Genomic DNA, 57,671 nt, shown 5'->3' with positions numbered 1-57,671 from the left:
GCCATGCCGCCGCTAGTCATGGCGCTCGCGGTCTCCAACCTGCTGGAACCGACACTGATGAACGCCATGATCGCGATCACGCTGCTGTGGTGGACCTGGCATGCGCGGCTGATCTATTCGGTATCGAAGTCCATCGCTTCGGAAGATTACATCGAGGCGGCACGTCTTGCCGGTGCAGGCCCGTTACACATCCTCTTCCGCGAAATACTGCCCAACTGCGTTTCGGTCATTTCGGTCAAGACGACGCTCGATGCCGCCTTCGTCATTCTGTTCGGCGCGACGCTGAGCTTCCTGGGTTTCGGCGTCAAGCCGCCGACGCCTGACCTTGGATCGATGGTCGCCGACGGGCGCCAGTTCATGCCGGATTTCTGGTGGGAAGTGCTCTGCCCCGGCGCGGCCGTGCTTTACGTGACGCTGGGTTTCAATCTGCTGGGCGACGGCCTGCGCGACATGTTCGACGTGGAAAGCTAAGGCCATGACTGAACCGCTTCTCAAGGTCGAAAACCTCAACGTCACCTTCACCAATTACGGCCGCACCCGGCAGGTGCTGCGCGATGTCGCCTTCACGGTTGCCGCCGGCGAACGCGTGGCGTTGATCGGCGAAACCGGGTCGGGCAAATCCGTCACGGCCAAGGCTATCATCGGCACTTTGCCAAAAAACGCCGCGATCACATCAGGTGCCATCTTCATCGATGGCCGGGATGTGCTGTCCATGCCACGCAGGGAGCGTGAGGCCCTGAAGGGGACCGCCTTTTCACTGATCATGCAGGACCCACTCTCCTCCTTCAATCCGGTCTTCAAGATCGGCACACATCTCGATGATGTCATGCGCTTCGCCGACAAGCGCGATGGAATCAACTCGTCCAAGGCCGAGCGTCGCAACCGCATAGCTGCCGTTCTGCGCCGGGTGCAGCTTGCCGACACCGAGCGGGTGATGAACGCCTATCCGTCCGAACTTTCGGGCGGCATGCGCCAGCGCGTGTTGATCGGGCTTGCCCTGCTGCATCAGCCGAAGCTCCTGATCGCGGACGAGCCGGGCACGGCACTTGATGTGACGACGCAGGATGAAATCCTCAATCTCATCAACCAGCTGGTCGCCGAAGAAAACATGGCGCTCTTGATGATCACCCACAATCTCGGCGTCGTACGCAAGGTGGCGGATCGGGTCGTGGTCATGCATCACGGCGATATCGTCGAGACCGGACCCTGCACGCAAATCCTCCATAGCCCTGCCAAGGATTATACGCGCTCGCTTCTCGATGCCGTGCCTCCGCTTTATGGCCCGCGCGTCACCGATCTGGCGCAGAGCACGCGTTCGCCCATCGTCACCATCGAAGGGCTGAACAAGATTTATGGTCGGCGCAACGGTTATCACGCCGTGCGGGATGTGAATCTGACGCTGAAGGAAGGCGAGGTATTCGGCCTGGCCGGTGAATCCGGCTCCGGCAAAACTTCCGTCGCCCGTATGATCATGGGCCTTTCGCGCCCGACCTCCGGCAATCTTGTCATTGACGCTCCCGCGCCTGCGCGCGGCAAGCGATTGACGCAGATCGTCTATCAAAACCCGGGCACCTCGCTTAATCCGAAGCGCACGGTGAAACAGACGCTTGCCCTGCCGCTGAAATCCATCGGCATGGATAGGCAGGCGCGGGAAAACCGCATGCAGGAACTGATGGGGCTGGTGCGGCTGCCGCAATCCTATCTCGGCAAATATCCGCATGAGCTGTCCGGCGGCCAGAAGCAGCGTGTGGCGATTGCCCGGGCGTTGGCGGCCGAGCCGAAAATTCTCATCCTCGATGAGCCAACGGCCGCACTCGATGTCTCCGTGCAGAAGACGGTTATCGACCTTCTGCTGCAGCTGCGTGAGGAGCTTGGCCTGACCTATCTGATGATCTCGCACGACCTGTCGCTGATGCGCAATTTCTGTTCGCGCATCGCCATCATGCTGCGGGGCGAGATTGTCGAAGAGGGCGTGACGTCGGCGGTCTTTGCCGAACCGGCCCATCCCTATACCCGCGCCCTGATCGCGGCCATCCCCGTCGTCACCGACGACGAAGAACGTCTCAAACCCACGGTGACCGAGGAAGAGCGCATGCGCTTCCTCGTCAGAACGACCGATTGATGAAAGAGGAGCCTGACGTGTATCGCGTTGGAATTGACGTCGGCGGCACGAATACCGATGCCGTTGTGTTGCAGGATAAGACCGTTCTGGCGGGGGTGAAGGCCTCCACGACAGAGGATGTGACGTCAGGCGTCATCGAAGCCCTTGAAAAGGTCATCGAGGCATCGGGCATAGACAGGGCGCGCATCGGTGCCGTGATGATCGGCACCACACATTTCACCAATGCGGTGATCGAGCGCCGGCATATGGACGAGGTTGCAGCCATCCGGCTCGGCCTGCCGTCCGGTGCCGGCCTGCCGCCCATGGTCGACTGGCCGGATGATCTCAAGGAAATCGTCGGCAACCACGGTTATCAGGTGCGTGGCGGTTACGAATTCGACGGTCGTGAAATCTCACCGCTCGATGAGGACGAAATCGTCCGTATCGGTGCGGATATTCGCGCCAAGGGCCTGAAGGCCGCTGCCGTCACCTGCGTTTTCAGCGGCATCAATGATGCGATGGAACTTCGGGCGAAGGAAATCCTGCAGGAGCGCTGCCCCGGCCTGCCGGTGGTGATGTCCAAGGATATCGGCCGCCATGGCCTGCTTGCACGCGAAAGTGCGGCAATCATGAATGCCAGCCTGCTGTCGCTTGCCGACCGCACGGTTGCGGCTTTCGGCGAAGCGCTGAAGGCTGCGGGCATCACCTGCCCGTTCTATATCACCCAGAACGACGGTACGCTGATGGCGGCTGATGTAGTGCGCGGTTTCCCCGTGCTTACCTTCGCTTCCGGTCCGACGAACTCCATGCGCGGTGCGGCCTTCCTCACCGGTCTCAAGGATGCCGTGGTCGTGGATGTCGGCGGCACCACGTCGGACGTCGGCTCGCTGTCCCACGGTTTCCCGCGTCAGGCCTCGACCACGGTGGATATTGGCGGCGTCCGCACCAATTTCCGCATGCCCGACGTCTTTTCCATCGGTCTCGGCGGCGGTTCGCTTGTGGTCAATGGCGATCACGGCCTGACCGTCGGGCCGAAATCCGTCGGTTACCGCGTCCGCCGCGAGGCGCTCTGCTTCGGTGGCTCGACCCTGACAGCGACCGATATCGCGGTTGCCTCCGGCAAGGCGGATGTTGGCGAGAAAAAGCTGGTTTCCAGCCTCGACAAAAAGCTCGTGGATGCGGCCGTCAACAAGATCAACGACATGCTTGAAGCCTGCGTGGAGCGCAGCCGCATCTCATCGTCACCAGTGCCGGTTATCGCCGTTGGCGGCGGTTCCATCCTGATGCCGGATCGCATCGGTGATCTTGAGGTTATCCGGCCTGAGAATTTCGCGGTGGCCAATGCCGTTGGCGCGGCCATTGCGCAGATCAGCGGTGAGACCGACCGGGTCTTCTCACTCGTCGATGGACGCACGCGCGAGAGCGCACTGGCCGAGGCAGAAGCGGAGGCCCGCGAAAAGGCGGTTGCCGCCGGCGCGATTGCCGCGACGCTCGAAGTAATCGAGCGCGAGGATATGCCGCTGGCTTACCTGCCCGGCAACGCCACCCGCATTCATGTGAAAGTTGTTGGAGAAATGGGAGCCAATCATGGCTGAGACACGCAAGCTGAAATATGACGAGGCGGCATTGCGGACGCTGACGCGTGAAGATCTCGACGCACTGGAAATCGGCGCAGGCATTCTCGGCACGGGCGGCGGCGGCAATCCGTATCTCGGGAAGCTTCTGGCGCTGGAGGCCATGAAGGCCGGCTACGAGATGAAGATTCTCGCAACCGACGCCATCGAGCCGGACGCGCTCTGCATGTCCATCGGCGGTATCGGCGCGCCCGTCGTCGGCGTCGAGCGCATTCGCGAAGGCCGTGAAGGCCTGCGTTGCCTGCGGGCGATGGAAGAGCTGATCCGCACGCCAGTTGACGCCATCGTCTGCGAGGAAATCGGCGGTTCCAATTCCATGAACCCGCTGGTGACGGCGGCGCTGGGCGGCCTGCCGATCCTCGATTGCGACGGCATGGGCCGGGCATTCCCGGAAATGCAGATGACCACCTTCTCCATCTATGGCCATAGTTCCACGCCCTCGGTGATGTGCGATCTGCACGGTAATGCCGTCATCTTCAGCCATGCCGTTTCCGAGGTCTGGCACGAGCGCATGGCGCGCGCCTGCGTCGTCTCGCAGGGCGGCGGCGCGATGCTGGCGACCGCGCCGATGCAGGCGCACTACGTGCACCAGTATGGCATTCCGAAAACCTACACCAAGGCCATTGCCATCGGTGAGGCGGTGATCCGTGCCCGCAAGCAGCAGGAAGACCCTATTGCTGCAGTCTGCGCGCTCGAAGGCGGGCGGCGCATCTTCAACGGCAAGATCACCGATCTGAAGCGCCATCTTCGCGGCGGTTTCGCCGTCGGCGATCTTACGCTCTCCGGCTTCGACGATTGCGCCGGCCAGACGGCGGGCGTCGCCATCCAGAACGAATTCCTGCTGTTTTCCCGTGACGGCAAGGTGGAAGTGACGGTTCCCGATCTGATCGTCCTGCTCGATGTCGACACCGGTTATCCGATCACCACCGAAGTGCTGCGCTACGGCCAGCGCGTGGCCGTCATCGCCATTCCCTGTCACGACCTGCTGCGCAGCGCCCGCGCGCTTGAGGTCGTTGGCCCGGCGGCCTTCGGCTATCCGGACATTCCTTTCTCACCGCTGCCCGTTCCGGTCAGCAAGGCTGCCTAACCATAAGCGGGCCCGATGACCCGCAATAAAGAGGAGAACGATAATGAAAATGCCTGTAGTTTCTTCCCGTCTCGCCGCACTGGCGCTCGGCACGGCGCTCGCGTTGCCGGTCCTGTCTTCTGCGGCCCTTGCGGAAGACAAGGTGTCGGTCGCGGTCAACACCATGCAGATATTCAGCTCGCTCGACCCGGCGAAAGTGACTGACTACACCGGCTACATGGCCATCGTGAACATGTATGACGGACTTACCACGGTGAACGCCAAGGGCGAAATCGTGCCGCATCTGGCGAAATCCTGGGAGATTTCCGCGGACGGCCTGACCTACACCTTCCACCTGCGCGACGATGCGAAGTTCCAAGACGGTACGGCAGTGAAGGCGGCCGATCTTGCCTGGTCGATCCAGCGCCTGCTCGGTATCAACAAGGGCCCGTCGAACCTCATCGTCGGCGTGCTGAAGCCTGAAAACGTGACCGCACCTGACGATGCAACCCTGGTCATGAAGATCGACCGCCAGTTCTCGCCCTTCATGGCGGCGACGCCGCTGATGATGGCGATGAACAAGACGCTGATCGAAGCCAATGCCAAGCCCGAAGACAAATGGGGCGAGGCTTATGTCGGCGAACATTCCGCCGGTTCCGGCCCCTACAAGCTCGTCAGCTACAACCGCTCCGCCGACATGGTCATCGCCCGTAACGCCGATTATTTCCTCGGCTGGACCAAGGGCAAGCCGATCGATGAAGTACGCTTCGTGCAGACCAGCGACGACGCCACCGTCAAGGCGTTGGCGGAAAAGGGTGAGCTCGGCCTTTCCTCGCACGGGCTCGGCAACGACACCTATGAATCCATCGGCCGGATGAAGGGTTACAAGCTGATCCAGACCCGCACCGCCGGCGGTTTCGTCATCAAGCTCAACACCAAGGTCTATCCGACCGACGACGTCCACGTCCGCCGCGCCATCGCCTATGCGACTGACTACAAGACGATCCAGGAAGTGATCTATCCGGGGTTCGATATGAAGGGGCCGCTCTCTGACGCGTTCAAGGACGCGCATAATGGCGATATCCAGCCGGGCGTCTACGATCTGGAAAAAGCCAAGGAAGAGCTGGCGAAGTCGAAATATGCCGGCCAGAAGATCACGCTCGTCAACAGCTATGTCGCGTCGCTCGCCTTCGAGGCGGAAGTGGCGCTGCTTCTGCAGTCGAGCCTCGAGCAGATCGGCATCACGCTCGATATCAAGCCTGAGCCGTGGAACCGTATCGTCGAGCTTTCTTCCAAGCCCGAAACAACGCCGGCATCGACGCAGGTGAACATCTCGCCGACCTATCCGTCGCCGGACTCGATGTTCTACAACCAGTATCATTCCAAGGCATCCGGTACCTGGATGTCGATGGAATGGCTGCAGAACGCGGAAATCGACGGGCTGATCGACAAGGTTCGCGCCACCACTGATGTGAACGAGCAGAACGCTACCTACAAGGAGCTGCAGACGAAGATCGTTGATCTTCAGCCTGACGTCTGGGCGGTTGCGCCGAACCGCCGTTATGCGGCGAACAAGTGCCTTCAGGGTTACGAGTTCATCCCCATGCAGAGCTGGGACTTGAACTTCTCCAACTTCCATTGGGACTGCAAGGCCGAGTGATCTTTACCTCATGAAAACCGACCCCGCCCAGATGGCGGGGTTGGCAGACTTGGAACTTCAAAGGGAAGGAGCATCGCCTGCGGCCGGAAAGGCTGCGGCATGCCCGAGGATGACGCATGATCCAGGAATTTTCCGAAGACGATATCGAACCTCTGGCCACCGGTGCCTGGATTCTGGGAACGGGGGGCGGCGGCAATCCCTATATCTCGACGCTCAATCTGCGGCGTCTCTATGCCGAGGGGCGACGGGTCAAGGTCATGGATCCCATGGCGCTTGCCGATGACGACATGGTTGCCGTCGTCTCCAAGATGGGTGCCCCGCTTGTCGGTCAGGAACGGCTGGGAGACCCCGTGCATCTTGCCCGCGCTGTCGAGGTCATGGAGGATTATCTCGGCAAGCCGTTCCGGGCGATCATGAGTGTGGAGATCGGCGGCTCCAACGCGCTCTCGTCTTTCCTCGCTGCCGCCGTCCTCGACCGGCCGGTCGTCAATGCCGACGCCATGGGACGCGCCTATCCCGAAGCGCAGATGACATCCTTCGCCATCGGCAACCTGCCGATGTTTCCGCTGTCGCTGGTCGATGTGCGCGACAATGAGGTGATCGTAACGCGGGCTGCCTCATGGAAATGGATGGAGCGTATCTCGCGTAAGGTCTGCACCGAAGTGGGCTCCACCGCCGCCACCTGCAAGGCGCCGCGCACCGGCAAGGAAGTGAAGGAGTGGGGCATTCATTACACCGTCACCAAGGCGACCGAACTCGGGCGCGCGGTGATGGAGGCGCGTGCGCGCCATGACGATCCCGTTCAGGCGGTTCTCGACCACGAGGGCGGCAAGCAGCTGTTTCGCGGCAAGGTGGTGGATGTGGCCCGCGAGACCACGGGTGGTTTCCTGCGCGGCAGCACGACCATTGAAGGCATCGATGCCGACCGTGGCTCGCGCATGGAGCTCGCATTCCAGAATGAGTGGGCCGTTGCCTTCCGCGATGGCCAGCCAGTCGCCATGACGCCGGACCTGCTTTGCCTTCTCGATACGGTTTCCGGCGGCGCCATCGGTACGGAATCGGTGCGTTACGGCCAGCGCGTGACGGTTGTCGCCCTGCCGGCACCCGAGCTTTTGACGACGCCTGCCGGCATCGCCGCCGTCGGCCCACGCGCCTTCGGTTATGACATTGACTTCAGATCGGTATTCCCATGAAACGCATCGGTATTGACGTTGGCGGCACCAATACGGATGCCGTTTTGATCGATGGAGACACCATTGTCGCCTCCATCAAGGTTCCGACCACGCAGGATGTCCTGTCGGGCGTAAAAGCAGCGCTCGCCCATGTGTCCGGCCATGTCGGCGCGACGGATCGACCGATCGACGCGGTGATGATCGGCACCACCCATTTCACCAATGCGGTGGTGGAGCGCGCCCGGCTGGAACGGGTTGCAGCCATCCGCATCGCTCTGCCGACCGGTTCTTCGCTGCCGCCCATGTGCGACTGGCCAAAAGATTTGTACGATGCTGTCGATCCGTTGATCTTCATGGTCCATGGTGGCCATGAATATGACGGCAGCCCGCTGGTGCCGATGATTCCCGATGAAATTCGGGAGGCGGCGATGAAAATCCGCGATGCGGGCATCACTTCCATCGCCATTTCGGCAACCTTCTCGCCGCTGACAACTGAATGCGAAGTGCGGGCGGCGGAAATCGTCCGTTCGGTCATTCCCGATGCACGCATCACGCTTTCCCATACGCTTGGCCGCATCGGGCTTCTGGAGCGGGAAAACGTCGCCCTGCTGAACGCGGCACTGCAAACCCTTGGCAAGACCACCGTTCAGGCATTTTCGGATGCGTTGCGCGAAGCAGGTGTGAAGGCGCCATTCTATCTGACCCAGAATGACGGCACGGTGGCGCTCGCGGATGTCGCCGCTGCCAACCCGGTGCACAGCTTCGCTTCCGGCCCGACGAACTCAATGCGGGGTGCTGCCTTCCTCACCGGGCTTAACGATGCCATGGTGGTGGATGTCGGTGGCACGACTTCCGATATCGGCTGCCTTGTCGGCGGTTTTCCGCGCGAGGCGAACAATATCGTCCATATTGGGGGGGTGCGCACGCTCTTCCGCATGCCCGATCTTCTGCCGATTGCGCTCGGCGGCGGCACCATCGTTGATCCTGAGACGGGCAAGATCGGTCCACGCTCGGTCGGTTATCGCATCCTGACGCAGGCCCGTGTTTTCGGCGGCCAGACACTCACGACCTCGGATATTGCCGTTGCTGCGGGGCTGATCGAGATGGGTGACCGCGACCGCGTCAAAGGCCTCGATCCGGCTTTCGTGCAGGCCACACTCCAACGCATCCGTGACATGGTGGCCGACAGTTTCGACCAGATGAAGACCTCGGCCGAAGATGTGCCGCTGGTTGCCGTCGGCGGCGGGGCGTTTTTGATTCCCGTGACGGTTCCGGGTGCGTCGGAAGTGCTGCGTGTGGAAAATGCCGGCGTTGCCAATGCGCTGGGCGCGGCGATGGCGCAGGTTTCCGGCGAGGTCGACCAGGTCTTTTCCGGCCTGAGCCGCGAGGAGGCCCTTGCGAAAGCAGAGACCGAGGCGCAGAACGCGGCGATTGCCTCTGGAGCGGAACGAGCGAGCCTGAAGACGCTTGAGGTGGAAGATATCCCGATTGCCTATCTGCCTGGCGGCGCGCGGCGGGTTCGCGTGCGGGTCATCGGCGAGATCGCCTTTCATTGATGGTAAGAGGCCCTGCGGTTGGCGGGGCGACGAGGGGAGAGAACATGACGAAGATCGCACTGGCCATTCACGGTGGTTGCGGCGTTATGCCGGAAGACAGCATGACTTCAGAGGAGTGGACCGCTGCGCGCGATGATCTGGCAGCGGCGCTGCGTGCCGGTTATGGCGTATTGAAGGCTGGCGGAACCGCGCTTGAGGCGGTCGAGGCGGCGGTCGTTGTCATGGAGGACAGCCCGCATTTTAACGCAGGGCATGGTGCCGCACTGAACGAGAACGGCATCCACGAACTCGATGCCTCGATCATGGATGGTGCCACATTGGCAGCGGGCGCGATCAGCGCGTCCCGCGCCATTCGCAATCCGGTGAAAGCCGCCCGCGCACTGATGGCGGATAACCGTGCCGTCTATCTGACGGGGGAGGCGGCCGACCGCTTTGCAGAGGAAAAGGGGCTTGCGACCGAGCCGCAATCCTATTTCACGACTCAAAAGCGCCGTGAAGCACTGGCGGCGATGAAGCGCCATGCCGCCGCTGGCACGGAAGCGACGGAAAACGAGAAACACGGAACCGTGGGTGCGGTGGCGCTCGATGCGGCGGGCCATCTTGCCGCGGCCACCTCGACAGGTGGCTACACCAACAAGCCCGATGGCCGGGTGGGTGACAGCCCGGTGATCGGGGCAGGCACCTATGCACGGGATGGGGCCTGCGCGGTTTCCGGCACCGGCAAGGGCGAATTTTTCATCCGCTACGTCGTCGGTCACGAAGTCGCATCCCGCGTCGCCTATCTCGGGCAGGATCTGGAGACGGCTGCTGGCAATCTCGTCCATCAGGATCTGGCGCCCTACGATATTGGCGCGGGTCTTGTGGCTATCGATGCCGAAGGCGGGATTGCAGCGCCCTACAATACCCCCGGCATGTTCCGCGGTTGGGTCACCTCCACGGGTGATGCTTGCGTGGCCACCCATGACACCGTGTATTCGGTGGAACTGTAGGCAGTTGCCGCGTGCGGGATAAAAAACCGGTGACATGAAGCGTTATCGGCGGCAAAACGTCAGAACCGAAACCGGCTTGTCTCTTCATCCATGGTGCTGGCCTCATGAACATCAAGCAGCTCGAAGTTCTTCGTACGCTTCTTTCCACCGGCTCGACCATCGCCACGGCCAAGGCAATGGGGCTGAGCCAATCGGGTATCAGCCGGCTGCTGGCGCAGCTTGAGGCCGACCTGTCTCTGACGCTGTTTGCCCGCGACAAAGGGCGGCTCATTCCGACACCGGAGGCGGTGCTGCTTGCGCGGGATGCGGAAAACGTGCTGCTTGCGGTCGACCGCATGTCCGGTCATGCGGAAGATTTGCGGAATGGTGCGGCTGGTCCGGAAATCGTGCGCATCGGGCTGCCGAGCAGTATGTGGGAAAATTTCGCGCCCGCCATGCTGATCGACTATGTCCGGGATTTTCCCGGCGTTCGCATCGAGACTTTTTTCGAGACGACGACCGCCATCAACAAGCTTGTCGGCGAGCGGGTGATTGATCTCGGTTTCCTGCGGATGGAAGGTGAGATCGGGCCGGGCATCGACGTCGAGCGTGTCGCGACCGGCAAGAGTGTGTGCGTGGTCCGGGAGGATCATCCGCTGGCAGCGCTTGACGAAATTACCGTGAAGGACCTGCGCAACATTCCGCTCATCCTGATCGGCCGCCAGCGGCCAAATCGCATGGCGCTCGATCAGGTGTTCAAAAAGGCTGGCGTCAAACCGATGGTGAAGATCGAGACTCACACCAACAGTTCCGCCTGCGCCTATGTGGCGCACGGGTTGGGGGTAACGATCATCAGCAGTTTTTATGCCAACCTCTATCGGCACCTGCCCGTTGTCGCGAGGCCGTTCGTCCCGCAGGCGACGCAGGAGTTCGGTCTTGCCCGCGCCTCCGGGGCACCGCTCTCCATCGCTGCGCAGGCGCTAAGCGATGCCTTGAAGCGGGAAATTCAGCTCTCGCAAAAGATCGTCTGAAGCGGGATTTTGGGCGGAAGATGTCCTTGTCCTCATCGGGAGGACCGCGCCGTCATTCTGCATAGATGTATGACGTTTATGCATAATATTGCGTGATATTTCTCAATCCGTCATAGTCGCCAGCAATGAAACCGATAGAGGCGGGCTGTCATTACCTGCCATCAATCGTGGGGAACCGATGATAAGATTCATACTGAGCCGTCTTTTGATGGCGCTGCCGACGATCGCATTCGTGTCGATCACGGTGTTTGCGCTCATCCGCTTCATTCCCGGCGATCCGGCCGCCCTGATGCTGGGCGACATGGCGCAACCGGAACAGATCGAAGCCATGAGGACCGAGCTCGGCCTCGACAAGTCCATGCCGCAACAGTTCGTCATCTGGGCCGGCAATGTGGTGCAGGGCGATTTCGGTCGCTCCATCGTCAATGACGAGCCGGTGCTGCCGCTGGTCGTCTCGCGCTTTCTCGTCAGCGCCGAGATCGTCGTGGTTGCGGTGCTTCTCGCCAGCCTGATTGCGGTTCCGGCAGGCGTGATCGCCGCCTGGAAACAGAACAGCCTGACTGATCTCGCGCTGGTCGGAACGGCGACGCTGCTTCTGTCCATTCCCACGTTCTGGCTTGGCCTTCTGCTTCTTCTGTTTTTCGGCCTGAAACTCGGCTGGCTGCCGGTGCTCGGATATGTGTCGATCAGCGACAATCTCGTCGGCGGCATGCTTTATCTCGTCCTGCCCGTCATGACGCTGGTAATCCACGAAATGGGTGTTCTGATCCGCATGGCGCGCGCCTCGACGCTGGAGGTTCTGCGGCTTGATTACATCACCCACGCCCGCGCCAAGGGCCTTTCGGAAAGCGCCGTTCTCTGGCGGCACGCCTTCAAGAATGCCTTTGGCCCGACCTGGACAATGATCGGCCTCATCCTTGGTAATCTTCTCGGCGGCATCGCCGTCATCGAAACGGTGTTCACCATTCCGGGCCTCGGGCGGTTGATGGTCGACGGTATTTTTGCCCGCGACTATCCGGTCATTCAAGGCTGTCTGCTGTTCGTCTCGCTCTCCTATGTTCTGGTCAACCTGTTCGTCGACCTCCTCTATCCCCTCTTCGATCCGCGCGTGGTTGCCGAATGAAAAAGTTCACACTCAACGGGCTTATCGGCGGCTTTCTCATCGCCCTCCTGCTCATTACCGCCGCAACCGGCCTGTTCTGGACACCTTATGATCCAATGAAGCTCGGTTTCGCCTCGCGTCTGGCCGGTCCAAGCGCCAGCCATCTTCTCGGCACCGATGAATTCGGGCGCGATGTTTTGAGCCGCCTGATGGTCGGCGCACGTGCCAGCGTCTGGATCGGCTTCCTGACGGTCAGCTTCGCGACGATCTGCGGCACGCTGATCGGCCTTGTCAGCGGTTATGCGCGGGGCTGGGTGGATGGCATCATCATGGCCATCAACAATGCGCTTCTCGCCTTTCCCGGCATTCTGCTGGCGCTGGGCCTGCTCGCGGTGTTCGGCGCAAACCAGTATGGCATCATCTTCGCTCTAGGTATCGCTTATACGCCATCCATGGCCCGCGTGGTGCGCGGTGCCGTGCTTTCTCTGCGTGAGCGTGAATTCATCGAGGCGTCGCTGGTGATGGGCAATGGTGAAATCTACACCATGTTCCGCCACATCCTGCCCAATTGCATCGCGCCGATCACGGTTCTTGCCACTTCCATGTTTGGCTGGGCCATTCTGTCGGAAAGCGCGCTCTCCTTCCTTGGCCTTGGTGTGCCGCCGCCGGCCCCCACCTGGGGCAATATGCTGGCCGCCGGCCGACCCTTCATCCAGCAGGCCGTGTGGCTGGGTCTTTTCCCCGGTCTCTGCATCGCGCTGACGCTGCTCGGCATCAATCTTTTGGGCGATGCCCTCCGCGACAGGCTTGACCCGCGCATGAGAGGTCTCAAATGACTGATAATACACTTCTCACCGTCCGGGGCCTTTCGCTCGAAGTCGCCAGAACCGGCCATCGGGTGGTCAAGGATGTTTCCTTCGATATAGCCGCGGGCGAAATCTTCGGCATCGTCGGTGAAAGCGGTTCGGGTAAGACGCTCGCCACCCGCGCGCTCATCTCGCTTCTGCCACCGGCCATCGCTGTCACCGGCGGGTCGATCGTCTACAAGGGGCAGGATGTGATGTCTCTGCCGGTGAAGGCGCTTCGAAGTCTGCGCGGCGCAGAGATCGGTGTGGTGTTTCAGGAGCCAATGACCTCCCTCAATCCATCAATGACGATAGGCCGGCAGCTGGAAGAGGGGCTGATCCTTCACACGAAACTGTCGGGAGAAGAGCGCCGCGCGGGAATTCTCGACATGCTGAGCCGAGTCGGCATCCGCGATCCCCAAGGCGCGTTGACGGCCTATCCGCATGAGTTTTCCGGCGGTATGCGCCAGCGCATCATGCTGGCCTCGGTCATGCTGTTGAAACCCGCTTTGCTGATTGCCGACGAGCCGACGACGGCACTTGACGCTGTCATCCAGCGCGATGTCATGGAACTGATGGTGGAGCTGACACGTGCGGAAGGCACCGCCGTTTTGCTCATCAGCCATGATCTGCCGATGGTGGCGCGTTATACCAGACGCATCGTGGTCATGGAAAAAGGCGCGATTGTCGAGCAGGGCCGTACCGAGGACCTGCTGGACGCGCCGCAGCACCCATATACCAAGAAGCTGCTTTCCTCCCTGCCGTTCCGTGGCGAGCCGCGCCGTATCGACACCTCCAAAGCGCCGATGGTTTCGGCCCGCGATATCGTTGTCGATTATGCCGGCCGCAAATCCCTGCTGAAGAAAGCCAAGCCAAAGCGCGCGCTGCATGGCGTCAGCATCGATATTCATGAGGGAGAGGTCGTGGCGCTGGTTGGCGGCTCCGGTTCCGGCAAGACGACGCTTGGCCGCACCATTGCCGGGCTCGTCAAGGAAAGCGAAGGGCATATCCGCTTTCAGGGCCGCGAGCGCAACGAGGACTGGAAGGATTATCGCCTGAATTGCCAGATGGTGTTTCAGGATCCCTATTCCTCGCTTGATCCGCGCATGACCATTCAGGCGCTGGTGGAGGAGGCATTGCGCCTCGTGCCTGACCTCGATCAGGCCGCCAAGCGCAAGCGGGCGCTGGAAACACTGGAGGAAGTGGGGCTCGGCGCTGACTACGCCGCCCGTTATCCGCACGAGCTTTCCGGCGGCCAGCGCCAGCGCGTGGCGATTGCCCGCGCGATTGCCCGCCGTCCGCGGTTCCTGATCGCCGACGAACCGGTCTCGGCACTCGACGTGACGGTGCGGGCGCAGGTGCTCGATCTCTTTTCCGATCTGCAGAAACGTTACGGCTTTTCCTGCCTGTTCATCAGCCACGATCTCGGTGTGGTGGAGCAGGTGGCGGACCGTGTCGTCGTCATGCAGGACGGCCGCATCATCGAAGAGGGTGACCGCGACACGATTTTCGACAGTCCGAAGGAAGCCTATACGCGCCGGCTGCTCTCGGCCATTCCCGCCCTCGACCAGAATGAAAAGGGCGGCGTGACACTGAAATGGCGTCTGGAAGATGAAGTTTAACAGGAAGATGACAATGACTGTGGCTGCCCAATTAAATGCGATCTGTGATGCACAGCCTTTCGTGACGCGCTTCATGGTGCGCAATCTCCTGACCGGTGAAGAGATCGGCCGGGGAGAAAACGAGGAGACGCCATCGGGCAGCACCCGCAAGACGTCGATCATGATGGCAGTGCTCAAGGCCGCCAGCGAAGGGCGGATCGATCTCGACCAGCCCGTCACCTATGAAAAACGGCTGGCGGAAGAGGTGGCGAGCGGCATGTTCCGCTATATGACGCCGGGCATCGTGATTTCGCTACGCGATGCCGTCGCCGGCATGATGGTGCTGAGCGATAATGTCTGCACCAAGATGGTGCTGGAGAGGCTGACGCTGGAAGAGGTGGACGGCTATTGCAAATCGCTCGGCATGTCCAACACCCATCATCGTTTTCTCATTCCGCCATTGGCACTGGCGGCGGACCATCCGCTTAAAACCGTCACCACAACGTCGGCGGCGGACCAGGTGTTGCTGTTGCAGACCATTCTCGATGCCCAGTCCTCGCGGCAAGCGCAGGCGAAGCTCGGATGCAGTGCGCAATTGTGCGAATGGGCGATGCAGACGCTGAAGAACCAGATTTTGCGTTATGGAATTCGCTCCCGCCTGCCGTTCGAGGCCGTGGTGGCGAGCAAGAGCGGTCGCGGCAAACGTGGTCGCATGGATGCGGGCATCGTCTACAGAAACGGCGCGCCGTCCTTCATCATCACCGCTTATACCGATGAGGTGCCGCAAACCATGCCTGACGGCACGCCGGGATACACCATCGCGCTCGAAACGATCGGCCGGCTGGCGCAGGCGTGCTGGGATGGCTTTCATCAATAACAATCAACGACAACAAAGAGGGTAGAACAGTGAAAAAACTTCTTCTCGCAGGCGTTGCCCTGCTCGTAACGGCCAACATAACCGCAGCACGCGACATCACCATTGCGCAGAGCTCGGATCTGCGCAGCAACAACCCGGGGGTGAACCGCGATGGCAATACGGATGGGGTCATCCTGCATATCGTCGAGGGTCTCGTCGGCTATAACAATGCCGGTGAGGTGAAGCCGCTTCTCGCAGAAAGCGTCGAGGTTGCCCCTGATGGCCTGACCTATACGTTCAAGCTGCGCAAGGACGTGAAATTCCACAACGGCAAGCCGCTCACCGCAGAGGATGTCGTCTGGAACTGGACGCGTTACCTGAAGCCGGAAACCAAATGGGCCTGCCTCAACGATTTCGTCGAGGGCGGCGCAGCACACGTCACTGGCGTCAAGGCCACGGATGCTTCCACTGTCGAGATCACCCTGGAAAAACCATCCGGCGTTTTCCTGGGCCTCATGTCACGGCCGGAATGCGGTTATACGGGCATGATCTCACCGGAATCGGTTGCTTCCGATGGCAGTTTCGTCAAGCCGATCGGCACGGGGCCCTTTCAGTGGGACGAGTGGAAGAAGGGCGAGTATATCCGCCTCGCCAAGTTTGCCGACTACGTTTCGCCGGCAAATGACGGCAAGCCTGACGGCATGGTCGGCTCCAAGCGGCCGCTGGCCGATGGCGTCAAGTTCATGGTCATCCCTGATGCCTCGACCGTGAAGGCGGGTCTTGAATCCGGCGTGCTCGATACGGCCGAGATTTCCCCCGATCTCATTCCGGAATTCAAGACCAACGAAAAGATGCAACTCATCGTTTCCCGCAACAACGGCAAGAACCTGTTCTACATCCAGACCCGTGACAAGGTGCTGAGCAATCCCGGCGTGCGTCGCGCCATGGCGATGGCACTCGATCTTGATGAACTGGTTGCCGCCGCATCCAACGGCACGGGCGAGGCCAACGGTTCGATGGTTTCGCAGGATTCTGTCTATTACGGTGAGACCCAGAAGAAGCGTCCGGCCTATGACATCGATGCCGCCAAGAAGGAGCTTGAGGCGGCCGGTTACAAGGGCGAACCAATCTCGATCATCGCCAACAAGCGTGGCAACGTGCCGAGCTTCCCGGCCGCCGTCATGGCGCAGGCGATGATGCAGCAGGCGGGCCTCAACGTGCAGATCGAGGTGCTGGACTATGCCACCCAGGTGGATCGCCGCCGCTCCGGCAATTATCAGGTGATCTCGCAGTCGGTCGCTCCGCGCCTCGACCCGGCGCTGATGTATGCCTTTTATGTCGGCAACAAGGACAAGAACGCTTCCCTGATGTGGGATGATCCGAAGGCGATCGAGCTGATGAAGGCCGCCTATGTTGAGGCCGACCAGACGAAACGCCAGAAGATTTTCGATGAGTTCCATGAGCTGATGCTGAAGGAAATGCCGGGTATCTTCCTCTATGACATGGTCGATGTCTGGGGCGCGACGAAGAAGCTGAAGGGCCAGCCTGTCTGGCAGTCGAACGCTCGCCTCTGGGAGGTCTCGGTCGACAACTGACCCACCCTTGCCCGCGCCGGCGGCTGACCCCGGCGCGGGCTTTCCATTATTAAGCGCGGTAATTTGGCGGTGCCTCTGCCGAAGCGCCTGAGCGTGCCCGAAAAGGGCGGAAATGCGAGGAAAAGCCATGAACCGTGATGCCGTGATGTCGATTGCCGCCGAAATCGAGGCGATGAAGCCTGATTTCACCACTTTGAGCGACAGCATCTGGGATTTTGCCGAACTCAAATTTGAAGAACGGCAATCTGCCGGCATTCTGGCCGCCGCGCTTGAGGAAAATGGCTTTACGGTTCGGCGCGGTGTGGCGGGCATGGAAACCGCCTTCATCGGCGAATTTGGCAGGGGCAAGCCCGTTATCGCCTTCCTCGGTGAATTCGATGCGCTGGCCGGCATGAGCCAGGTGGCTGATGTGGCGAAGGTGCAGCCGCGAGAGGAGGGCGCCACCGGCCATGGCTGTGGCCATAATCTGCTCGGCGTCGGCTCATTGATGGCTGCTATTTCGCTCGCCCGGCATCTGAAGGCCAATAATATGCCCGGCACCGTCCGTTATTACGGCTGCCCCGGCGAGGAGGGCGGTTCCGGTAAGACCTTCATGGTGCGTGCCGGCCTGTTTGACGATGTCGATGCTGCGCTGACCTGGCACCCGGCACCGTTCAACGGGGTACGCTCGACCAATAATCTGGCCGTGCTGGAATATTTTTACCGTTTCAAGGGTGTTGCGGCCCACGCTTCCAATGCAGCCCATCTCGGCCGCTCGGCGCTCGATGCCGTCGAACTCATGAATGTCGGCGTCAATTTCCTGCGCGAACACATGCCGCAGGATTGCCGCGTACATTATGCAATCACTGACACTGGCGGCAAGGCGGCCAATGTGGTGCAGGCCAAGGCGGAAGTCCTTTATCTGATCCGCGCCCCGGAAATGCGTCAGGCGCTTGATCTCGCCGCGCGGGTGGACAAGGTGGCGCGCGGTGCGGCACTGATGACCGAGACCGAGGTGGAGATCGTCTTTGATACCGCCTCCACCAATCTCCTGCCCAACATCGCGCTGGAAACGGCGATGCATGAAAACATGGTGGCGCTTGGCCCTGTCGCTTTCGATGAAGCGGATATCGCTTTTGCCAAACGCATCCAGGATACTTTTACTGACGAGGCGATCAAAAGCAGCATCCGGCTCTACCAGATAAAGGGTGATGTCTTTTCCAACCGTAAGATCGACGGCTCGACGCCCCTGCATCTCGGCCTGCGGGATTTCGAGGGGCATTCGCATTTTCGGGCCGGCTCCACCGATGTCGGTGACGTCAGCTGGGTGACACCGACGGCACAATGCTGGACACCCGCCTGGGCGATCGGGACCAATCCGCATACCTGGCAGGTGGTGGCACAAGGCAAAACTCCTGCCGCCCACAAGGCCATGGTGCATGCCGCCAAAACGCTTGCAGCGACAGGTCTTTCACTGATGACATCGCCGGAATTGCTCGCCAGCGCCAGGAAGGAATGGCAGGAAAAGACGGAAGGCAGCAAATACGTCTGCCCGATTCCCGCCGATGTCATGCCGGGTTCCCACCGGTAAGGCGCTACGCACCTCCTTTTGCCGCCGTCCCCGTGCCGCCATATTTCCACAGGCGGCACGGAAGATCCCCTGACTGTTTCGAGCGGAAGAAAAGCTGATGCGCCGCCGGCCTTCTCCAAGGAGAGCCGGTGGATGCCGGTTTGGAATAAATCTTCCATCCCGGCCGAGTTATCCCCATTTCGAGCCGTAAAGCATAATTTCAACGGCTTATGGACCCGGCCTCCCGGTTGGGAACGAGGCCGAGCGAGCCTCTGCATCTTCCACGGCTATGCGATCCGGAGGCACGTCCCCCGCAATTTCCCATCATCACAGCCTTGTGCACCACTCCGCTGCGGGGCTGCGAAGAAAACATTGACGTTCGAACCAAAAATGGAATAAATATATCGAACAGGCAGAAAATCGGTTTCATTATTCCGTTTTCTGATGTGAGGAGGTTGCGGCGGGCTTTCGGGTTCGCCTCCGGCTGGGAGAGGCGGCGCCGGACGCCACGGAGGAGAAAAACAATGAAGGAATTTATCATCGGCGCAGCTATGTCTGTGCTTCTCGGCACGGCGGCCCATGCGGAGACCGTAGGTGTCTCGATGGCGCTGTTTGACGACAACTTCCTGACCGTGCTGCGCAATGGCATGCAGGATTATTCCAAGGAGCTGAAGGGCGTCACCCTGCAGGTCGAGGATGCGCAGAACGACGTCGCCAAGCAGCAGAGCCAGATCCAGAACTTCATCGCTTCCAAGGTCGACGCAATCATCGTCAACCCTGTGGACACGGATGCGACAGCGGCCATGTCCAAGCTCGCAGCCGACGCCAAGATTCCGCTCGTTTACGTCAACCGCCAGCCGGTGAACGTCGACAGCCTGCCGGACGGACAGGCGTTTGTCGCCTCCGACGAAACGGTGGCTGGTACGCTTGAGGCGAAAGAGGTTTGCCGCCTCCTCGGTGGCAAGGGCAATGCCGTCATCATGATGGGCGAGCTCTCGAACCAGGCGGCGCGCATGCGCACGCAGTCTGCGAAGGATGTCTTGAAAACCGACGAATGCAAAGGCATTTCCGTGGTTGAAGAGCAGACCGCTAACTGGCAGCGCACGCAGGGTTCCGACCTCGTGACCAACTGGCTGTCGAGCGGCATCGAGTTCAACGCCGTCATCGCCAATAACGACGAAATGGCGATCGGCGCCATTCAGTCTCTGAAGGCTGCTGGCAAGGACATGAAGGATTATGTCGTCGCCGGTGTGGACGCCACGCAGGATGCTCTCGCCGCCATGCAGGCGGGCGATCTCGACGCCACGGTCTTCCAGGATGCGGCAGGCCAGGGCAAGGGCGCACTTGATGCCGCGCTGAAGCTCGTCAAGGGCGAGAAGGTCGAGAAGAAGGTTTACATCCCCTTCCAGCTCGTCACGCCTGAAAACGTCAAGGACTACGTGGCCAAGAACTAGTGGCCGCCTTCCGGCATCTGCGCCGTTCAGATTGATATTGGAGGCAGATGCCGGTTCCCGACGGCGCCGAACAAGCTTCGGCGCATGAGGGGATCGTGATTGAATTCCAGTGAATTCAAAGTGTTGCAGCGCCCTGCATGTTGTGGTCGACATGGCGCTGTAAGCCTCCCCGGAGGCAAGGTGCGCCATTGGGCGAAGCCTGTTTCCGGTCAATTTTGTCTATTGTGGAGGATGAGATGGTCGTCAGTCCATCGACAATGGCCGCCGTGCGCGCCAGCGGCGCCGTGCCGAATGCGGAATACCTTCTCGCCGTCGAAGGCATACGCAAGGAATTTCCCGGCGTGGTGGCGCTCGATGATGTGCAGTTCAAGCTAAAGCGCGGCACCGTGCACGCGCTGATGGGCGAGAACGGCGCTGGAAAATCGACGCTGATGAAGATTCTGGCTGGCATCTACCAGCCAGACAGCGGCGAAATCCGCCTGAAAGGCGCCGACATTCGTCTCGATTCCCCGCTTGATGCGTTGGAAAACGGCATTGCCATGATCCATCAGGAATTGAACCTGATGGCTTACATGACGGTCGCGGAAAATATCTGGATCAGACGGGAACCCAAGAACCGGCTGGGCCTTATCGATCATGGCGAGATGTACCGCCGTACCGAAGCCCTGCTGGATCGCCTCGGTATCGATCTCGATCCGGAAACGCGGGTCGGTGAGCTTTCCGTCGCCAGCCGTCAGATGGTCGAGATTGCCAAGGCGGTTTCTTACGATTCCGACGTTCTCATCATGGACGAGCCGACATCCGCGCTGACGGAGCGCGAGGTGGAGCATCTCTTCCGCATCATTCGCGATCTCAGGGAACGCGGTATCGGCATCGTCTACATCACTCACAAGATGAACGAGCTATTCGAAATCGCCGACGAGTTCTCTGTTTTCCGGGACGGGAAATATATCGGCACGCATGCCTCTACCGATGTAACGCGCGACGACATCATCCGTATGATGGTGGGCCGCGAGATCACGCAGATGTTCCCGAAGGAAGAGGTTCCTATCGGCGACGTTGTCCTGTCGGTCAAAAACCTGACGCTTGATGGCGTGTTCCACGATATTTCCTTCGACGTTCGCGCCGGTGAAATTCTCGGCGTCGCGGGCCTGGTCGGTTCCGGTCGTTCCAATGTTGCAGAGACAGTCTTCGGTGTGACGCCCGCGTCTTCAGGGACGATCAGCATCGATGGCAACCCCGTTTCAGTCACCAGCCCGACGGAAGCCATTCGTCATCGCATGGCGTTTCTGACCGAGGATCGCAAGGACACGGGATGTCTGCTGATCCTGAATATTCTGGAAAATATGCAGATCGCCGTTCTGCAGGACAAATATGTCGCCAATGGTTTCGTGCAGGAAAACGCGTTGTCGGACGCCTGCGAGGAAATGTGCCGCAAGCTGAGGGTGAAAACTCCGCATCTTTACGAGCGCATCGAAAATCTTTCGGGCGGCAACCAGCAGAAAGTGTTGATCGGTCGCTGGATGCTGACCAAGCCGCGCATTCTGATCCTCGATGAGCCGACGCGCGGCATCGATGTGGGCGCCAAGGCGGAAATTCACAAGCTCGTTTGTGAGATGGCGCGCCAGGGCGTCGCCGTCATCATGATTTCCTCCGAAATGCCGGAGGTTCTGGGAATGAGCGACCGCATCATGGTCATGCATGAAGGTCGGGTGACCGGCTTCCTTGATAGAAGTGAAGCCACGCAGGTTAAGGTGATGGATCTCGCATCGCGGTGAGGCGCGCCGGGATTTCTCGAGGAGGAACAGATATGAATAGCAACGCCGCCGCCACTCCGGAGCTGGATGCCAAATCCGGACGCAAACCGCACCGGCGCATACCGCCGGAAGCCAATATTTTCTTCATTCTGATCGGCATAGCGCTGATTTACGAGATTCTCGGCTGGATATTCATCGGCCAGAGCTTCCTGATGAACCAGCAGCGACTGACCATCATGATCCTGCAGGTCTCCGTGATCGGCATCATAGCCGTAGGTGTTACGCAGGTCATCATTACCGGCGGCATCGATCTGTCCTCCGGGTCGGTCGTCGGCCTCACGGCGATGTTGTCCGCTAGCATGGCGCAGTCTTCAACCTGGCCGCGGGCACTTTATCCCGGGCTCACCGACCTGCCGTTCATCATCCCGCTTGCTGTCGGCATTCTCGCCGGCATGTTGGCCGGTTTCATCAATGGGCAGCTCATCGCCCGCACGAAAATCCCGCCCTTCATTGCCACTCTCGGCATGATGGTGACCGCGCGCGGCATTTCCAAGTGGTATACGAAGGGTCAGCCGATCTCCGGCCTGACCGACGGTTTCAATTTCATTGGCACAGGCATCTGGCCAGTCGTGGTGTTCCTGCTCGTGGCAATCATTTTCCACGTCGCGCTGCGTTACACCCGCTATGGCAAGTTCACATATGCAATCGGTGCCAATGAGCAGGCTGCACGTGTATCCGGTATCAATATCGAGGCACATCTGATCAAGGTCTATGCCATTGCCGGAATGCTCGCCGGTCTCGCCGGTGTTGTCACCGCCGCCCGCGCTCAGACCGCGCAGGCCGGCATGGGCGTGATGTATGAGCTTGACGCCATCGCCGCGGCCGTCATCGGCGGCACCTCGCTATCCGGCGGCGCCGGCCGCATCACCGGAACGGTAATCGGTACGATCATTCTCGGCGTCATGACATCGGGCTTCACCTTCCTCCGAGTGGACGCCTACTATCAGGAGATCGTCAAAGGTCTCATCATCGTGGCGGCCGTCGTCGCTGACGTCTACCGGCAGAAGAAACGCGCCAAGCGTTAAATCCTCCTCCCAGACCTTGGGGCAGGCCTTCAGGCTTGCCCCTTTTTTGTGCCCTCATGCGGCGAGGGGATCAGCAGCGGCTCATGCTTTGCTGTTTCGATAGTCGTGGACGGCTTTGCCGAAGGCCTCGAACAGGGCGCGGGAGGGCGCGTCCGTCTCGGCCCAGTATTCTGGATGCCATTGCACCCCGACAGCAAATCCTTTTGCGTCAATGACAGACACCGCCTCTATCGTGCCATCGGCGGCCGTCGCCTCCACCTGCAGGCGCGGCGCGGTTTCGGCAATGGCCTGCCTGTGCAGCGAGTTGATCTGGATTTCGCCCGACATGCCGAGATGCTGTGCAATGCAGGAGCCTTCGCGCACATGCACAGGCTGGCGGATGGCAAAGGCGACGTCGCGGTCGTCATGTTCCGGCTTGCGGTGGTCCCATATGCCCGGGTGCTCCTGAATTTCGGACGCCAGCGTTCCGCCCAGCGCCACATTCAGTTCCTGTATTCCTCGGCAGATGGCCAGCATCGGAATGCCGCGCTCGATCGCACGGCGGATGAGCGGCAGGCTGGTGGCATCGCGGGCCTGGTCGAACGGGCCGTCGCTCTCCTTCGCCTCCTTTCCGTAGAGGGAAGGGTGCACATTGGTGGCGGAGCCGGAGACGAGCAGGCCATCCACCCGGTCGAGAATGGCGTCCACGTCGTGTCCGTCCTCAAAGGCCGGCACGATGAAGGACATGACACCAGCCACTTTCAGGGCGGCGGAAACATACTGGTTCTGCGCGGCGTGCCAGTCGGCTCCGGTAAAATGCCTTATGTCGGCGGGGACGGCGATGATGGGTTTTGGCATGGCGGCTCCGGAACGATTCTTCGAAATATGTGCGACCGCCGGCGAACCAAGTCAAGCATGCCTTTGCCTCCTGCTGATCCGGCATGCGCCTAAAGTATAAGGCGATGCCGAGATATTTCAGTTGAATATAAAATGCGAAGAAAATTCCCGGAAACACGGCGTTTTTCCGCGATTAATTCTTGGTGCGGGTGCTTGTCAGTCGGGCGATAACCGTGCTTACTTCGCTACAATGCCTGAACAGCAACGAGGGGAATTCAAAGCTGCAGGCAGCGTTCATATCTGGGAGGATATAGATGGATCGCCGTTCCTTTATGAAAAAAGGTGCGCTCGCGGGAGCTGCCACTGCAGCCCTTGCCGCGCCCGCCATTGCGCAGCAGAATACCAAGATCAACTGGCGCCTGACGTCGTCATTTCCGAAATCGCTTGATACGATCTATGGCGGTGCCGAGGATATTGCGAAGCACGTCGCTGCCGCCACCGATGGCAATTTTACCATCCAGCCCTTTGCCGCCGGGGAAATCGTTCCCGGCTTGCAGGCGGCCGATGCCGTATCGTCAGGCACTGTGGAAATGTGCCATACCTGCTCCTATTATTATGTCGGCAAGGATCCGACCTTCGCGATCGGGACGGCGATACCCTTTGGCCTGAATGCCCGCCTGACCAATTCGTGGTTCTATGAAGGCAACGGCAATAAACTGCTCAATGAATTCTACGCCAAACATAACCTCTACGGCATGATTTCGGGCAATACCGGCGCGCAGATGGGAGGCTGGTTCCGTAAGGAGATCAACACGGTTGACGATTTCAAAGGCGTCAAGATGCGCATTGCCGGCCTTGCCGGCAAAGTGGTTGAAAAGCTTGGTGTCGTGCCGCAGCAGATCGCCGGCGGTGATATCTATCCGGCGCTGGAAAAGGGCACCATCGACGCCGCCGAGTGGGTCGGCCCTTATGACGACCACAAGCTCGGTTTTCAGAAGGTTGCAAAGTACTATTATTATCCGGCCTTCTGGGAAGGCGGCCCGGTCATTCACTCTTTTGTCAATCTGGACAAGTGGAACAGCCTGCCCAAGAACTACCAGACGGCGCTGCAGGACGCCTGCGCCTTCGCCAATACCAGCATGATGGCGAAATACGACGCCAAAAACCCGATTGCCATCAAGCAGCTCGTTTCTGAAGGCGCGGTACTCAGACCCTTCAGCCAGGAAATTCTGGAAGCGTGCTATAAGGCGGCCCTTGAGGTATACGCCAATATTTCGGCTTCCAATCCGGACTTCAAGAAGATTTACGAGGACCAGGTCGCCTTCAAGCGCGAAGGCTATCTGTGGATGCAGCTGGCGGAATACACCTTCGATACTTTCATGATGATCCAGCAGCGTAACGGCAAGCTCTGATTATTCAGTAACGGCGGCGGACCGGGCAAAGGCCTCGGAGATTTCGGTCTCCGGGGTTTTTGTTGTGCGCGTACCCTCATGCATTCGACAACAATGGATGGATTATGATCGGGTCCTTCAGAGCACAATCGCAGGATAAGCGACCAGCCGGACTGCCGGCTGAGATCGGCGCCCCCAGCCCCGGCCATTGGCCTCAATTGTGGATGTGACGCGATGTGGAAAACGCTGAGCGTTGCATTCGTCATCAAGAAGAACCGGACAGGCAGTATAGTGACTGCCCGGGTCCGTTTCTAAAGAGAATGAAGGGAAGGCGGGGGCGTACCCGTCTTCGCAATCACAGGCGTTTCCGCGCCCCTACAGGATGCCTGTCAAGGCCCGATCTTCGGCGGCTCGCCCAGATTTGGCATGCCCGGCATTCCTCCTGGCTGGCCTCCTGGCAAGCCGAAATTGGGCATGGTGTTGCCACCCTGATTACCGAAGGCGGGCACCTCGATCTTGATGGAGTTCAGATCGACGTCGGGAGCCTTGTCTATCCAGTAGGTGACGGATTCCGGCCAGAATATCACGATGGCGACGAGGATGAGCTGCATGCCGAGCCAGGGAATGGCGCCCATGTAGATATCCGATGTCTTGACGGTGCGCGGCGCGATGGAACGCAGGTAGAACAATGCAAATCCGAAAGGCGGGTGCATGAAGCTTGTCTGCATGTTGATGCAGATCAGCACGCCGAACCAGATGAGGTCAATGCCGAGCGACTGGGCTATCGGCGCCAGCATTGGAATGACGATGAAGGCGATTTCGAAGAAATCGAGGAAGAAGGCGAGGAAGAAGATGAAGATGTTGACGAAGATCAGGAAGCCGATAGGACCGCCCGGAATGCCCGACAACATGTGCTCGATCCAAAGCGAACCATCCATGCCTTGGAAAACGAGCGAAAAGCAGGTCGCGCCGACCAGGATGAACACCACCATCGACGTGATGTGCATGGTGGAATGCATTCCCTGCTTGACGAGGTCCCAGCTGAGCCGCCGATGTGCCGCCGCCAGCGCCATCGCGCCGACAACGCCGAGCGCTCCGGCTTCCGTCGGTGTTGCGAGGCCGAGAAAGATGGTGCCGAGCACGAGGAAGATGAGCACGATGGAGGGGATCATGCCCGCCAGCACACGCAACACCAGCGCCCGGTTAAGCTCACCGCGTGCCTCCGGCGGCAAAGCCGGAAGATCCTTCGGCCGCACGATCGACATCAGCAGGATGAAGAGCATGAAGATCGCCACCTGCAGGATCGACGGACCGATCGCGCCGAGATACATGTCGCCCACGGATTTACCGAGCTGGTCGGCAAGGACGATCAGCACCAGCGAGGGCGGAATGACCTGTGTGATCGTGCCCGAGGCGGCGATGACGCCGGTGGCAAGTCGCGGATTATAGCCGTATTTCAGCATGATGGGCAGCGAGATGACGCCCATGGTGATGACCGAGGCCGCAACCGTGCCGGTGATCGCGCCCAGGATCGCGCCGACAATGATGACGGCATAGGCAAGTCCGCCCGGTATAGCGCCGAAAAGCTTCCCCGTTCCTTCGAGCAGGTCTTCCGCAAGGCCGCAACGCTCCAGAATAGCGCCCATGAAGGTGAAGAAGGGAATAGCCAGCAGAAGGTCGTTCGAAACGATGCCGAAGATGCGCAGGGGCAGGGCCTGAAGAAAAGCCGGTGAAAAATGCTCGGTGAAGATGCCGATGACGCCAAAAACGAGGCCGACCGTGGCAAGCGAGAAAGCCACCGGAAATCCGTAAAGCATGAAGATAATCATGCCGATGAACATCAGTGGCGGAAGAATACCGTATTCAAACATGGGAATATCCTGAAGGTTCAGATCGGCGCGATCATTGCAGGGGTTTTTCGTACTTCGTATCGAGCGCATAAAGCCCGTTGAGGGCGCCTATGCGCTTGATGAGTTCGGAAAACCCCTGAAGAACCAGAAGGGCGAAACCGGCGAAGATGATGAGTTTCACGGGCCAGCGGATCAGGCCGCCGGCGTTGGAAGACATTTCGCCCTGATTCCAGGACAGCGTGAACATGGGCCAGGACAGCCAGGCTAGATAAAGGCAGCCGGGCAACAGGAACAACACAATGCCGATAATATCCACCCAGATGCGGCTGCGTGGCGAAATCGCACCATAGATGATGTCGACCCGAACATGCTCGTTCATGCGCAGCGTATAGGAAGCGCCGATCAGCACGATGAAGGCGAACATGTACCACTGGATTTCGAGCCAGCCGTTGGAGCTGTAGTTCAAGGCGTAACGGACCATGGCGTTACCGGCGCTGACGAGGCAGCAGATGAGCACGAGATAACCGGCGACCTTGCCCAGGGCCTCGCTCGCAGAATCTATCAACGCACTTATTTTTAAAAGCGATTTCATGACTTTCCCCTCTTCCCTTGCCGGGCCCTTTGCGGGTTTATGGCGGAGAGCAAAGCCCGATACCCCTGCAACGGCCACGCCTCCACGCGCGTCCGCACCCATCGGTTCCGGAGTTCCTCCCCACAGAATCCGTGTATGGGCAGGCGGTTCGAAAAGCAACCGAAACCGCACGCAAAGAGCAAGAACGGTGGCCCTTTTCAACTATTAACGAAAGAATGTTGCCGGAAGGCAAGTATTGTCCTTGAGAGCCGGTCCGACGGATGGCGGCGTGACACTTTCGTGCGGAACGCATTGCGCTTTTCGACCACTTCATGTTACCTCTGGCACCGGAGAATCCGGCATGGCCCGTGATCGTCCGCGGGGCAGATTTCCCCGCAGGACGGGAATGACGGATGGAGCAAAGGGGAAGTGGAATGAGCGAACACCATACAGGTCCGGTCGAACTTGGCGCTGAAATGAACTACGCCGAACACGAAAAGACCTATAACGGTTTTCTGGCCTTGACCAAATACGGCACGATGATGCTGTGCGTGCTGATGCTGGCCATGGTTGCCGGTTTTTTCACATCCGCGGGCTTCCTCGGCGGTCTCGTTGTCTTTCTCGTTCTGTCGGCGGCCGGTTTCGTTCTGCTGCGCTGATCGAACCGTTTGCGGGCTGTTGCCCTTACGGGTAAGGGTTCTGCCGGACAACCGGGAAGGCCGGGCATGAAACGCCTTTTATCCTGTCTGTTTCTGTTGATTGCGGTTGCATGTCCCGTCTCCGCGCGTGATCTCTCTCCTGCCGAGCAGGAGAGGCTGCGTGCCGAGATCGAGCGTTTCAGCACCGCCCTGAATGCGCAGGATTTCGAAACGGTCGGCAAGACTGTGCCGCCGAAAATCTTCGAGTTCATCGCCAGTGATGCGGGTGTCACCGTGGAGCAGTTGCGGAGCGCCTTGACGGCGCAGATGCAGATGGCGCTCGCGGCGGTCAAGATAACCGAATTCACCATGGACGCGCGGGCGATCAGCCTGACTGAGACGCCGGATGGCACGCCGTATGCGCTCATTCCGACAAAAACCGTGATGGAAACCGGCGGTCAGACCATAGAGGCGAAGTCCCACACGCTGGCGCTGATCGACGGTTCGGACTGGTATTTGCTCCGGGTGAGCGATCAGCAGCAGGTGACCATCTTGCGAAAGGTCTACCCGTCCTTCGCGACGGTGGAATTCCCTGACGATTCCACGCAGACGGTGAAATAACCCGTATTGCTGGCGAGGCCGGGCCGTGGCGTCGCCAGTGCTACCCCATTTCAGGAAAACCGTCCCGGGCGGAAGGGATCGACCGAGATGGACGTTTCGTCGCCGTTTGCCATCTGCGTCACCAGCCGGGCTGTGGCTGCCGACTGGGTCAACCCCAAATGACCGTGGCCGAAGGCGTAGATAACGGAGGGTGTCGTCCGCGCGGTGCCAATGACGGGAAGACAGTCCGGCATGGAGGGGCGGAACCCCATCCATTGCCGTCCGCCTTCCAGTTTGAGGCCGGGAAGGAAACGTTCCGCTTTTTTCAACATGGCTTCCGCGCGGCGGAAGTTCGGCTTCAGGTCCAGCCCGCCGAGTTCGACGGCGCCGCCGACGCGGATGCCAGTCGACAAGGGGGTCACAACGAAGCCGTGGTCGTTGAAATAAAGCTGGCGTGTCAGGTTGAAAGCACCGACAGGCAGGGTCGTGTTGTATCCTCGTTCCGTTTCCAGCGGCACGATGTTGCCAAGCGTCGCCGCAAGTTTTTTGGACCATGCTCCACAGGCGATCACCACTTTGTCGGCGTCGATCTTGTCGCCGTTCTCCAGCGTGACGATCGTACTTTCGCCCACTGCGTCGATGCGCTGAGCTTCGCCTTTGCGAAGGCTGGCTCCGCGTGAGATCACAAGATCAAATATGGCGCGGGTGAAATCATAGGGATCGGAGACCTGCAGGCCATCCGCCGAAAACACCGCATGGCGGAACTGCGGCGCCAGGCCCGGCTGCAGCTCTTCGATTTCGTTGCGGTCAACGCGCTGGAATGCGAAGCCGGCTTTTTCCTTTTCGTCCCAATCCCTACGGGCGGCGTTGAGGCTCGCCTCGCTATCATAGATATCAAGCGTGCCGGTTTTTGAGATGAAGGACGAGAGCTCGGGCATGGCAGCGATGTGGGCCATTTCGATGGCCGCCAGCCGGTTGATTTCCACGAGTGATTTCAGCCCATGACGGAAACTGCGTTCGGCGCTGGCGCGCCAGAAACGCCAAAGCCACGGGGCGATCTTCGGTGCATAGGCCGGCGGCACGCTGAGAGGTCCGAGCGGATCAAAAAGCCAGCGCGGGGCTTTTTTCATGATACCGGGCGCGGGAATGGGGATGATTTCCGGAAAGGCCAATATGCCGGCATTACCGGAACTCGCACCGCGGGAGATGTCGCCACGCTCAAGAAGCACGACATCACGCCCGGCATTCTGCAGATAAAGCGCTGCCATGGAACCGATAATGCCGGTGCCGACCACCAGCACGTCGCATTTCAGGGTTTTGGTCATCGGCGCTCCTGCAATACAAATCTCTCAAGCCCGCCATAACAATGAATGCAGAGGGTATGAAAGGTCGCATCACGCTGCGGCGATAGAAATATCAGCACTGTGGCAAATAAGCGGTTCCGCGGTGGGGAGGCCGCCATGCACATCAGTGCGTTTTGCCCATCGGCCAGGTCGCGGCTTAGATAGTTATGAGTCATTATTAATCGCTATTTAACAGTGTCTGGCTAGTTTCGCGTGCAGTCAGGCCCATCCATGTTCATCCCTTCTCATTCGGAGGGGCAGTGGGTCTGCGCGGCGGTTAATTTGGGGGTTTTAAAGGCATGTCTCACTTTTCCAAACTCGGTCTGGATGCATCTGCGGTACTTGACGCCCTGAACCGTTCGCAGGCCATCATCGAATTCGATCTGACCGGGAAAATTCTGAAGGCGAACGATAATTTCTGCAAAGCGGTGGGTTATCAGCAGTCCGAAATCATCGGACGGCACCACAGCATGTTTGTCGCTCCCGAAGAGGCTGCCAATGCGGAATACAACGCGTTCTGGGCGAAACTCTCGCGCGGCGAATATGATCAGGGTCAATATCGGCGCCGGGCAAAAAACGGCGACGAAATCTGGATCGAAGCTTCCTATAATCCCGTCTTTCGTTTCGGTAAACCTTACAAGATCGTCAAGGTTGCAACCGATATCACCGTGATCAAGCGCAAGAGCATGGAAGATGACGGCAAGCTGGCCGCTCTCTCCCGCGCGCAGGCCATGATCGAATTTACACCAGATGGGAAGATCCTCAGCGCCAACGAGAATTTCCTCGCGGCGCTTGGTTACACGGCGCAGGAAATTGTGGGCAAGCATCATTCGATGTTCTGTGAGCCAGCTTATGCCCAGTCCCAGGAATATCGTGATTTCTGGCAGGAGCTGAGGAGCGGCCGTTTCTCTGCCGGGCAGTTCATGCGGCTCGGCAAGGACGGCAAACGCGTTTTCATCCAGGCGTCCTATAATCCGATACTGGATGAGCAGGGCCGTGTCTTGAAGGTGGCGAAGTTTGCCTTCGACGTGACGGACCGCATGCATGCGGTGGAGGAGCTTGGCGCGGCGCTTGAGCGGCTCTCCCAATGCAACATCCGCGTCACGCTGGACAAACCCTTCGTGGGTGAATTTGAGAGCCTGCGGCGCGATTTCAACAAGTCTATCGCGGAATTCCAGAAGACGCTGGAAAATGTTCTCGGCCAGACGGGCGATCTGACCCGCAGCAGCCAGGAAGTCAGCGAGGCTTCCGTCAATCTGGCCGAACGTTCGCGCGAGCAGGCCGTAGCGCTCGAAGAAACCTCTGCGGCACTGGAGGAAATCACGGCGACGGTTCGTTCATCCACGGAAAACATGAAAGAGACCCGCAAGCTGGTTCAGAGTGCACGCACATCCACCGCGGCCTCGACCGAGGTCGTTGAGCGCACGGTCAATGCCATGCAGCGCATCGAGACAGCATCGCGGGAAATCAGTCAGATCATCGGTGTTATCGATGAGATCGCCTTCCAGACCAACCTGCTGGCGCTGAATGCGGGCGTGGAAGCCGCCCGCGCGGGTGAAGCCGGCAAGGGCTTTGCCGTGGTGGCGCAGGAGGTGCGCGAGCTTGCGCAGCGTTCCGCCGGTGCCGCCAAGGAAATCAAGGCGCTGATCAACAATTCCGGCAGCGAGGTCCTCGAAGGGGTAAGGCTCGTGGGTGAAACGGGCGAAGCGCTGAAGCAGATCGACGCGCTGGTCAGGCATATTGACGGCAACGTTGACATGATCGCCAAGGCAGCGGACGAGCAGGCTGTCGGCATCAGTGAGATCAACAAGGCGGTCAACCGGCTGGACCGGATGACGCAGGAAAACGCCGCCATGAGCGCACGCACCACCGTAATCAGCACCACTCTCGCGCAGGGTGCGGATGCATTGGCCCAGCTTGTCAGCCTGTTCAAACTGAACCGCCGCACGGTTCAGCGTGAGGATGGTGCCTCTATACGGTCTGATTTTTCGACTGCTGCTCGGCACGATCAGGAGGTCGGGCGCGCAGCAGCATGAAGGGAGCCGGCTTTCGCCGGCCCCGCTTATTGCTGATCATCAATTGAGGCGGATGCCCTTGATAGGGCACCTGCGCACGGTTATCCCCGCAAGGCCGGGCGCGTGATGCCGAGGTGGTCGCGCAATGTGGAGCCCTCATATTCCCGGCGGAACAGGCCGCGTTCCTGCAAGAGAGGTACCACCTCGCGATTAAACTCCTCCAGACCGCCGGGGAAGAAGGGCGGCATGACGTTGAAGCCATCGGCTGCGCCGTTTTCGAACCATTGCTGCATCCTGTCGGCAACATCGCTCGCCGTTCCCATGACGATATGGTGGCCACGGCCGGCCGCGACGCGCAGCGCCAGTTCTCGGATCGTGAGCTTTTCGCGCCGTGCCAGCTCGGTCAGCAACTCGGCGCGGCTGCGCAACTGGTCGGAGATGGGAAGTTCGGGCAACGGGCCGTCGAGATCATAGTCGGCCAGGCTGTGGCCGATGCGCTCTTCGAGCAGCGGCATCGCGCTCTTGATGTCCGTCCAGCGGTTCAGTTCCTTCAGCTTTTCACTCGCCTCCTCGAAACTCCTGCCGATGATCGGCATGAAGCCGGGCATCACGGCAACGCTGGCGGGATCGCGGCCGAATTTTTCGACGCGCGCCTTGAGGCTCGTGTAGAAAGCCTGCGCTTCGGAAATCGCCTGTTGGGCGGTGAAGACGATATCGGCGGTGCGTGCGGCAAGATCCTGACCCGGCCCGGAGGAACCGGCCTGGATGAGAACCGGATGGCCCTGCGGCGAGCGCGGAATGTTGAGCGGTCCCTTGACGGTGAAATATTTGCCTTCGTGGTTGAGAACATGGACTTTCTCGGGATCGACGTAGCGGCCCGCCTGCTTGTCCTTGATGAAGGCGTCGTCATCCCAGCTGTCCCAAAGGCCGCGAACGACGTTCACATATTCTTCCGCCACCGCATAACGCTCGTCATGCTCGGGGTGGTCCTTGGAGAAATTCGCTGCCGTCCGTGCGTAAGAGGTGGTGACAATGTTCCAGGCCGCTCGACCATGGCTTAGATGGTCTATGGAGGCGAAGGCGCGAGCGGTGTGATAGGGCTCGCCATAGGTGGTGGAGGCGGTTGCGGCCAGCCCGATCTTCTCCGTCACCATTGCCAGCGCGGCAAGCAGGGTCAACGGCTCGAAACGTGCGATCATCGAAGGATGGGCGTCGACGCCGCTGGTCAGCCCGTCGGCGAGAAATACCATGTCGAACTTTGCCGCTTCGGCCATTTTTGTTACGCGGGTGAGCAGATCGAGGTTTTCGCTGCCGGCCTCCGCATCGGGGTGACGCCAGCCGGAAACGTGGTGTCCGGCACCCTGCAGGAAAAGGCCGAGATGCATCTGTCTTTTGCGGGTCGTGGTGGTCATGGGAATCATGCCTTCATGTCAGTCGAGTTAAATTGGCGATACCAGAAGCATTTCGAGCTTCCTGAGGTCGGCTGCGGTTTTCATGGACCGCACCAAGGCCGGGATACTGGCGAATTTTTCACTGCCGCCGGTCGCGTCGGCAAATTTTTCGGCCGGGTCATCAATGCCGGGAAGCTCGTCGACGCGGCGCGATAGCACCGTACCATCCTTCTTCGTGACATCTATCACCACGAAACGGGTGGTTGGGTCTGGCGACAGGCGGCGAGCGGTCTCGTCATGCCGGCGCGAGACTTTCGCGGAAAGGCCGAGCAGGTCGGCGCGTGCCGGGCGTTCGTCGAAATGGCTGATCCCCAGTGACCCATCCGTCAGCGCCGCAGCGAAGACATATTCGGGGCTGAAGCGCGCGTCTATGCCGGTTGCGGGCGTGGCAGGGCCGACAAGCGCGGCATCGCCGCCGGGCGGGAAGGTGATGGTGACCGCCTCGATTTCTTCCGGCTGCAGCTCATGGGTGCTGCGCAGCGCCAGCGCGCCCACGGCGACGGGGTGTGCCGCGGTACAACACGGGAAGGCCTTGAGGGTCAGGCCCGGCGAGACGATCTGCCAGGGTGCGCCCCAGCCGGAGAGAACACGCTTCGGCTGCTCGGCGCCGAAGGCGAAGGCCGAATAAAAGCCGATGGAATTTTCCAGAAAATCCGGCGCGCCCTGAAAGCCGGATCGTGCCAGCCGTGCTGCGGTGAGGCCGGCACGCGTGGCAAGCCCCGCATGGAGCGGCTTGGCGTCATAACCGAATTGCAGGCGAAGCCCGGCCGATTGCGTGGCGGCGAGGCCGAGCGCCACGGCCGTTGTCTGCGGATCGAATTTCAGGAGATGAGCGATCGCCGCCGCGGCACCCATGGGGCCAAGTGTGGCGGTGGCGTGGAAACCATTTTCGTAATGTCTGGTGCCGAGCGACAGGCCAATGCGGGCCATGGTTTCCAGCCCGACGATATAGGCGGCGATGAATGCATCCGCCGTCGAGCCTTCCTCGACCGCAACAGCCAGCAGGGCTGGAACAATGGCGACGGTGGGGTGGCCGCGCACACTGCCATGGACGTCGTCGTAATCAAGCACGTGACCGGCATGGCCGTTGATAAGGGCGGCGGTGAAGGCATCCGTACGCAGATCGTGGCCGACGATGCCGGCTGCGCCTTGCGTGCCTGACGTGAAGGTGTCGATCAGGATTTTCGTGCTCCTGTCGGCAGCGCCGCCCAGAACGCAGGCAAAGAAATCGATCAGTGCCGTGCGGGCAATGGTGACCGCCTCTTCATCGTGTAGCGGATCGGAAGCGGCAATGGCTCCTGCAAGACGAAGTGTGAGTTTTTCCTCCGCGACCATGGCATCAGATCCCTTCGCCGTCATTCACGCGCGCGCCTTGTCCGCCGAGACCCTTGACGAAGGCGTTGATGCGCGGATTGGTCGACTTGTAGAATATGTGCTCCGGCGTGCCCTGATCGACGATCAGGCCGTTTTCGGTGAAGACGATTTTGTCGCTGATTTCTTCGGCAAAGCGCATTTCGTGAGTAACGAGAATGCTCGTCATGCCGTCGTTGACGAGGTCGCGGATGACGGCGAGCACTTCCCCAACCGTTTCGGGATCGAGTGCCGAGGTGACTTCATCGAACAGTACCAGCTCCGGCCGCATGGCGAGCGCGCGGGCGATCGCCACGCGCTGCTGCTGGCCGCCGGAAAGCTGGCCGGGATAGGCGTCGACCTTCTGGGACAGGCGGACCTTTTCCAGCAATTCGCGGGCATGGCGCTCCGCTTCGGCTTTTGGCGTGCCAAGTATTTTGATCGGCGCGATGGTGATGTTTTCCATCACCGTCAGATGCGGGAAGAGGTTGAACTGCTGGAACACGATGCCGATGCGCTTGCGCAGCGCGATGCGCTCGGCCTCGGTCTTCAGCTGGTCGACACGGGTGCCGCCGACGGTGATCTTGCCCGATTGCGGAATGAGCAGGCCGTTGATGCAGCGCAGGATGGTGGACTTGCCGGAGCCGGAAGGACCGATGATGGAGACGGCGTCCCCCTTGTTGACGGTGAGATCAATGCCTTTCAGAACCTGGTTGTCACCAAAAGCAAGATGGATTGCTTCGAGTTCAACAAGCGGCTGGGCGTTTTGGGCGATGGATGCGGGCATGGCTTGTTCCAATCAGCGGGAAGCGAAGCGCCGCTCGAGGCGCTGCGTGAAACGGGAGACGGGATAGCAGAACAGGAAGAACGCCATCAGAACGGTGAGATAGACCACCACGGTGAAATCGTTGCGCTGCACGGCGGTGCTGGCGTCGGTCGCGGCGTGAAGAAGCTCATGCACGCCGACCAGCGAGGCGAGCGCCGTGCCCATGGTGATCGATGCGTAGAGGTTCATCCACGGCGGCAGGGAGCGTTTTATGCATTGCGGCAGGATGATCCAGCGCAGGGTCTGGTTGCGCGAAAAGCCCAGCCCCTGAGCGGCTTCCCATTGCGCTGTCGGAATGGACTGGATGGCGCCGCGGGTGATTTCGGCGATATGGGCGCTGGCGGGAATGGCAAGGCCCACAACCGCCTTGATCCAGTCCGGAAAAGGAATGTAGTTGCCAAAGGCCACGATCTCGAAGGGGAAGATGTAAGTCGCGGCAAAGATCAGCACCAGATGCGGGGCATTGCGGAAAATTTGCACATAGGTCAGTGCCGGTGCGCGAACCAGACGGTAGGGCGCAAGCTCCATGATGCCGAGAAGAACGCCGATAAATGTGCCGATGGCGATCGCCAGAATGCTTATCAGCACATTCATGGCGAAGCCCTTGGCGAGATAGGGCAGCCATTCCAGCAGCACCTGGCCGAGCGACGGATCGAGGACCAGCCACAGGATGACGGCAACCAGGACGCCCAGCAGCAGAATGGTGCCGAAAGGCGGCTTCTTCACCGCCCGTGTTGGAGAAACCACCGCACTCATTGACCGAACCCCGGAACCGCAAGACGCCGTTCAAGCCAGAGACCGGCCCTTGCGACGATGAAATTGATGACGCTGAAGAAAACGAGGATAACGATCATCAGCTCGACCACATTGTCGCGCTGCGTCCAGATCAGGATGGAGGCATAGGTGATCTCACCCACGGCGATTGCAGAGCCGACCGTGGTGAGCTTCACCAGATTGACGAGATTGTTGATGATGGAGGGCAGCGCTGTCCGGATCGCCAGCGGAAACTCCACATAACGCAGAATCTCGAAGGAACTGAAACCGATTGCACGCGCTGCCTCGATTGTGGTGCCGGGCACCGCCTCGATGCCGCCGCGCAGCGCTTCGGCATGGAAGGCGGCAATGTGCAGTCCCGTGACCGCAACGACCCAGAAAAACGGTGTCAGCGGATTGTTCTGCGCGCCACCCAGCGCATTGGAAATCAGCATGTTGAGCACGAGGAAACCGCACATCAGCTGTACCAGCGTCGGCGTGTTGCGCGTCAGTTCCACATAGGCGCGCACGGGACCGGCGAGCCAGGTCTTCCCGGACGTGAGCATTGCCGCGAAAATGAAACCGAAGACGAGGCTGAGCGGCAAGGTGACGGTAACGAGGATCAGCGTCATCTTCATGCCGTCGAGCCAGATCTGAACCTCATAGCCGCTGTTCAGAAAATCATAGTTGAGGCCAAGATGCGCGGCCAGTTCTATGAAGCGCGCTGTAAATGAATCCTGCATTGGAAATCCATGCTGTTATTGCGGGTGCCGCCACGTGGGCGGCGCCAGAATGGCCTGCCATTATAAAGCAGAAAAGAACGGCAGGTGAACCGGCCGTTCCTGATGATCATGGGAACCATCTCTATGCCATCGTCCTCACCACGTTGCGGCGTGACGGGGGATGACAGGACAGCCGTGCGCTGACCTTTACTGCGCGGCGGACAGCTTCTTCTGCTGTTCTTCCATATAGCCGATGCTCGGCAGACGGTTTGCCTTGGCGAATTCCAGCATCTTGCCGGAAGCGTGCAATTCCTTGACGATCTTGTCGAGAGCCGCCTGCGTGTCGCTTTCACCCTTTCGCAGCCAGATCACGGAATCCGACGGTATGAGATCTGTGGGGATGAGGATGCCGTAATCCTTCCACTCATCAGCGCGGTCCTGAAGCATCAGGCTCAGCGTGCCGTTGACGTGAACGGACACATCGCAATTGCCACCCTTCAGCGCCAGCAGCGATTCCGGCTGGCTGGGCAGAGCTTTTACCTGCGCGCCATATTGCTCGATCAGCGGCTGAGTGTAGTTGGAACCTTGAGACACGCAGGCGATCTTGCCTTTCAGGTCGGACCAGTCCTTGATGCCAGAGTCTTTTCGACCGATGGCGGCGCCGCCCTGACGGTCATAGGGGGTGGGCACGTAGTCGAGCGTTTTCGCACGTTCTTCGGTGTACTGCATGTTGGCGATAAGAATATCGACCTTCCCCTGCTGCAGGAACTGCACGCGGTTTGGCGGGGTCACGGTCTCAGTCACCAGTTCAACGCCGAGACCTGCGGCGAGCGCCTTGGCGACGTCGATGTTGAGGCCCTTCTGCTCCTGCGTTTTTGGATCGATAAAACCAAAAGGCGCGCCGGAAAGAATGACGCCGACGGTGAGCTTGCCGCGACCCTTGATGCGGTCAAGCGTTGCATCCGCATGAGCGGTGGTTGCCAGCGAGGCGATGACAACGGTTCCGGCGATGAGTTTCGCGGCAAACTTGGGGAGGGAGAAGGCCATGGGTATTTCCTTTTGCTTGTGGCTGGAACCTACATGACGGACTTGCAGAGAGCGAGAATTGGCATTGCGCAAAAAATACTATGAATAGAAACGAGTTCCAATAATGTTGTCAGGCAGAAAAAATATCCTAATAATTTAAAATCGTAGAATCTTGTTCTTTAGGTTTTAGTGGTGTGCGGCTTGTTTCAACCAAGAGGCGAGAAGCAAGCCGCACTGCATTTCAATTATCGTCCGGCATTATAGGCCGCGATTGCTGCCATGTTGACGATATCGCTGTCCTTGGCCCCCATCGAGGTTATCTGCACCGACTTGTCGAGGCCGACGAGAAGAGGGCCGATGACGGTCGCACCGCCCAATTCCTGCAGCATCTTGGTGGAGATGGAGGCGGAATGGATGGCGGGCATGACCAGCACATTGGCGGGGCCGGAAAGGCGCGCGAAGGGATACTGGCTCTGCATGCGGTGATGGTTCAGCGCCACATCCGCCGACATTTCGCCATCGACCTCGAAATTGACGTTGCGCTTGTCGAGAATTTTCACCGCCTCGCGCACCTTGTCGGAGCGTTCGCCGACCGGCTGGCCGAAGGTGGAATAAGCGAGCATGGCAACGCGCGGCTCGTAACCGAAACGGCGGGCGAGGCCGGCTGCCTCCTCGGCGATATCGGCGAGGTCCTCGGCATTCGGCATGTCGTGCACGGCCGTGTCGGCCACGAAGACGGTGCGGTTGCGCGAGACAACGAGGGACACGCCGATGACGCGATGGCCTGGCTTGGTGTTGATGCAACGGCGGATATCTTCCAGCGCCGTCGAATAATTGCGCGTCACGCCCGTCACCACCGCGTCCGCATCGCCCATCGCGACCATGCAGGCGGCGAAGTGGTTGCGGTCGTTGTGGATCAGGCGCTGCACGTCGCGCAGCAGGAAGCCGCCGCGCTGCAGCCGCGCATAGAGGTAATCGATATAGGCATCGACCCGGCTGGAGAGGCGGGCATTGGTAATTTCGATATTGGCGCGGTCGAGATCGATACCGGCACGCTCCGCATTGGCCTTGATGATATCGTCACGGCCGAGCAGGATGGCGGTACCAAGCCCTTGAGCGGTAAACGAAATCGCCGCGCGCATGACCTGTTCTTCTTCCGCTTCGGCAAAGACCACGCGCTTGGGCGAACGACGCACACGCTCGTAAAGGCGTTGCGTGGTCGAGGCCATCGGATCACGACGGGCCGAAAGCTCGCGGGCATAGGCGTCGAGATCGGGAATTTCGCGCTGGGCGACGCCGGTTTCGATAGCGGCTTTTGCCACGGCGACAGGAATGGCGGAGATCAGGCGCGGATCGAACGGGACCGGAATGATATATTGCGGTCCGAAACGCGGGCGGTTGCCCTGATAGGCGGCGGCCACATCGTCAGGCACGTCTTCGCGGGCCAGATCCGCCAGCGCCTGCGCGGCGGCGATCTTCATGGCATCGTTGATCTGGCGGGCACGCACATCGAGCGCGCCGCGGAAGATATAGGGGAAGCCGAGGACGTTGTTGACCTGGTTCGGATAGTCGGAACGTCCCGTCGCCATGATGGCGTCATCGCGGATGCGGGACACTTCTTCCGGGGTGATTTCCGGGTCGGGATTGGCCATTGCAAAGATAATCGGCTTCGGCGCCATGGAGCGGATCATTTCTTCGCTGAACGCGCCCTTCTGTGAGAGGCCGAACACCACGTCAGCACCCTTCATGGCTTCCGCCAGCGTGCGATTGTCGGTTTTCACCGCATGCGCGGATTTCCATTGGTTCATGCCCTCGGTGCGGCCCTGATAGATGACGCCCTTGGTATCACAGAGCGTGATGTTTTCCGGGTTGAAACCCATGGCCTTGATGAGGTCCATGCATGCGATTGCGGCCGCACCCGCACCGTTGCAGACGAGCTTGGTGGTCTTGAAGTCACGTCCGGTCAGTTCGATGGCGTTGATCAGGCCGGCGGCGGCAATAATGGCGGTGCCGTGCTGGTCGTCATGGAATACGGGAATATCCATCAATTCGCGCAGGCGGCTTTCGATGATGAAACACTCCGGCGCCTTGATGTCTTCCAGATTGATGCCGCCGAAGGAGGGGCCGAGGTAACGCACGCAATTGATGAACTCATCGGCGTCTTCGGTATCGACCTCGAGATCGATGGAATCGACATCGGCGAAACGCTTGAAGAGGACCGACTTGCCTTCCATGACCGGCTTCGAGGCCAGCGCGCCGAGATTGCCCAGCCCTAGGATCGCGGTGCCGTTGGAGATGACGGCCACCATGTTGCCGCGTGTCGTATAATCGTAAGCGGTCGCCGGATTTTCGGCGATGGCTTTCACCGGCACGGCCACGCCGGGCGAATAGGCGAGTGACAGATCCCGCTGTGTTGCCATCGGCTTCGTCGGGGTGATTTCCAGCTTGCCCGGCCTGCCTTCCGCGTGGAAATCCAGGGCTTCCTGATCCGTAACCGATGTTCTTGTGCTGGCGGGCTTGGTCGTGTCGGACATGGGCTGTGTGTGCTTTCGTGTCTATAACAATGTAAAAATATCCGCTGTTGTTATTGTATTTTTCGCGCGCCTGCCAAGCCTTGAATGTTGTTCAGTGCAGCAAATTTAAGCGGGATGAAATTTGCGGCCGATTCAATCGATTAATTCCGCGTCCTGCTTGTCAAAGGCTAAGTCTGTAGGCTCGGCGGGCCATATTCGCGAAGGCTTCGACATGCAGGGCAAGCGCGCCGCGCCTGACGAGCAGTACGCAGTCGGACCATGCCTCCGCGCTATCGAGTGACACGGCGGCAGTGCCCCTTGCGGAAAGCACCGTGCTTTCCGGCAGGATGGAAATGCCTGCACCGGCCTCCACGAGCGCGAGAATCGTATTGACGTTGGCGATGCGCATGCCGACTTGCGGCGTGCAGCCGGCATCTTCGAAAAGCGAAAGCGCGCTGCTGCTGAGGCCGAGGCCAATCTCGTCAACCGGCAGCAGCAGTTTTTCGTGCAGGATATCGCTGACGGAAACCTGCGGGCGCTTGGCGAGTACGTGACGTTCCGGCAAAGCGACGCAAAGCCTCGAGCGGTCGAACGGCATGGTTCGCAAGGTCTGCGGCAGCGTGGGAAGAGGCGCGCGGATGAAGGCAACGTCGGTCTCGCGGGTCGTCACCTGCTCGATCAGCTGTTCCATTGTCATGCCGGGCAACAGTTCAAGCGTCACGTCTGGGTGCTCGTCACCATAGCGGGTAATGAGCGCGGGTAGTTTACGCTCGGCCATAACACTGGTGCCGTAACCGATGCGCAGCGTGCCAAGCTGGCCGCGGCGGATCTGCTGCGCCCTTTCCAGCGCACTTTTGGTGCGTGCAAGGATTTCTTCCGCCTCGATGAGCATGGACTGACCGGCCGGGGTAAGTTCCACACCGCGATTGATGCGGTGAAAGAGCTTGAAGCCCAGATTTTCCTCCAGCTGTCGAATGCGCTGGGTGACGGCGGGCTGGGCAATGCCGAGCTGCAGGGCGGCGGCACGAAAGTTCCTCGCCCTTGCCGCTTCCACGAATATCGTGAGTTGACGAATATCCATCGGGAGATTTCTTTGTTTTGTCGGGTGTGATGTGATATAAGCATAGCTTATCGAAATTGCCCAGCTTGCGCATTGTCATCTTGTCGCAGGCGACGTTATACCGCAGCCAGTGTTTCGATCGTCTTTGCCGCTTTGCAGACTTTGATGGGAGAAACCGGGGAGGATTTGTTCAAGCATCTTGCCCGCCGTCCATGGGGCCGGCGGTTACCTGCAGTGAATGGGTCACGCATGACAGTCACGACGGAAGTCTTCCCCACCATTGTTCCCCGTTCAGCCGCGCCGCCTTCGGCGCATTTTCGCCTGGCCATTGCGGCCGCAGGCTGTCCCGGCATCGCCGGACGCTGAACAATCACCGGGCTTCAGCCTTTTGGGGCAGCTCTTCTAACCGGACATTCTTTCATGGGTAATCCAGCAACTTCTTTATCGCTCCCAGCCAGATTGTGGCTGTTGGTGCTCGGCGCTGTCATCGTTGCCGCAGGCCTGTTCTTCGCCATTGGCGGCGGCCAGCTTGTGGCCCTCGGCGGCAGCCTCTATTTCGTCACGGCGGGCATCGCGCTCATCGTCTCGGGCCTGCTCATCCTGCTGCGCAAGCCTGCCGGTGCGGTTCTCTTCGGCCTTGTCTTCGTCCTCACCGGCATCTGGGCGGTGTGGGAAGCCGGCTTGCACTTCTGGCCGCTCATTTCACGCCTTCTCGCGATGGGCGTCGGTGCCATTGTCGTTGCGCTCTCCTATCCTCTCTTGCGTCGCGCGGCCGGCAAGGCTCCGGCATACGGCGCCTCTTTCGCCATTGCCGCCATTCTCGCCATCGCCACCGGCGCGGGTTTTGCCGGCATGTTCGTGCCGCACCCCACCGTCGCGTTCAATGGTGAACCCGCAGCCCTGACGCCCGTAACACCGGAAACGGAGCAGAAGAACTGGGAACATTACGGCAATACATCCGGCGGCAGCCGCTTTGTCGCTCTCGATGAAATCACGCGCGACAACGTCAAGAACCTCGAAGTCGCCTGGACCTACCACACCGGCGATACCCCGATCAGCCCCGGCGCGAATGGTGCGGAAGATCAGGAAACGCCGCTGCAGGTTGGCGACACCGTATTCCTGTGCACGCCGCATAACAATGTCATCGCTCTTGATGCAGATACCGGCGCAGAGAAGTGGAAGGCGGAAATCAACGCGAAATCTTCCGTCTGGATGCGTTGCCGCGGTCTTGCCTATTTCGACGCCAAGGCGCCGCTGAAGCAGCCGACTGCACCGGGCTCCACGCCGGTTACCCCGGCTGTGGTGGCCGAGGGCGCGCTTTGCCAGCGTCGCATTCTGATGAACACCATCAATGCGGAACTGATAGCGCTCGATGCCGACACCGGCGCGTTTTGCCCTGATTTCGGCACCAATGGCCGCGTCGACCTGAAGATCGGTCTCGGCGATGCACCGGACCCGCAATATGTGTTGACCTCCGCACCTACGCTTGCCGGCACGACTGTCGTTGTCGGCGGCCGTATCGCCGACAACGTTCAGGTCGATATGCCCGGCGGTGTGATGCGCGGTTTCGATGTGGTGACGGGCGCGCTTCGCTGGGCCTTCGACCCTGGCAACCCTGATATTACCGGACTTCCGCCCGAGGGACAGACCTACACGCGTTCCACACCCAACGTCTGGGCGTCCATGTCCTATGATCCGGAGCTGAACACCGTCTTCATGCCGGTCGGCAGCCCTTCGGTGGACTTGTACGGCGCAACTCGCACACCGCTCGACCATAAATATGGTGCTTCGATGCTGGCGCTCGATGCCACCACCGGTCGCGAAAAATGGGTCTACCAGACGGTTCATAACGACCTCTGGGACTTCGACGTGCCGATGCAGCCGAGCTTCGTCGATTTCCCGAAAGCGGATGGAACCACTGTTCCGGCACTGGTTTTCGGCACCAAGGCGGCACAGATCTATGTTCTCGACCGGGAGACAGGCCAGCCGCTGACCAAGGTTGAAGAAGTTCCGGTCAAGCCCGCCAATATTCCGAACGAGCGCTACGCGCCGACACAGCCACGCTCGGTCGGCATGCCGCAGATCGGTGCGCAGACCCTGACGGAAGCGGACATGTGGGGCGCGACCCCGTTTGACCAGCTTCTTTGCCGCATTGCCTTCAAGGGTATGCGTTATGAGGGCCTCTATACGGCGCCGGGCACGGACCTCTCCCTGTCGTTCCCGGGCTCGCTCGGCGGCATGAACTGGGGCGGTCTTTCGACGGACCCGACCACGAACACGATCTTCGTCAACGACATGCGCCTCGGTCTCTGGATCCAGATGCAGGAAGCGGCACCGACCAAGGCTGTCGCGAGTGGCGGCGAAAGCGTCAATACCGGCATGGGCGTCGTTCCCATGAAGGGCACACCCTATGCGGTGAACAAGAACCGTTTCCTGTCGGCTCTCGGTATACCCTGCCAAGCCCCGCCCTATGGCACGATGACCGCTATCGACATGAAGACCCAGAAGATCAAGTGGCAGGTGCCCGTGGGCACTGTCGAGGATACCGGTCCGCTCGGCATCAAGATGGGCCTTCCGATCCCGATCGGCATGCCCACGCTCGGCGGCACGTTGGCCACGCAGGGCGGTCTCGTCTTCATCGCCGGCACGCAGGATTATTATCTGCGCGCTTTCGATACGGCGACCGGCAAGGAAGTCTGGAAGGCCCGCCTTCCGGTCGGCAGCCAGGGCGGCCCGATGAGCTACAAGTCTCCGAAGACCGGCAAGCAATATATCGTCATCTCAGCTGGCGGCGCACGCCAGTCTCCTGACCGTGGCGACTATGTCATCGCCTATGCATTGCCGGGCTGACGCTTGCGTCACGCCTCACTTGAAGCCGGCCCCGGGAGCAATCCCGGGGTTTTTATTTGCTCTGCATCGATCCGCGCGAAGAAATCGAGCGGAACCTCACCTGCCGCGTGGCGTTAGGAAAGCGTGCCGGGGCAGACACCCAGCTGTTCACCAAGCTTTCACAAGGGGGATTTATGAGCTTGCGCTTGTCCGCCCATGAACCGATGATGGCGGTATTGGGAAATATGTATATTGTCCGGCGCGCCGGGAAATTTTTTGACGTTGGAAAGGTTTTATTGTGAAGGAACAATCTCGAAAGATCACGCCGGTTCTTCTGGCCGGTGGTGCTGGCTCCAGGCTATGGCCGGTCTCGCGCGATCAGTTGCCCAAGCAGTTTCAGCCGCTGGTCGGCAATCTTTCGACCTATCAGCAGACCCTGCAGCGGGTGGGTGACGAAACGCTTTATTCCGAGCCACTCGTCATCACCAACGAGGATTTCCGTTTTTTTGCCCGCCGTCAGGCGGAGGAGATCGATCTGCCGGCCACCGTGGTGCTTGAGCCCGCCCGCCGTGACAGCGCCGCCGCCATGGCCGCCGCCGCTGTGCTGGCCGAGCGCCGCGAGCCCGGATGCCTGGTTCTGGCGCTTGCTGCCGACCATGTGGTGCTCGATGCCGACAAGTTTTCCGATGCCGTGAAACTCGGCGCCAAAGCCGCCGATCAGGGCAACATCGTCGTCTTCGGTTTGGTGCCGACGGAGCCGCGCACCTCCTATGGTTACATCAAGCCGGGCGAGGCGATTGATGGTGAAAAGGATCTGAGCAAGGTCGAGGCCTTCGTGGAGAAGCCTGACATGAAGACGGCGATCTCCTATCTCGAAAAAGGCTATCTCTGGAATTCCGGAAACTTCCTGTTCCGCTCCGACGTGATGATTGCCGAACTGGAGGCCTTTGCGCCGGAAATTCTGGCCGCGGTAACGCAGTCCGTCGAGCAATATGAAAGCGACCTCGGCTTCGTGCGTCTGCATCAGGAAAGCTTCGAAGCCTCGCCCAAGAATTCCATCGACTATGCCGTGATTGAGAAGACCAGGCGCATGGCTGTCGTGCACGGCCATTTTCGCTGGTCGGATATCGGCAGCTGGGACGCGATCTGGGAGATCGCCGACAAACACAGCAATGACAATGCGCTGGAAGGTAATGGCGTCTTCATCGATTCCGAAGGCTGCCTCATCCATTCGACGCAATTGCTGACGACGGTGGTGGGCGCGAAGGACATGGTGGTGGTGGCCACCAAGGATGCGGTTCTGGTGGTGCCGAAGAACCGGGTGCAGGACGTGAAGGGTCTGGTGGAGACGCTGAAGGACGGCGAACATGCGCCACAGACGCAGACCCACAAGCGCGTTTACCGGCCCTGGGGTTACATCGAGCACATGTATGTGGACGAGCGTTATCGGGTCGGTCATATCACCGTCGATCCCGGCCACCGCATCTCGTTCCAGAAACACTATCACCGCTCGGAACACTGGATCATCGTCAAGGGAACGGCCACCGTGACGATTGGTGACGAAACCCGGCTGCTGACGGAAAACCAGTCGGTCTATATCCCGATCGGCCAGCCGCACCGTCTTGCCAATGAGGGGCAGATCCCGCTCGAACTGGTCGAAATCCAGACCGGAGCCTATATTGGTGAGGACGATGTCATCCGCATCGAGGATGATTATAAGAGGCAATAGGCGTTACCTACGCAAGAGAATAAGCGAAGCGGACGTCTGCCCGCTTCGCCTTTTGGTTCAGGCCGCCAGTGCATTTATAAAATGGGCAAAGCCATGAGAGAGAATTGCCGCCTCCAGTCCCCGGCGCCAAAATAGCCATCCGAAGATGAGTCCGGGAATAAAATTCCCGGTCAGCACTGCAAGGACGAGTGCCGGCCGGGGCTGCGCGGCAATGGTAAACAGAAACGGCAGATGACCAGCGGCGAACAGAGCGGCAGCGATCACGATGGCGGCGCACATTATGAACGCTCGATCCTGCCCGCCTCCTGTAGAGCGCCAGAGAATCCACGCGAAAAACGACATCATGCCCCATCGGGTCAATAGCTCTTCGGTGACGCCGCCATAGAGGAGCCGGGTGGCCAGGGGAATGTCAAATCTGGTCATATTTGCCATGGTTGCTGCATCTGTGACCAAGGGCAGGATCGCCGACGAATAGACGATCATCACAATGGCAGCGGCAACACCCGCAGCAAGTGCAGGTGGCACTTGTTTTCGCAGTACCGCACGCGGATCGCCGCCCGTCAGCCAGCTATCGATCAAAGGAGCATGGAGCCCGATTTTTGCGGCGAGGGCTTGGCCGGTGGCGACCGAGGCGACGGTCAGGACTGCTGGTTGGAGGAGTATCAACAGGCGCATCGCCATTGAAACCTGCTGCCCCGGTATGAGCTGCTCAAACGCGGCGAGTAAGAGCGATGCGACACCGATCAATCCGATGATCAGGAGAATATGCCAGCGTTTCATTGTCTCTTGCACCTGTTTGCTTACTGCGCAGAGTTTTTAAACCAGTGGCATTGCGTGTGGATTACGGCGCGCAAGCCCCTCTACGGTCCGCCTGTCAGGCGAATTTTGCCATCCTTCGAGACGCCGCTGAATGCAGTAACGAGATTCGTATTTTAGGCGGTTGCCTAATCAAAAATCTTCGCATACGTTCCAACTGCAACGTTTCAGTGAGGGAGGAGACTCATGCGAATGCGTGTTATTTCTGCGGCTTTTCTGGCCAGCGTGATGATTCCGGCGGGCTTTGCCGGGGCCACTGATCTCGAGGTGACCCATTGGTGGACATCGGGCGGCGAAGCCGCAGCGGTGGCCGAACTGGCCAAGGCTTTCGACGCGACCGGCAATAAATGGGTGGACGGCGCGATTGCCGGTTCGGGCGGCACGGCCCGGCCGATCATGATCAGCCGCATCACCGGCGGCGATCCGATGGGCGCCACCCAGTTCAACCACGGCCGGCAGGCGGAAGAACTGGTGCAGGCCGGCCTGATGCGGGACCTGTCCGACGTTGCCGAAAAAGGTAAGTGGAAAGAGGTCATCAAGCCGGCGAGCCTGCTCGACAGCTGCACCATCGACGGCAAGATTTATTGCGCGCCGGTCAATATCCATTCGTGGCAATGGCTGTGGCTTTCCAATGCGGCTTTCAAGAAAGCGGGCGTCGAAGTTCCGAAGAACTGGACGGAATTTGTTGCGGCAGCGCCGGCGCTGAAAAAGGCCGGTATCCAGCCGCTCGCGCTTGGCGGCCAGGCATGGCAGGCGAACGGCCTGTTCGACACGCTGACGCTTTCGATCGGCGGAAAGGACCTTTATCAGAAGGTCTATGGCGACAAGGATGCCGAAGCGGCGGCAGGTCCTGAAATGGCAAAGATTTTCGCGGCTGCCGTCGAGGCGCGCGACATGGCCAAGGGCACCAATGTTCAGGACTGGAACCAGGCCACCAACATGGTCATCACCGGCAAGGCCGGCGGCCAGATCATGGGCGACTGGGCCCAGGGTGAATTCCAGCTTGCCAACCAGAAAGCCGGCACTGATTATTCCTGCCTTCCTGGCCTTGGCCTGAGTGAATACCTGACCACGGGTGGCGACGCCTTTTATTTCCCCGTTTTGAAGGACGAGGCGAAAACCAAGGCGCAGGATGTTCTTGCCGCGACCATCGTTGATCCGAAAACGCAGGTTGCCTTCAACCTGAAGAAAGGCTCGCTGCCGATCCGCGGCGACGTCGACCTGAATGCAGCCAATGACTGCATGAAAAAGGGTCTGGCAATTCTGGCCAAGGGCAATGCGCTGACCAGCACCGACCAGCTGATTTCCGCCGATACGCAGAAACAGAAGGAAGATCTGATGGCGGAATTCTTCGCGGGCTCGATGTCGGCGGAAGACGGGCAGAAGCGTTTCGCGGACATTATCGGTTCGGCTGACTGATAGTAATCTCTTCGGATCGGGAGCGGTTCGCCGCTCCCCTTCCAACGTCCGGGCTATGCCAGGATAATAGGCAATGGCCGGAGTTTCTCGCGGCGAGCCCCGTGCTCGGCCGTTGACTGTAACGTTACAGGAGGAGGTAACATGGCAGGTCAAGCGCGCTCACGGCGGCCCAACCAGCTTTTCCGCAATCTCAATTCGAAGATTGCCTCCATTCCGATGATACTGACCGCCGTGGTGATCTTTCTTGGCGGCACGGTCTGGACGGTGGTTTATTCCTTCACCAATTCCAAGCTTCTGCCGCGGGCGAACTTCATCGGTTTCGATCAATATGAGCGGCTGTGGGCCGCGCCGCGCTGGATCGTCTCAATCCAGAATCTGGCGATTTACGGCATCCTGTCGCTAATTTTCAGCCTTGTCATCGGCTTCGTGCTGGCGGCGTTGATGGATCAGAAAATACGTTTTGAAAACGCGTTCCGCACCATCTTCCTATATCCTTTCGCTTTGTCCTTCATCGTTACCGGCCTCGTCTGGCAGTGGCTGCTGAACCCGGAATTTGGCATCCAGTCCGTTGTCCGTTCGCTTGGCTGGGAAAGCTTCACGTTCGACCCGCTCTACAATTCCGAGATCGTTATCTATGGCATTCTGATCGCGGCGCTCTGGCAGGGCACGGGGCTCGTCATGTGCCTGATGCTGGCCGGTCTTCGTGGCATTGATGAAGACATCTGGAAGGCGACGCGCGTTGACGGCATTCCGATGTGGAAAACCTACACCCTCATCATCATACCGATGATGCGTCCCGTCTTCATCACCACGCTCGTCATCATCGCCAGCGGCATCGTCAAGGTCTACGACCTCGTGGTGGCGCAGACAAGCGGCGGGCCGGGCATCGCGTCCGAGGTCCCGGCAAAATATGTCTATGACTACATGTTCCAGGCGCAGAATCTGGGGCAGGGCTTTGCCGCCTCTACTATGATGCTCCTGACGGTTGCGATCATCATCATTCCATGGGCCTACCTTGAATTCGGAGGCAAGAAACGTGGCTAATCTCAGCACATTGAACACGGTTGTCGCCGCCAACGATGCGGTTTCCAATGAGCTCTCCGGCCCGCGCGGCAAGAAGCCAAGGAAAACCTTTTCCCGCCGCAACATCATTCTCTACGGCACATTGTTCGTGGCTGCTGCCTATTACCTGCTGCCGCTATACGTGATGGTCGTTACCTCGCTGAAGGGCATGCCGGAAATCCGGCTCGGCAACATTTTCGCACCGCCGGTGGAGATTACCTTCGAGCCTTGGGTCAAGGCTTGGGCGAATGCCTGTACAGGGCTGAATTGCGACGGGCTTTCGCGGGGCTTCTGGAACTCCGTACGCATCCTCGTGCCGTCGGTCGTCATTTCCATCATCGTCGCCTCCGTCAGTGGCTATGCCATGGCGAACTGGAAGTTCAAGGGATCGGAGTTGTTCTTCTCCATCCTCATCATCGGCGCCTTCATTCCCTATCAGGTGATGATTTATCCGATCGTTATCGTGCTTCGCGAACTGGGCATTTACGGCACACTGAGCGGCCTCGTCATCGTTCACACCATCTTCGGCATGCCGATCCTGACGCTGCTTTTCCGCAACTATTTCGCCTCGCTGCCGGAGGAACTTTTCAAGGCGGCGCGGATCGATGGTGCCAATTTCTGGCAGATTTATTTCCGCATCATGCTGCCCATGTCACTGCCGATCTTCGTGGTGGCGATGATCCTGCAGGTGACCGGCATCTGGAACGACTTCCTGTTCGGCGTGGTGTTCACGCGGCCGGAATATTACCCGATGACGGTGCAGCTCAATAACATCGTCAACTCCGTGCAGGGCGTGAAGGAATACAACGTCAACATGGCCGCAACCCTTTTGACCGGGGCCGTGCCGCTGATCGTCTATTTCCTCTCCGGCAGGCTTTTCGTCCGCGGCATTGCTGCAGGCGCAGTAAAAGGTTGAGCTATATGAACAAAAGCGTTTCCATCCGCGATCTTTCGCTGTCCTTCGGCGCCGTTACCGTGCTGAAAGACCTCAATCTCGATATTTACGACGGCGAATTCCTCGTGCTGCTCGGCTCTTCCGGCTGCGGCAAGTCGACCCTTCTCAACTGCATCGCCGGCCTTCTGGAGCCGACCGACGGACAGATATACATCAAGGACCGTAACGTTACCTGGGAAGAACCGAAGGATCGTGGCATCGGCATGGTGTTTCAGTCCTATGCGCTCTATCCGCAAATGACGGTGGAAAAGAACCTTTCCTTTGGCCTTCAGGTCGCCAAAGTGCCGAAAGAGGAAATTGACCGCCGCGTCAAAAGGGCAGCCGGCATCTTGCAGATCGAGCCGCTGCTGAAACGCAAGCCGGCCGAACTTTCCGGCGGTCAACGCCAGCGCGTGGCGATCGGCCGGGCACTGGTGCGGGATGTGGATGTCTTTCTGTTCGATGAACCGCTCTCCAACCTCGACGCCAAGCTGCGCTCGGAGCTTCGCGTCGAAATCAAGCGGCTGCACCAGTCGCTGAAGAACACCATGATCTATGTGACGCATGACCAGATCGAGGCGCTGACGCTGGCTGATCGCATCGCCATCATGAAAAGCGGCGTCATCCAGCAGCTGGCTGACCCAGTCACCATCTACAACAAGCCACGGAACCTGTTCGTCGCAGGCTTCATCGGCTCGCCCTCGATGAATTTCCTGCGCGGCGAGCTGATCGAAAAAGACGGTAAGGTGGTCTTCACCACCAATGGCGTGACTTTCGCACTGGACGGTTATCATGCGGAAACGCCGCTTGTCGCCGGTCGCGCGGTGGTTCTGGGCGTTCGCCCCGAACATGTGCGCGTTGATGCCGATATCGTCGGCGGGGAGGTGCACGAGGCGATCGTCGATATCGAAGAGCCGATGGGCGCCGACAATCTGATCTGGCTTAAACATGCCGGGCATACCATGTCCGTGCGCGTTGGCGGCCACAGACGGTTTTCACCCGGCACCAAGGTGCGCCTTGGCCTCGACATGACCATGGCCTCGCTGTTCGACGCGCAAAGCGAGGAACGGCTCTAAAGGGCGCTGACCACTCCCACACATTCCCAAGACCCACATCTCTATGGAGGAGACAATGACAGAACTCGGTTTTCAGCTTTACAGCGCCCGTAATTTTCAACCCTTTTCCGATATTCTGAAGAAGCTCTCAGCGGCAGGTTACAAACATGTGGAAGGTTACGGCGCCATGTATGCTTCGCTGGATGAAGCCGGCCTGAAAGGTCTGCGTGCCGAACTGGACGCCAACGGCCTGACCATGCCCACCGGTCATTTCGGTCTCGATCTTCTTGAAGGCGATCCCAAAAAGGCGCTGAATATTGCCAGCGCTCTGGGTGTGGAAGCGATCTATTGCCCTTACCTGATGCCCGACCAGCGCCCTAACGATGCCGCCGGCTGGTTCGCCTTTGGCAAGCGCCTGCAGGAAGCCGGAAAGCCCTTCGTGGATGCCGGGCTGGTCTTCGGTTGGCATAACCACGACTTCGAGTTCAAGGCGCTTGCCGATGGCTCAACGCCGCAGGAGCAGATATTTGCCGGTGGCCCCGACCTGAAATGGGAGGCGGATATCGCCTGGATTATCAGGGGCAATGCCGATCCGCTCGCCTGGATCGAAAGCTACGGCAAGCGCATCAACGCCGTGCACGTGAAGGACATCGCGCCCGCAGGGGAGAATAAGGATGAAGATGGCTGGGCCGATGTCGGCCATGGCACCGTCGACTGGAAGGGCCTCGTCGCGGCGCTGAAGGCGAAATCCGCCACGAAACATTTCGTGGTCGAACACGACAACCCGAAGGACATCGATCGACTGATTACCCGTTCTATCGCGTCGTTCAAAACCTATTAAGTCTCAGATTTCGGAGTTTCATCATGGCCAGAGATCTTGGCGTCGGCATCATCGGATGCGGCAATATCTCGTCTGCTTATTTTTCGCTGGCACCGCTCTTCAAGGGCATAAAGGTGCTGGCCTGCGCTGACCTCAACCGCAATGCAGCGGAACTGAGAGCGGAAGAATTCGGTGTTGTCGCGCAGTCCATCGAGGAATTGCTCGCCAACCCGGAAATCGACGTGGTGGTGAACCTTACAATCCCCGCTGCGCATTTTCCGGTATCGAAAGCCATTCTCGAGGCCGGTAAGCACGTCTATTCGGAAAAGCCGCTGGTGCTGTCGCTGGAAGAGGGCGAGGAACTGCGGCGCATCGCCCGCGAGAAGAACCTCTCCGTCGGCTGCGCACCGGACACCTTCCTCGGCGGTGCGCATCAGCTTGCCCGGCAATATATCGATGACGGCAAGGTCGGCCGCATCACGTCAGGTACATGCCACGTTATGAGCCCCGGCATGGAGATGTGGCACCCCAATCCGGGTTTCTTCTTCCTCAAGGGCGGCGGGCCGATCCTCGATCTCGGTCCTTATTACGTTGCCAACCTCATCAACCTCATCGGCCCGGTAAAGCGCGTCGGCGCGTTGACAAGCATGGCAAATCCGACCCGTACGGTGACCAGCCAGCCGCTGAACGGCGAGATCATCCCTGTCGAGACCCCGACAAATATCCATGCCCTGCTGGAATTCGTGAATGGTGCGACGATCACGCTTTCGGCGAGCTGGGATGTCTGGTCGCATCGTCATGCCAATATGGAACTCTATGGCACGGAAGGCTCGATCTACGTGCCGGATCCGAATTTCTTCGGCGGTGTTGTCGAAGCCAGCGGTCGCGACAAGAATATCCAGCCGCTGGAAGACTGGGCTCACCCCTTCGGCATCGCCAATCAGGAAAGCCCGAACGGCCCGCGTGCAAATTACCGCACGGCCGGTCTCGCCGATATGGCGATTGCCATTCTGGAGGGGCGCGACGCCCGCTGCTCGCTGGATCGTTCCCTGCACGGTATCGACGTGATGACGTCGATCCTGAAGTCCGGCGAAGAGGGCCGTTTCATCGAGATGACGACGACCTGCACGCAGCCGGCCGCGCTCGGCATTGAGGAGGCGCAGGCGTTGCTGCGCTAAGGACGGAAGATCATTCCTTGAAAAGCGGTGAAGGTAACTTTGCCGCTTTTCGTGATTTCAGCTAGGGCCTTCACAAATTCCCCGCTTTGCTTTAAAGCCGCCCCTGTAATCCGGTCGCAGCCCACCCGGTCAAAACAAGGGATCCCAACTTATGAAAACCATCGTCATCTGCTCCGGCGGATTGGACTCCGTTTCGCTTGCGCATAAAATCGCCGCGGAACATGAACTTTTAGCTCTCGTCTCCTTCGATTATGGCCAGCGCCACAGGAAGGAACTGGATTTTGCCGCCGATTGCGCCAGACGGCTCGGCGTGCCGCATCATGTCATCGACATCAGAACCATCGGCGCGCATCTCACCGGTTCCGCACTGACCGACGATGTGGAGGTGCCTGATGGCCACTACGCCGAAGAGACCATGCGCTCCACCGTGGTGCCGAACCGCAATGCCATCATGCTCACCATCGCTTTCGGCCTGGCTGCCGCGCAACAGGCGGAAGCAGTGGCGATTGCCGTTCATGGCGGCGATCACTTCATCTACCCGGATTGCCGGCCGGGCTTCATTGACAGCTTCAACGCCATGCAGGCGCATGCGCTTGAAGGCTATGCTGATGTGAAACTTTTTGCGCCCTACGTCACCGTTTCCAAGGCGGCCATCGTGACCGATGGCGCGAAATATGGAACGCCCTTCGGTGAAACATGGTCCTGTTACAAGGGCGGCTTGCGTCACTGCGGCCGCTGCGGCACCTGCGTGGAGCGGCGCGAAGCCTTCCATCTTGCCGGCGTCACCGATCCGACAGACTATGAGGACCCGGATTTCTGGGTGGCCGCGACCCATGCTTTTGCGGCGCAGGAGGTGCGTTGATGTTCCGCATCACCAAGGAATTTCACTTCTCCGCCTCTCACCAGTTGAAAAGCTTGCCCGCCGACCACCAGTGCAGCCGTCTGCATGGCCATAATTACATCGTCGAGGTGGAACTGAAGGGGGAAGCGCTGAACGAGCACGGTTTCGTGCGCGATTATCATGAGCTTGCACCGCTCAAGCACTACATCGACGACAAGTTCGACCATCGCCATCTGAATGATGTTCTCGGCCATGACCGGGTGACGGCTGAATGCCTGGCTAAGCATTTTTATGACTGGTGCAAGGAGCGTCTGCCGGAAACCAGCGCCGTGCGGGTTAGCGAAACCGCCAAAACCTGGGCGGAATACCGGCCATGACGGCGGCTGCACACAAGATTGCAGCGAGGGACACCACGATCCGCATCAGTGAAATCTTCGGCCCGACCATTCAGGGCGAAGGTCTGCTGATCGGTCTGCCGACGGTTTTCGTTCGCACTGGCGGCTGCGACTATCGCTGTTCCTGGTGCGATACGCTGCACGCGGTCGATAGCGATTATCGCGACACGTGGAAACCGTTGCCGGTCGATGCAATCTGGCAGGAGGTGCGGCGGCTTTCCGGTGGCGTACCGCTGACGGTCTCGCTGTCTGGCGGCAATCCGGCCATCCAGCCGCTTGGGTCGCTGATCGCAAAAGGGCATGGTGAAGGCTATCGTTTCGCGCTGGAAACGCAGGGCAGTATCGCCAAAGACTGGTTTGCCGATCTCGACCATCTGGTTCTGAGCCCCAAGCCGCCATCGAGCGGCATGGAAACGGACTGGCAGGCTTTCGAAGACTGTCTTGCCGCTGCCGGCGAGGGGCCGCAGGTGGCCTTGAAGATCGTGGTCTTTGACGATGCGGATTACGCCTATGCCAAAGCGGCATCCGCGCGTTTCCCGTATTTGCCGGTTTACCTCCAGCCCGGCAACCACACCCCGCCGCCGCCGGATGATGACGATGCGCGTGTCGATATCGATGGTGTAATGGAGCGGATGTTGTGGCTGGTGGATAAGGTTAGCGAAGATCGCTGGTTTTCCGCCCGCGTGCTGCCGCAGCTGCATGTGTTGTTATGGGGGAACAAGCGCGGGGTGTGAAGTTGCGCGGGAGTGAAATTCCACGCTTTAGTTTGCGTCCTCAAGAAGCGCACAATGTATTGAGCGAGTGTAAGCCGCTTGTTTCTTCTCCCCGTGGGGGAGACGTCCGCGGCAGCGGGACGAGGGGGCGAGCTCTGCGAAATCCGGCAATGTTGCCCCCTCATCCGACCCTTCGGGCCACCTTCTCCCCTCCGGGAGAAGAAACCTGCGGCAAAGTGATGCCGCAGGTTGTTCTTTCACATCAAGCCGAAACGGCCAACTCGCGTCTCTCCCGATCCGCAATGATCGACAGATCGAGTACCTTCTGCAGATTGGCGGCGTGGCGGAAGTCGGGATCGGCGACGCCGCCTTCCATCACGGCCTTGGCGAATTTTTCGTAGTTCGTCGGCACGGGATCGACATCGATCGTCTTCCAGATCGCCTTTTCCACATCCTCGCCGATGCAGGCACGCAGGCTGGAATAGTCGGGCGTGTGAATGACTTCGAGTGCGCCCTTGTCGCCGTGGATGCGCAAACGAAGTTCGTTGAGGTGGCCCGTCGCCCAGCGGCTGGCATGAATGACGCCCATGGCGCCATTTTCCAGTTCGGCCGTCATGGTGAAGCTGTCATTTGCATCCAGATCGTAAGCGCCGATCTTGTTGCCCTCATATTTGTCGAAGGTCTTCAGCCGAGTGAAGATTCGTTGCACATCGCTGCCCGCGCCATAAGAGGCGAAGTCGAGTATGTGGATGCCGACATCGCCCAGCACGCCGTTCGAGCCATGCTTGGTGGAAAGCCGCCACAACCACTTACTCTCTGTCATCCAGTCGCCCCAGGCCTTGGAAACGAGCCAGCTCTGGAGATAGGAGGCTTCCAGATGGCGAACCTTGCCGATCTTGCCGGCCAGCACCATCTCGCGCGCCGCCTGCAAGGGGGCGACGTTGCGATAGGTGAGATTGACCATGGCAACGAGGCCGGCCTTTTCGGCCGCGTCGGCCATTTCGGCGGCATTCGCGTAGTTTTCCGCCAGCGGTTTTTCGCAGAAAACGTGCTTGCCCGCCGCAAGCAGCTTCAGGCTCGTGGGGTGATGGATGGCATCGGGCGTGACATTCGCCGCCGCATCGAATTCACCCCAGGCAATGGCGTCATCCAGCGAAGTGAAAGAGAGCGGGATGTTATGGCGCAGCGCAAAGGCCCGTGCCACCACGTCGTCCACATCTACCGCCGCAACCAGTTCGACGCCGGGGATCTGAGAAAAATATGTGGCATGGTTGTTGGCCATGCCACCGGTTCCGAGAATGAGAAGTCTCATGCCAGTATCTCCAAGCCCTTACCTGTAACCTGCTTCGCCTGCCTTATGCAACTTGGGACCACGTTCCTCGATAGGCTCGAGCGCCTTATCGACGGGAACATTCGGCGCGTCGTGAATACTCTTCAGGGCGCCGACCGGATTATAGGCCCATTTTACAGAATTGCTGATGACCTTCTGCACATTGGCGTCGTGATAGGTCGGATAAGTTTCATGGCCGGGGCGGAAATAGAAGATATTGCCGGCACCACGACGCCAGGTGAGACCCGAACGGAAAACCTCACCGCCCTGGAACCAGGAAATGAAGACGGTCTCAAGCGGCTCCGGTACGGAAAACTGCTCGCCATACATCTCCTCGTTTTCCAGCTCGAAATGCTCGGGCAGGCCGGCGGCAATCGGGTGGCGGGGATTGATGGTCCACAGGCGTTCGCGTTCGCCCGCCTCGCGCCATTTCAACGCGCAGGGCGTACCCATCAGGCGCTTGAACGGCTTGGAGAAGTGGCCGGAATGCAGGACGATGAGGCCCATGCCTTCCCAGACGCGCTTAGCGACGCGCTCCACAATGTCATCCTGAACTGCGCCGTGGTCCTTGTGGCCCCACCAGACGAGAACGT

At 59.7% G+C, this 57,671-nt stretch carries 49 protein-coding genes (2 of these 49 only partly in view); 34 read left to right on the top strand and 15 right to left on the bottom strand.

The window, feature by feature from the left end:
* From K7A42_RS05215 to K7A42_RS05130, 18 genes are all read left to right on the top strand, one after another.
* A protein-coding gene (locus K7A42_RS05215) for an ABC transporter permease (RefSeq protein WP_020813268.1) crosses the window boundary here: on the top strand, positions 1–471 show its 3' portion. 411 nt of this gene lie to the left of the window's left edge; 471 of the gene's 882 nt are visible here — the last part of the coding sequence; its start codon lies off the left edge, out of view; its stop codon occupies positions 469–471.
* 4 nt (positions 472–475) lie between these two features.
* Complete coding sequence (nikE, locus tag K7A42_RS05210; RefSeq protein ID WP_174151613.1) at positions 476–2,122, top strand: nickel ABC transporter ATP-binding protein NikE; 1,647 nt, start codon at positions 476–478, stop codon at positions 2,120–2,122.
* 17 nt (positions 2,123–2,139) lie between these two features.
* Positions 2,140–3,696, top strand: coding sequence for a hydantoinase/oxoprolinase N-terminal domain-containing protein (locus K7A42_RS05205; protein ID WP_072493680.1), 1,557 nt, complete (start codon positions 2,140–2,142; stop codon positions 3,694–3,696).
* On the top strand, positions 3,689–4,822 hold the full coding sequence (locus K7A42_RS05200; protein WP_004438394.1) for a DUF917 domain-containing protein: 1,134 nt from the start codon (positions 3,689–3,691) through the stop codon (positions 4,820–4,822). Before K7A42_RS05205 ends, K7A42_RS05200 begins: the two co-directional genes overlap by 8 nt.
* Positions 4,823–4,865: 43 nt before the next feature.
* Positions 4,866–6,461, top strand: coding sequence for an ABC transporter substrate-binding protein (locus K7A42_RS05195; RefSeq protein ID WP_072493606.1), 1,596 nt, complete (start codon positions 4,866–4,868; stop codon positions 6,459–6,461).
* 116 nt (positions 6,462–6,577) lie between these two features.
* Entirely contained in the window at positions 6,578–7,654 is a 1,077-nt protein-coding gene (locus K7A42_RS05190; protein ID WP_006698622.1) for a DUF917 domain-containing protein, read from the top strand.
* Positions 7,651–9,189: a hydantoinase/oxoprolinase N-terminal domain-containing protein gene (locus K7A42_RS05185; protein ID WP_174151612.1), complete on the top strand. Its 1,539-nt coding sequence runs from the start codon at positions 7,651–7,653 to the stop codon at positions 9,187–9,189. Before K7A42_RS05190 ends, K7A42_RS05185 begins: the two co-directional genes overlap by 4 nt.
* Before the next feature lie 44 nt (positions 9,190–9,233).
* Entirely contained in the window at positions 9,234–10,178 is a 945-nt protein-coding gene (locus tag K7A42_RS05180) for an isoaspartyl peptidase/L-asparaginase family protein (RefSeq protein WP_037091053.1), read from the top strand.
* 104 nt (positions 10,179–10,282) lie between these two features.
* Complete coding sequence (locus tag K7A42_RS05175) at positions 10,283–11,188, top strand: LysR family transcriptional regulator (RefSeq protein ID WP_004438405.1); 906 nt, start codon at positions 10,283–10,285, stop codon at positions 11,186–11,188.
* 178 nt (positions 11,189–11,366) lie between these two features.
* Positions 11,367–12,311, top strand: a complete 945-nt coding sequence (locus K7A42_RS05170) for an ABC transporter permease (protein WP_282454917.1) — start codon at positions 11,367–11,369, stop codon at positions 12,309–12,311.
* Complete coding sequence (locus K7A42_RS05165; protein ID WP_072493604.1) at positions 12,308–13,126, top strand: ABC transporter permease; 819 nt, start codon at positions 12,308–12,310, stop codon at positions 13,124–13,126. Before K7A42_RS05170 ends, K7A42_RS05165 begins: the two co-directional genes overlap by 4 nt.
* Positions 13,123–14,757: an ABC transporter ATP-binding protein gene (locus tag K7A42_RS05160; RefSeq protein WP_037091055.1), complete on the top strand. Its 1,635-nt coding sequence runs from the start codon at positions 13,123–13,125 to the stop codon at positions 14,755–14,757. The genes K7A42_RS05165 and K7A42_RS05160 overlap by 4 nt, the downstream gene beginning before the upstream one ends.
* Before the next feature lie 13 nt (positions 14,758–14,770).
* Positions 14,771–15,613, top strand: a complete 843-nt coding sequence (locus K7A42_RS05155) for a serine hydrolase (RefSeq protein WP_167378225.1) — start codon at positions 14,771–14,773, stop codon at positions 15,611–15,613.
* A 29-nt stretch (positions 15,614–15,642) separates the two neighbouring features.
* Complete coding sequence (locus tag K7A42_RS05150; RefSeq protein ID WP_035208529.1) at positions 15,643–17,187, top strand: ABC transporter substrate-binding protein; 1,545 nt, start codon at positions 15,643–15,645, stop codon at positions 17,185–17,187.
* A gap of 127 nt (positions 17,188–17,314) precedes the next feature.
* Positions 17,315–18,757 carry a M20 family metallopeptidase gene (locus K7A42_RS05145; RefSeq protein ID WP_004438417.1) on the top strand — a complete coding sequence of 481 codons (1,443 nt, stop codon included), beginning with the start codon at positions 17,315–17,317 and terminating at the stop codon, positions 18,755–18,757.
* Positions 18,758–19,260: 503 nt separating this feature from the next.
* Positions 19,261–20,190 (top strand): sugar ABC transporter substrate-binding protein, encoded by a 930-nt coding sequence (locus K7A42_RS05140; RefSeq protein WP_174151609.1) that lies wholly within the window; start codon positions 19,261–19,263, stop codon positions 20,188–20,190.
* A gap of 236 nt (positions 20,191–20,426) precedes the next feature.
* Positions 20,427–21,968: a sugar ABC transporter ATP-binding protein gene (locus K7A42_RS05135; protein ID WP_113344121.1), complete on the top strand. Its 1,542-nt coding sequence runs from the start codon at positions 20,427–20,429 to the stop codon at positions 21,966–21,968.
* Between the two features lie 32 nt (positions 21,969–22,000).
* A complete protein-coding gene (locus K7A42_RS05130) occupies positions 22,001–23,032 on the top strand; it encodes an ABC transporter permease (RefSeq protein WP_022563607.1) in 1,032 nt (343 codons plus the stop codon).
* Between the two features lie 81 nt (positions 23,033–23,113).
* On the opposite strand, the gene K7A42_RS05125 is transcribed toward K7A42_RS05130, so the two are convergent.
* Positions 23,114–23,869 (bottom strand): gamma-glutamyl-gamma-aminobutyrate hydrolase family protein, encoded by a 756-nt coding sequence (locus K7A42_RS05125; RefSeq protein ID WP_125270832.1) that lies wholly within the window; start codon positions 23,867–23,869, stop codon positions 23,114–23,116.
* A gap of 293 nt (positions 23,870–24,162) precedes the next feature.
* Here K7A42_RS05125 and K7A42_RS05120 point away from each other — a divergent pair, with 293 nt between their 5' ends.
* The gene (locus K7A42_RS05120; protein WP_003510333.1) at positions 24,163–25,260 is read left to right on the top strand and encodes a TRAP transporter substrate-binding protein; all 1,098 of its coding nucleotides are present in this window, start codon (positions 24,163–24,165) and stop codon (positions 25,258–25,260) included.
* A 368-nt stretch (positions 25,261–25,628) separates the two neighbouring features.
* Here K7A42_RS05120 and K7A42_RS05115 read toward each other — a convergent pair whose 3' ends face one another.
* Both K7A42_RS05115 and K7A42_RS05110 read right to left on the bottom strand, forming a co-directional pair.
* A complete protein-coding gene (locus K7A42_RS05115; protein ID WP_004438436.1) occupies positions 25,629–27,110 on the bottom strand; it encodes a TRAP transporter large permease in 1,482 nt (493 codons plus the stop codon).
* A 31-nt stretch (positions 27,111–27,141) separates the two neighbouring features.
* The gene (locus K7A42_RS05110) at positions 27,142–27,681 is read right to left on the bottom strand and encodes a TRAP transporter small permease subunit (protein ID WP_004438438.1); all 540 of its coding nucleotides are present in this window, start codon (positions 27,679–27,681) and stop codon (positions 27,142–27,144) included.
* Positions 27,682–28,094: 413 nt separating this feature from the next.
* Here K7A42_RS05110 and K7A42_RS05105 point away from each other — a divergent pair, with 413 nt between their 5' ends.
* Both K7A42_RS05105 and K7A42_RS05100 read left to right on the top strand, forming a co-directional pair.
* Entirely contained in the window at positions 28,095–28,319 is a 225-nt protein-coding gene (locus tag K7A42_RS05105) for an aa3-type cytochrome c oxidase subunit IV (RefSeq protein ID WP_004438441.1), read from the top strand.
* A 66-nt stretch (positions 28,320–28,385) separates the two neighbouring features.
* Positions 28,386–28,919 carry a hypothetical protein gene (locus K7A42_RS05100; RefSeq protein ID WP_174151608.1) on the top strand — a complete coding sequence of 178 codons (534 nt, stop codon included), beginning with the start codon at positions 28,386–28,388 and terminating at the stop codon, positions 28,917–28,919.
* 50 nt (positions 28,920–28,969) lie between these two features.
* Here K7A42_RS05100 and K7A42_RS05095 read toward each other — a convergent pair whose 3' ends face one another.
* Positions 28,970–30,223: an NAD(P)/FAD-dependent oxidoreductase gene (locus K7A42_RS05095; protein WP_220366954.1), complete on the bottom strand. Its 1,254-nt coding sequence runs from the start codon at positions 30,221–30,223 to the stop codon at positions 28,970–28,972.
* 317 nt (positions 30,224–30,540) lie between these two features.
* On the opposite strand from K7A42_RS05095, the gene K7A42_RS05090 reads away from it, so the two are divergent.
* Entirely contained in the window at positions 30,541–32,277 is a 1,737-nt protein-coding gene (locus K7A42_RS05090; RefSeq protein WP_174151606.1) for a methyl-accepting chemotaxis protein, read from the top strand.
* Positions 32,278–32,357: 80 nt separating this feature from the next.
* Here the strand turns inward: K7A42_RS05090 and K7A42_RS05085 are convergent, their stop codons facing one another.
* The 8 genes from K7A42_RS05085 to K7A42_RS05050 form a co-directional block, all read right to left on the bottom strand.
* On the bottom strand, positions 32,358–33,677 hold the full coding sequence (locus K7A42_RS05085; protein ID WP_022563613.1) for an LLM class flavin-dependent oxidoreductase: 1,320 nt from the start codon (positions 33,675–33,677) through the stop codon (positions 32,358–32,360).
* 18 nt (positions 33,678–33,695) lie between these two features.
* The gene (locus K7A42_RS05080) at positions 33,696–35,042 is read right to left on the bottom strand and encodes an MmgE/PrpD family protein (RefSeq protein ID WP_174151636.1); all 1,347 of its coding nucleotides are present in this window, start codon (positions 35,040–35,042) and stop codon (positions 33,696–33,698) included.
* Between the two features lie 4 nt (positions 35,043–35,046).
* On the bottom strand, positions 35,047–35,844 hold the full coding sequence (locus K7A42_RS05075; RefSeq protein WP_174151605.1) for an amino acid ABC transporter ATP-binding protein: 798 nt from the start codon (positions 35,842–35,844) through the stop codon (positions 35,047–35,049).
* A gap of 12 nt (positions 35,845–35,856) precedes the next feature.
* Complete coding sequence (locus tag K7A42_RS05070; protein ID WP_006698607.1) at positions 35,857–36,639, bottom strand: amino acid ABC transporter permease; 783 nt, start codon at positions 36,637–36,639, stop codon at positions 35,857–35,859.
* A complete protein-coding gene (locus K7A42_RS05065) occupies positions 36,636–37,379 on the bottom strand; it encodes an amino acid ABC transporter permease (RefSeq protein WP_111813386.1) in 744 nt (247 codons plus the stop codon). Before K7A42_RS05065 ends, K7A42_RS05070 begins: the two co-directional genes overlap by 4 nt.
* Before the next feature lie 186 nt (positions 37,380–37,565).
* Positions 37,566–38,405 carry a transporter substrate-binding domain-containing protein gene (locus K7A42_RS05060; RefSeq protein ID WP_004438468.1) on the bottom strand — a complete coding sequence of 280 codons (840 nt, stop codon included), beginning with the start codon at positions 38,403–38,405 and terminating at the stop codon, positions 37,566–37,568.
* A gap of 224 nt (positions 38,406–38,629) precedes the next feature.
* Entirely contained in the window at positions 38,630–40,918 is a 2,289-nt protein-coding gene (locus tag K7A42_RS05055; protein WP_034498268.1) for an NADP-dependent malic enzyme, read from the bottom strand.
* A gap of 160 nt (positions 40,919–41,078) precedes the next feature.
* Complete coding sequence (locus tag K7A42_RS05050) at positions 41,079–41,978, bottom strand: LysR family transcriptional regulator (protein ID WP_174151604.1); 900 nt, start codon at positions 41,976–41,978, stop codon at positions 41,079–41,081.
* A gap of 399 nt (positions 41,979–42,377) precedes the next feature.
* On the opposite strand from K7A42_RS05050, the gene K7A42_RS05045 reads away from it, so the two are divergent.
* The 3 genes from K7A42_RS05045 to K7A42_RS05035 are packed head-to-tail and all read left to right on the top strand — an operon-like array spanning position 42,378 to position 46,515.
* Complete coding sequence (locus K7A42_RS05045; RefSeq protein WP_220366955.1) at positions 42,378–44,807, top strand: glucose/quinate/shikimate family membrane-bound PQQ-dependent dehydrogenase; 2,430 nt, start codon at positions 42,378–42,380, stop codon at positions 44,805–44,807.
* A 56-nt stretch (positions 44,808–44,863) separates the two neighbouring features.
* Positions 44,864–45,088: a hypothetical protein gene (locus K7A42_RS05040; RefSeq protein WP_035208549.1), complete on the top strand. Its 225-nt coding sequence runs from the start codon at positions 44,864–44,866 to the stop codon at positions 45,086–45,088.
* Positions 45,085–46,515 carry a mannose-1-phosphate guanylyltransferase/mannose-6-phosphate isomerase gene (locus K7A42_RS05035; RefSeq protein ID WP_044459816.1) on the top strand — a complete coding sequence of 477 codons (1,431 nt, stop codon included), beginning with the start codon at positions 45,085–45,087 and terminating at the stop codon, positions 46,513–46,515. Before K7A42_RS05040 ends, K7A42_RS05035 begins: the two co-directional genes overlap by 4 nt.
* Positions 46,516–46,572: 57 nt before the next feature.
* On the opposite strand, the gene K7A42_RS05030 is transcribed toward K7A42_RS05035, so the two are convergent.
* Entirely contained in the window at positions 46,573–47,295 is a 723-nt protein-coding gene (locus K7A42_RS05030) for a CPBP family intramembrane glutamic endopeptidase (RefSeq protein ID WP_282454916.1), read from the bottom strand.
* A gap of 222 nt (positions 47,296–47,517) precedes the next feature.
* Between K7A42_RS05030 and K7A42_RS05025 the strand changes: the two genes are divergently transcribed.
* The 9 genes from K7A42_RS05025 to queE all read left to right on the top strand — a co-directional run bounded on the left by K7A42_RS05025 (position 47,518) and on the right by queE (position 55,769).
* On the top strand, positions 47,518–48,750 hold the full coding sequence (locus tag K7A42_RS05025) for an ABC transporter substrate-binding protein (protein ID WP_034498262.1): 1,233 nt from the start codon (positions 47,518–47,520) through the stop codon (positions 48,748–48,750).
* A gap of 141 nt (positions 48,751–48,891) precedes the next feature.
* The gene (locus tag K7A42_RS05020) at positions 48,892–49,794 is read left to right on the top strand and encodes a carbohydrate ABC transporter permease (protein ID WP_004438488.1); all 903 of its coding nucleotides are present in this window, start codon (positions 48,892–48,894) and stop codon (positions 49,792–49,794) included.
* Complete coding sequence (locus K7A42_RS05015; protein WP_004438490.1) at positions 49,787–50,728, top strand: carbohydrate ABC transporter permease; 942 nt, start codon at positions 49,787–49,789, stop codon at positions 50,726–50,728. The genes K7A42_RS05020 and K7A42_RS05015 overlap by 8 nt, the downstream gene beginning before the upstream one ends.
* A 5-nt stretch (positions 50,729–50,733) precedes the next feature.
* The gene (locus K7A42_RS05010; RefSeq protein ID WP_111813377.1) at positions 50,734–51,822 is read left to right on the top strand and encodes an ABC transporter ATP-binding protein; all 1,089 of its coding nucleotides are present in this window, start codon (positions 50,734–50,736) and stop codon (positions 51,820–51,822) included.
* 55 nt (positions 51,823–51,877) lie between these two features.
* Complete coding sequence (locus K7A42_RS05005) at positions 51,878–52,642, top strand: sugar phosphate isomerase/epimerase family protein (protein ID WP_035211069.1); 765 nt, start codon at positions 51,878–51,880, stop codon at positions 52,640–52,642.
* Between the two features lie 23 nt (positions 52,643–52,665).
* Entirely contained in the window at positions 52,666–53,799 is a 1,134-nt protein-coding gene (locus K7A42_RS05000; RefSeq protein WP_174151602.1) for a Gfo/Idh/MocA family protein, read from the top strand.
* A gap of 151 nt (positions 53,800–53,950) precedes the next feature.
* Complete coding sequence (queC, locus tag K7A42_RS04995) at positions 53,951–54,661, top strand: 7-cyano-7-deazaguanine synthase QueC (protein WP_004438501.1); 711 nt, start codon at positions 53,951–53,953, stop codon at positions 54,659–54,661.
* A complete protein-coding gene (gene queD, locus K7A42_RS04990; RefSeq protein WP_174151601.1) occupies positions 54,661–55,017 on the top strand; it encodes a 6-carboxytetrahydropterin synthase QueD in 357 nt (118 codons plus the stop codon). Before queC ends, queD begins: the two co-directional genes overlap by 1 nt.
* Positions 55,014–55,769 (top strand): 7-carboxy-7-deazaguanine synthase QueE, encoded by a 756-nt coding sequence (gene queE, locus K7A42_RS04985; protein ID WP_174151600.1) that lies wholly within the window; start codon positions 55,014–55,016, stop codon positions 55,767–55,769. The genes queD and queE overlap by 4 nt, the downstream gene beginning before the upstream one ends.
* Before the next feature lie 241 nt (positions 55,770–56,010).
* Here the strand turns inward: queE and K7A42_RS04980 are convergent, their stop codons facing one another.
* Entirely contained in the window at positions 56,011–57,060 is a 1,050-nt protein-coding gene (locus tag K7A42_RS04980) for a Gfo/Idh/MocA family protein (RefSeq protein WP_004438510.1), read from the bottom strand.
* A gap of 18 nt (positions 57,061–57,078) precedes the next feature.
* Positions 57,079–57,671, bottom strand: the 3' portion of a protein-coding gene (locus K7A42_RS04975) for a ThuA domain-containing protein (RefSeq protein ID WP_004438513.1). It continues 193 nt past the right edge of the window; 593 of the gene's 786 nt are visible here — the last part of the coding sequence; its start codon lies off the right edge, out of view — the gene reads right to left on this strand; it ends in the stop codon at positions 57,079–57,081.

The organism is Agrobacterium sp. InxBP2 (assembly GCF_026191755.1).
Lineage (GTDB): Bacteria > Pseudomonadota > Alphaproteobacteria > Rhizobiales > Rhizobiaceae > Agrobacterium > Agrobacterium pusense.
Note: the sequence above shows the minus strand (reverse complement) of the source record. Positions and strands in the feature narration are given on the sequence as shown.

Coding starts and splice junctions, on each gene's coding strand:
- nikE (WP_174151613.1), top strand. CDS start 476: ATGACTGAACCGCTTCTCAAGGTCGAAAACCTCAACGTCACCTTCACC.
- K7A42_RS05200 (WP_004438394.1), top strand. CDS start 3,689: ATGGCTGAGACACGCAAGCTGAAATATGACGAGGCGGCATTGCGGACG.
- K7A42_RS05195 (WP_072493606.1), top strand. CDS start 4,866: ATGAAAATGCCTGTAGTTTCTTCCCGTCTCGCCGCACTGGCGCTCGGC.
- K7A42_RS05190 (WP_006698622.1), top strand. CDS start 6,578: ATGATCCAGGAATTTTCCGAAGACGATATCGAACCTCTGGCCACCGGT.
- K7A42_RS05185 (WP_174151612.1), top strand. CDS start 7,651: ATGAAACGCATCGGTATTGACGTTGGCGGCACCAATACGGATGCCGTT.
- K7A42_RS05180 (WP_037091053.1), top strand. CDS start 9,234: ATGACGAAGATCGCACTGGCCATTCACGGTGGTTGCGGCGTTATGCCG.
- K7A42_RS05175 (WP_004438405.1), top strand. CDS start 10,283: ATGAACATCAAGCAGCTCGAAGTTCTTCGTACGCTTCTTTCCACCGGC.
- K7A42_RS05170 (WP_282454917.1), top strand. CDS start 11,367: ATGATAAGATTCATACTGAGCCGTCTTTTGATGGCGCTGCCGACGATC.
- K7A42_RS05165 (WP_072493604.1), top strand. CDS start 12,308: ATGAAAAAGTTCACACTCAACGGGCTTATCGGCGGCTTTCTCATCGCC.
- K7A42_RS05160 (WP_037091055.1), top strand. CDS start 13,123: ATGACTGATAATACACTTCTCACCGTCCGGGGCCTTTCGCTCGAAGTC.
- K7A42_RS05155 (WP_167378225.1), top strand. CDS start 14,771: ATGACTGTGGCTGCCCAATTAAATGCGATCTGTGATGCACAGCCTTTC.
- K7A42_RS05145 (WP_004438417.1), top strand. CDS start 17,315: ATGAACCGTGATGCCGTGATGTCGATTGCCGCCGAAATCGAGGCGATG.
- K7A42_RS05140 (WP_174151609.1), top strand. CDS start 19,261: ATGAAGGAATTTATCATCGGCGCAGCTATGTCTGTGCTTCTCGGCACG.
- K7A42_RS05135 (WP_113344121.1), top strand. CDS start 20,427: ATGGTCGTCAGTCCATCGACAATGGCCGCCGTGCGCGCCAGCGGCGCC.
- K7A42_RS05130 (WP_022563607.1), top strand. CDS start 22,001: ATGAATAGCAACGCCGCCGCCACTCCGGAGCTGGATGCCAAATCCGGA.
- K7A42_RS05125 (WP_125270832.1), bottom strand. CDS start 23,869: ATGCCAAAACCCATCATCGCCGTCCCCGCCGACATAAGGCATTTTACC.
- K7A42_RS05120 (WP_003510333.1), top strand. CDS start 24,163: ATGGATCGCCGTTCCTTTATGAAAAAAGGTGCGCTCGCGGGAGCTGCC.
- K7A42_RS05115 (WP_004438436.1), bottom strand. CDS start 27,110: ATGTTTGAATACGGTATTCTTCCGCCACTGATGTTCATCGGCATGATT.
- K7A42_RS05110 (WP_004438438.1), bottom strand. CDS start 27,681: ATGAAATCGCTTTTAAAAATAAGTGCGTTGATAGATTCTGCGAGCGAG.
- K7A42_RS05105 (WP_004438441.1), top strand. CDS start 28,095: ATGAGCGAACACCATACAGGTCCGGTCGAACTTGGCGCTGAAATGAAC.
- K7A42_RS05100 (WP_174151608.1), top strand. CDS start 28,386: ATGAAACGCCTTTTATCCTGTCTGTTTCTGTTGATTGCGGTTGCATGT.
- K7A42_RS05095 (WP_220366954.1), bottom strand. CDS start 30,223: ATGACCAAAACCCTGAAATGCGACGTGCTGGTGGTCGGCACCGGCATT.
- K7A42_RS05090 (WP_174151606.1), top strand. CDS start 30,541: ATGTCTCACTTTTCCAAACTCGGTCTGGATGCATCTGCGGTACTTGAC.
- K7A42_RS05085 (WP_022563613.1), bottom strand. CDS start 33,677: ATGATTCCCATGACCACCACGACCCGCAAAAGACAGATGCATCTCGGC.
- K7A42_RS05080 (WP_174151636.1), bottom strand. CDS start 35,042: ATGGTCGCGGAGGAAAAACTCACACTTCGTCTTGCAGGAGCCATTGCC.
- K7A42_RS05075 (WP_174151605.1), bottom strand. CDS start 35,844: ATGCCCGCATCCATCGCCCAAAACGCCCAGCCGCTTGTTGAACTCGAA.
- K7A42_RS05070 (WP_006698607.1), bottom strand. CDS start 36,639: ATGAGTGCGGTGGTTTCTCCAACACGGGCGGTGAAGAAGCCGCCTTTC.
- K7A42_RS05065 (WP_111813386.1), bottom strand. CDS start 37,379: ATGCAGGATTCATTTACAGCGCGCTTCATAGAACTGGCCGCGCATCTT.
- K7A42_RS05060 (WP_004438468.1), bottom strand. CDS start 38,405: ATGGCCTTCTCCCTCCCCAAGTTTGCCGCGAAACTCATCGCCGGAACC.
- K7A42_RS05055 (WP_034498268.1), bottom strand. CDS start 40,918: ATGTCCGACACGACCAAGCCCGCCAGCACAAGAACATCGGTTACGGAT.
- K7A42_RS05050 (WP_174151604.1), bottom strand. CDS start 41,978: ATGGATATTCGTCAACTCACGATATTCGTGGAAGCGGCAAGGGCGAGG.
- K7A42_RS05045 (WP_220366955.1), top strand. CDS start 42,378: ATGGGTAATCCAGCAACTTCTTTATCGCTCCCAGCCAGATTGTGGCTG.
- K7A42_RS05030 (WP_282454916.1), bottom strand. CDS start 47,295: ATGAAACGCTGGCATATTCTCCTGATCATCGGATTGATCGGTGTCGCA.
- K7A42_RS05025 (WP_034498262.1), top strand. CDS start 47,518: ATGCGAATGCGTGTTATTTCTGCGGCTTTTCTGGCCAGCGTGATGATT.
- K7A42_RS05020 (WP_004438488.1), top strand. CDS start 48,892: ATGGCAGGTCAAGCGCGCTCACGGCGGCCCAACCAGCTTTTCCGCAAT.
- K7A42_RS05010 (WP_111813377.1), top strand. CDS start 50,734: ATGAACAAAAGCGTTTCCATCCGCGATCTTTCGCTGTCCTTCGGCGCC.
- K7A42_RS05005 (WP_035211069.1), top strand. CDS start 51,878: ATGACAGAACTCGGTTTTCAGCTTTACAGCGCCCGTAATTTTCAACCC.
- K7A42_RS05000 (WP_174151602.1), top strand. CDS start 52,666: ATGGCCAGAGATCTTGGCGTCGGCATCATCGGATGCGGCAATATCTCG.
- queC (WP_004438501.1), top strand. CDS start 53,951: ATGAAAACCATCGTCATCTGCTCCGGCGGATTGGACTCCGTTTCGCTT.
- queD (WP_174151601.1), top strand. CDS start 54,661: ATGTTCCGCATCACCAAGGAATTTCACTTCTCCGCCTCTCACCAGTTG.
- queE (WP_174151600.1), top strand. CDS start 55,014: ATGACGGCGGCTGCACACAAGATTGCAGCGAGGGACACCACGATCCGC.
- K7A42_RS04980 (WP_004438510.1), bottom strand. CDS start 57,060: ATGAGACTTCTCATTCTCGGAACCGGTGGCATGGCCAACAACCATGCC.